This is a genomic window from Aeromonas sp. s3, from assembly GCF_040907805.1.
In the GTDB taxonomy this organism is placed as follows: Bacteria; Pseudomonadota; Gammaproteobacteria; order Enterobacterales; family Aeromonadaceae; genus Aeromonas; species Aeromonas dhakensis.
The window spans coordinates 1-56227 of sequence record NZ_JBFOCQ010000020.1 but is presented as its reverse complement, the minus strand read 5'-3'; the positions used below and the strand labels follow the sequence as shown (position 1 = coordinate 56227).

Below are 56227 nucleotides of genomic sequence, written 5' to 3'. Positions count from 1 at the left end.
TGATCCGCCGCGGCTGGAGTCCGCTGCGCCTCATCGTCATCACGGTCGTACTCGGCATCGTCGGCAAGTTTGCAGGCTTCCTCTAATCCGGTGCCGGCACCAGGCCGGCCCTTTGCTGTAAAGGAACAGGTTATGTTGGGCATCATCATTTGCGGACACGGCGGCTTCGCCAGCGGCATGGAACAGGCCATGTTGCAGATCCTCGGCGAGCAGGAGGCGGTGGTCGCCATCGACTTTCCCGAGTCCTCCACCACGGCACTGCTGCAGGATCAGTGCGAAACCGCCCTGACTCAGGTGGAGCGAGGGGATGGCGTGGTCTTTCTGACCGACCTGCTGGGGGGAACCCCGTTTCGGGTCGCCTCCACCCTGGCGCTGCGCCAACCCGGGCGGGAGGTGGTCACCGGCACCAATCTGCAGCTGCTGCTGGAGATGGTGATGGAGCGCGGCGAGCTGACCCCGTCCCAGTTTCGTGAACAGGCGCTGTGCTGCGGTCATCGCGGCCTAACCAGCCTGGTGGACGAGCTGGCGCGCGAGCGGGCCGAGACGCTGGCCGAGGAGGGGATCTAGATGGCAGAGCGGATCCGCGCCCGCCGCCTGCTGACCGAGCAGGGCTGGCTGACACACCAGGTACTGACCCATGAAGGGGGCGTCATCACCGCCATCAGCCCCATCCCGGCCGACGACCCGGTGCGGGAGGTCGAGCTGCTGGTGCCCGCCCTCATCGATGGCCACGTCCACGGCGGGGCCGGCGTCGACGTGATGGATGAGGCGGCCGACGCCCTGGCCCGCCTCACCCTTGCCAAGGCGGCAGAAGGGGTGGGCGCCTTCCTCGCCACCACGGTCACCGCCCCGCTGCCCGCCATCCTCAGCACCCTGGGTCGCATCGCCGATGCCATGGCGAGCCCCCTGCCGGGCGCGCAACTGCTCGGCAGCTATCTGGAGGGGCCCTATTTTACCCCGGACAACAAGGGCGCCCATGATCCGGCCCTGTTCCGGGAGCTGGATCTGGCGGAGCTCGACCGGCTGCAACAGGTGGCGCGAGGTACCCTGAAGGTTATCGCCCTCGCCCCCGAGAAGGCCGGGGCGCTGGCCGCCATCCGTCATCTCAAGCAGGCCGGCATCCGGGTGATGCTGGGTCACTCCGCCGCCGACCACGACACCACCATGGCGGCGCTGGCGGCGGGGGCCTCCGGTCTGGTGCACTGCTTCAACGGCATGCGCGGCCTGCACCACAGAGACCCCGGCATGGTCGGTGCAGGGCTGGTGTATCCCGGTGCCTGGCTGGAGCTCATCGCTGACGGCCACCACGTCCATCCGAGCGTGCTCAGACTCTGTCACTGCTGCGCCAGGGATCGCCTGCTGCTCATCACGGATGCCATGCGCGCCGCCGGCATGCCGGACGGTCACTACCTGCTCGGCGACTACCGGGTGGAGATGAAGGATGGGGTGGTGCGCACCGACACCGGCGGCCTGGCGGGCAGCACCCTCACCCTGCTCGGCGCCGTGCGCAACATGGTGCAGCTGGCCGGCGTGCCGCTGGAGGAGGCCATCCGCATGGCTTCGCTGGCACCGGCCCGGATGCTGGGAATGGAACATCGCCTCGGCTCGCTGGCCGTCGGCAAGCAGGCCAACCTGCTCGCCCTGACCGAGGAACTCAATCAACAACATATCTGGGTGGCGGGCCGAGAGATCCTCCCCGCCCCTGCCCCGCTCTCTTTCCCTGAAGCTGGTGCCCGCCAGGGTGCCAAGGAGTCCTCATGTATCTGATCTCGTCCCACGAAATGCTTAAAGATGCCCAGCGCCGCGGCTATGCGGTGCCGGCCTTCAACATCCACAACCTGGAGACCGTCGAGGTGGTGGCTCGCACCGCCGCCAAGCTGAACTCCCCGGTGATCCTGGCCGCCACGCCGGGTACCTACCGCCACGCCGGGGTCGAGTACCTGGTCTCCATCTGTGCCTCGGCTGCCCATCAGTACCGCATCCCGCTGGTACTGCATCTGGACCACCACGAGGATGAGCAGGATATCCACTACAAGGTCGAGGCCGGCATTCACTCCGCCATGATCGATGCCTCCCACCTGCCGTTCGAGGAGAACGTCGCCAAGGTGCAGCGGGTCGTCACCTTCTGCCACCGCCTGGGGGCAAGCGTGGAGGCCGAACTGGGCCAGCTCGGCGGCCAGGAGGATGACCTCATCGTGGACGCCGCCAACGCCCATCTGACCGACCCGGACAAGGCGGCCGAGTTCGTGGCGCGCACCGGCATCGACTCCCTGGCCATCGCCATCGGCACGGCCCACGGCCTCTACAAGGAGGAGCCGCGCCTCGACTTCGAGCGCCTCGCCGCCATCCGGGCCAGGGTAGCGGTGCCGCTGGTGCTGCACGGCGCCTCCGGCATTCCCGACTGGGACGTGCGCCGCTGCATCGAGCTCGGGGTGTGCAAGGTCAACGTGGCCACCGAGCTCAAGATCGCCTTCTCCGACGCCATGAAGGCGTTCCTGGCCTCCCACCCCGACGCCAGCGACCCGCGCCAGTATCTGGTGCCCGCCATGGCCGCCATGGAGGAGGTGGTCGCCGCCAAGATCCGCATGTGTATGAGCGACGGCAAACTCTGAACATCGCAGAAGGCAGTGCAAGTCTGACCGCCACCGACCTTTCCATCATACCGCAACAAAAAGGGACGCCGTGGCGTCCCTTTTTCTTCGTGTCGCGGGGCCCAACCCCTGCCGACAGATCAGATCCCCTGACGGGCTTCCTGCATCAGCAGGCGCATGTCGCTGACCGCCTTGGCCAGGCCGTCGAAGGCGGCGCGGCCGATGATGGCGTGGCCGATGTTGAGCTCATAGAGCTCGGGGATGGCGGCGATGGCCTTGACGTTGTGGTAGTGCAGGCCGTGGCCGGCATTGACCTTCAAGCCCTTGCCGGCGGCATAGGAGGCACCGGCGGCGATGCGCTTGAACTCGGCGTTGCGCTCGGCATCCGTGGTGGCATCGGCGTAGCGACCGGTGTGGATCTCGATGAAGGGGGCACCGCTCGCGGCGGCCGCATCGATCTGGATGGGGTCGGCATCGATGAAGAGCGACACCTGGGCACCGACGGCGGCCAGACGGGTCACCGCATCGGTCACCTTGTCCAGCTGACCGGCCACGTCCAGACCGCCCTCGGTGGTCACTTCGGTGCGCTTCTCCGGCACCAGACAGACGAAGTGAGGCTTGATGCGGCAGGCGATGCCGATCATCTCTTCGGTCACCGCCATCTCCAGGTTCATTCTGGTCTGGATGGTCTGGCGCAGGATCTCCACATCGCGGTCGGTGATGTGGCGGCGATCTTCACGCAGATGCACGGTAATGCCATCAGCCCCGGCCTGCTCGGCCACGAAGGCGGCCTGTACCGGATCCGGATACTGGGTGCCCCGGGCGTTGCGCAGGGTGGCGATATGGTCGATGTTCACACCCAGATAGATTTCACTCATTGAGAACTCCTTGAAAGGCTTCATCTGTTGACTGCGCGGTCAGCGAATCACCCCGCGCCAATATCCGTATGTCTGTAATCTGTGTCAGCCTTGCATGCTGGCTTTGCGTTTTAAAAACAGCTCCCGGCTCTTCAACTGACGCCGCCCCAGATAGGGTTGCAGCGCCAGCCGGCTGAAACGTTTGGCCGCCTGCAGCAAGGGAGGGGTATCGAATCGCCCCTCGGAAAAGGCCAGCAGGTGCGCGCCGAGAAACAGGGTACGGGGATCCGGCGCCCGCTCGCAAGCGACAAAGCCCAACTCCCGCTCGAAGCCGTAGAGCAGGTTCGGCTCGATGGGCGACTCGTCATCCGCCGTGTACTCGAAGTCCACCGCATAACCCAGCGCCTGCAGCAGCAGGAACTCGAAGCGGCGCAGCGGCAGCTCCGGCGTCTCGCCGTCGGCCAGCGCCATGATGGCGCGGGCATAGGCATCGAACACCTCGGGGAAGGGGGTGTGCGCTTCCAGCAGGTAGTAGACCAGCTCGTTGAGATAGAGGCCGTAGAAGAGGCGATCGCCACCGAGACGCAGGGAGTGATCCGGGCACTCGACCTGGGTGAGATTCTTGAGATCCCCCTTGCCACGCCAGGCGATGGTGAGCAGGGTAAAGGGCTGCAACAGCCCCTTCAGAGGCGAGCGTGGCCCGCGAGAACCGCGAGCCACCAGGGTAAAACGGCCACTATCCTGGGTGAAAACCTCGACCAGCTGGCTGGTCTCCCGATAGGGCCGACTGTGAATGACGAAAGCCGGGGTCAGCAATCAGTCGTCGCCATAGCCGAGACTGCGCAGGGCGCGCTCGTCGTCGGCCCAGCCGGACTTGACCTTGACCCACAGCTCGAGGTGCACCTTGTTCTGGAACAGCCGTTCCATGTCGATGCGGGCCTCGGTGCCGATGGTCTTGATCTTCTCGCCCTTGTTGCCGATGACCATCTTCTTCTGGCCTTCGCGCTCCACCAGGATCAGGCCGTGGATGTGGTAGAGACCGTTCTCTTCCACCTTGAAGCGCTCGATCTCCACCGTCACCGAGTAGGGCAGCTCCTCACCGGTGAAGCGCATCAGCTTCTCGCGGATGATTTCGGAGGCCATGAAGCGGGAGGAGCGATCGGTTACGTAATCTTCCGGGAAGAAGTGGACGTTTTCCGGCAGCAGATCCTTGGCCCACTCGCGGATCTTCTCCACGTTGGTGCCCTTCTCGGCACTGATGGGCAGGATGTGGGAAAAGTTCATCTGCTGGCCCAGCCACTCCAGGTGCGGCAGCAAATCCTCTTTCTCTTTGACGTTGTCGATCTTGTTGACCGCCAGCACCACGGGACACTTGAGGTTGCGCAGTTTGCCCAGCACCATCTCGTCGTCCTTGGTCCAGTGGGTGCCGTCGACCACGAACACCACCATGGCCACGTCCCCCAGCGAACTGGTGGCGGCGCGGTTCATCAGGCGGTTGATGGCCCGTTTCTCTTCAATGTGCAGACCCGGGGTATCCACGTAGATGGTCTGATAGTTCTCCTCGGTGTCGATCCCCAGGATCCGGTGACGGGTAGTCTGGGGTTTCTTCGAGGTGATGCTGACCTTCTGGCCAAGCAGCTTGTTGAGCAGGGTGGACTTGCCCACGTTGGGGCGGCCCACGATGGCGACAAAGCCGCAATAAGTGCTATCTGTCATGACAGTTTTTCCAATGCTTGCTGCGCCGCGGCCTGTTCGGCCTTGCGGCGGCTGGTGCCGACCCCGACCAACGGACCATCCAGACCTTCCACCTCACACTGGACGGTGAACTCCTGGTTGTGGGCTTCGCCCTTGACGTTGGTCACTGTGTAGGTCGGCAGGGATTTGCGGCTTCCCTGCAGAATTTCTTGCAGACGGGTCTTGGGATCCTTCTGCTCTATGCCCGGCTTGATCTCGTCCAGGCGACTGGCGTACCAGCCCAGCAGCAGAGTCCGTACAGTCTCAAGATTGGTATCCAGATAGACGGCACCGATCACCGCCTCGACCGTGTCGGCCAGAATGGATTCACGGCGAAAACCGCCGCTTTTCAGCTCGCCCGGCCCCAGGATCAGGTGATCCCCGAGGTCGAACTCCCGGCCCAGTTCGGCCAGGGTCTTCTCGCGCACCAGGGTGGCGCGCATCCGGCTGAGATCCCCTTCCGCCGCCTGCGGGAAGCGGTGGAACAGATCGTCGGCAATCACCAGACTCAAAATGGAGTCACCCAGAAATTCCAGTCGCTCGTTGTGACGGGAGCCGGCGCTGCGGTGAGTCAGCGCCCGGGTCAGCAGTTCTTGATCCTGAAAGACATGCCCGAGACGGGACTGCAGTCTGTTCATCTTGATGTTCATTTACTTGATTCCGCCAATGCGGTTGAAGCGCACCCCTGTCGGTACCCAGCTCGGCAGCAGGGAGCCTTCTTCGCGCTCGAATTCAAAACTTATCCAGATAGCGACCGCCTTGCCCACCAGGTTCTGCTCGGGCACAAAGCCCCAGAAGCGGCTGTCGGTACTGTTGTCACGGTTGTCGCCCATGACGAAGTACTGACCTTCCGGTACGACCCACTCGTCGGGGTAGGTGCCGGGCTGGCGGTAGTAACGGCCGACCATATCGGGCATCAGCGGGTTGCGCAGGGTCTCGTGAGACACCTCGCCCAGCTGCTCGGTATAGCGGTCAAGCGGGATCCCCATCTGGGTAAATTCACCCCTTTGTTCAAACTTGACGTCGAGCTTCTGGAAGCCCGGGCACGTTTTCCCTTCCTGCTCCTCGCACTTGGGCCGGATCATCAGCTCCTTGTTGCGATAGATGACCCGATCCCCCGGCATGCCGACTACGCGCTTGATGTAGTCCACCCGGGTATCCAGCGGATACTTGAACACCACCACGTCGCCGCGCTTGGGTTCACCGGTCTCGAGGAACTTGGTGTTGGTCACCGGATCCTTGAGGCCGTAGGCAAACTTCTCCACCAGGATGAAATCGCCCACCAGCAGGGTAGGCATCATGGAACCAGACGGGATCTGGAACGGTTCGAAGATGAAGGAGCGCAGGATCAGTACGAGGGTGATGACCGGGAAGACCCCGGCGGTCTGTTCGATCCAGACCGGCACGGGGGCCACCTTGGCCAGGGTTTTCTCGTCCAGATGGGCGCCGCCGTGGGCACGGGCCACGGCAATCTTGGCGGCCCGCTGCTTGGACCAGATCATCTTGTCCAGACACCAGATAACACCGGTGATCGCGCAGACCACCACCAGGATCAGGGAAAACGTGCTTGCCATCTATTAATCCTTTCCGACGTGGAGAATTGCGAGGAAGGCTTCCTGCGGCACGTCGACACGGCCCAGAGACTTCATCCGTTTCTTGCCTTCTTTCTGCTTGTTCAGCAGCTTCTTCTTACGACTCACGTCACCACCGTAACACTTGGCGGTCACGTCCTTGCGCAGGGCCTTGACGGTGCTACGAGCGATGATCTGGTTGCCGATGGCAGCCTGGATGGCGATATCGAACATCTGGCGCGGGATCAGCTCGCGCATCTTCTCCACCACCTGGCGACCGCGATACTGGGCGTTCTCCTTGTGGGTGATGATGGCCAGGGCGTCGACCCGCTCGCCGTTAATCATGATGTCCAGACGGACCATGTCGGAGGTTTCGAAACGCTTGAAGCCGTAATCCAGCGAGGCGTAACCGCGGCTGGTGGACTTGAGGCGGTCGAAGAAATCAAGCACCACTTCCGCCATCGGGATCTCATAGGTCAGTGCCACCTGCTTGCCGTGGTAGACCATGTTGGTCTGCACGCCACGCTTCTCGATACAGAGGGTGATCACGTTGCCCATGTACTCCTGCGGCAGCAGAATGTGACACTCGGCGATGGGCTCACGCATCTCCTTGATGCTGGTGATGGCGGGCATCTGGGCCGGGCTGTCGATGTGGATGGTGGTACCGTCGGTCTGCTCGATCTGGTAGACCACGGTCGGCGCAGTAGTGATCAGATCCAGATCGTACTCACGCTCCAGCCGCTCCTGGATGATCTCCATGTGCAGCATGCCGAGGAAGCCGCAACGGAAGCCGAAGCCCAGCGCGGTGGAACTCTCCGGCTCGTAGAACAGGGAGGCGTCGTTGAGCGACAGCTTCTCCAGTGCATCGCGGAAGGACTCGTAGTCATCGCTGGAGATGGGGAACAGACCGGCATAAACCTGCGGCTTCACCTTCTTGAAGCCGGCCAGCGCCTTCTCGGCACCGTGTTTGGCCAGGGTCAGGGTATCGCCCACCGGCGCGCCGTGGATGTCCTTGATGCCGCAGACGACCCAACCTACCTCGCCGCAGCCCAGACCGTCGGTATCCACCTGCTTGGGTGTGAAGATACCGATGCGATCGACACCCCAGGTCTGGCCGGTGCTCATTACCTTGATCTTGTCATTCTTCTTGAGCGAACCGTTCTTGATCCGCACCAAGGAGACGACGCCCAGATAAGAGTCGAACCAGGAGTCGATGATCAGCGCCTGCAGCGGGGCATCCGGATCCCCTTCCGGAGACGGGATCTTGGCCACGATCTCTTCCAGCACCAGATCGACACCGAGGCCGGTCTTGGCGGAGCAGCGCACCGCGTCAACCGCGTCGATACCGACGATGTCCTCAATCTCTTCGGCAACCCGCTCTGGCTCGGCGGCCGGCAGGTCGATCTTGTTCAGCACCGGCACCACTTCCAGGTCCATTTCCATGGCGGTGTAGCAGTTGGCCAGAGTCTGTGCCTCAACCCCCTGGCCGGCATCCACCACCAGCAGTGCCCCTTCACAGGCCGCCAACGAGCGGGAGACCTCGTAGGAGAAGTCCACGTGGCCCGGGGTGTCGATAAAGTTCAGCTGGTAGGTGTTACCGTCTTGTGCCTGGTAGTTCAGGGTCACACTCTGTGCTTTGATGGTAATGCCGCGCTCGCGCTCCAGTTCCATGGAGTCAAGCACCTGAGCCTGCATCTCGCGGTCGGACAGGCCGCCACAAGTCTGGATCAGACGGTCCGACAGGGTCGATTTACCGTGGTCGATGTGCGCAATAATCGAAAAGTTACGAATGTGTTTCATCGAGCAAGAATCACTCAAAATTAGGTTAGGGCCGGATATGGAGGCAGGATTTTACTGGATAACCCGGTCGACGGCCAATCTTTAGTCGACGAAGCACCAGAAATAGCGGCCTGCACGGTCAGGAGAGGTGGCGGGTGGGCAAGACCACACCCAGCATGCGGGGACCATAGGCCCCCTGATCGAGCCGGTTGGAAAAGTAACGAACCAGTGAAAAACCGACGAGGCCCCCCAGCAGGCAGCAGAGGATGGTGACCCCCTCCCCCGCAGAGAGCAGGGGGGCCAGCCAGAGTTGCCCCAGCAGGGCCCCCGCCAGCAGACAGAACAGTGGCAGCACATAGACCAGCGCGGCCCCCTGCAGGATGCTCGCCTGGGGAATGCCGAGCCTCACCTGCTGGCCGACGCTCACCTCGGCGGTGAGCGCCACCCGCAGTCGCTGCGCTTTCAATGGAAACGCCTTGGCCACCGTGCCGGTGCCGCAGCTGGACTGTTGATGACAACCGCTGCAGGCGGAGCGTCGTTCGCACTCCACCCAGGCATGTTCTCCATCAATGGCCACCACGGTCGCCAGCTCTTCGCTCATTCCACTCACAAGACGGTTCCACAATAACGAAAGATAAATTGACCCAATCTGAACACGACTGCCGGCCTTGGGCAAGCAGCCGCGTCTGACGGCTTACTGTACGGCCTCGTTGCGGGCCAGCGGCTGCACCGATTCGGCAATCCGCTTGGCGGTGTCGGCCGGCACTTCCCCGACCACGGTTATCTCGACCCCCACGTCATTGACGAAGCTCACCAGCGAGGTGGCGCCCTGGCGGATCAGCTGCTGGCGCACCGCCTGCTTGGGATCGACCCGGGCCACGTAGACCGAGAGATCCACCAGCCCGTCGGAGAGCATCATGTAATCCACCGGCAAACTGGTAGTCACCAGCTGGTGACGATCCCGGGAGAGCACCTTGAAGCCTTCAGGCAGCCAGGTGAGGTGCCAGTTCAGCTGCTGCTGCGGCGCCGGATAGGCATCTTCCAGCGCCAGTGCCTGGGGCAGCTTGCTGCTGGCCAGCTTCACCAGCCAGGGGGCCGGCGCAGGGAGCCGGTCCAGATCCACCCCCAACACCTGTTCGACCAGGTTGCCTTCCCGATCCACCATGTCCACCCGCAGCAACAGGCTGCTCTGCTCGTCAATCCAGAGCACGAAGCCGTACTTGTCGGCCTCCTTGGGCACCAGCCGAACCACCTGTGCCACCAGCCCGGCAGCCCGGCTGCGGCCGGCCAGCACAGGATCATAACTCTCCAGCACCCGCGGCAACGGCATTCTCACCAAGGTGGCCCACACGCCGGGGAAACGCGCCCCCTTGAGGGTGTAGGGTTCATGGGTATTTTCAAAAAAGGTGTACTCGTCCTGGCGCTGCAGGTACTCGATGGTCTTGCCATCGAGGTAGCTGAGGTGAGCCACCTCCTTGCCATCGATCACGCCGTGGCTGAAGCGGATAGGCTCGAGTCGCCCCTGCCGGGCCTTGACCATGGACAATTCGAAATTCTGTTGCGAGACGGCACTCTGCATCTGCTGCAACAAGGCCTCGGCCGACTTGTCGTCGGCCGAGGCCTTGGCACTGATCAACAGGAGAGAGGCCAGCAAAATACGGCTGGACTGGCGCACGTTCTGATCCCTAATCCGTTATTCCTGAATCTGCTTGTCTTGCAGCAGACGCTGTTGCAACTGGTGGTCGCGCAGGAAAGCGTTGATGCGCTCGCGCTGCTCCTGCATCTGCTGTTCGCTCAACCCCTGCTGACGCTGGGTCGCACGATTGCCGTCCTGCGGATAGTGCACGCTCACCGGCGAGGCACTGCCACCAACGGGGATAGTGTTGAGTACCGGGTTGGTCGGCACACCGTCCTGCCCCTGATACTGCTGTACCCCGAAGATGACGGCGGCAGCGACCGAGGCGGCGATGGCGTATTGCCCTACCTGCTGGCCGGCACGGCGCAGGAACGGCACTATCGTGGCGGTCTTGGCGCTACCCGACTGTGGTGCGGCAGGTTTGCTCTCCACCGGCTTGGGCGCCAGTATGGTGGGTTCATCTTCCAGCGCAGCCATGATGCTGTCGCTCAGATCCAGTTGCAGATTGACCGGCAGGTCCCCCCGCATGGCATCACCAATCAGGTGGTAACGAGACCAGGTCTCTTGCAGAGCCGGATCCGTTCCCAGCTCGTTCAGAACCTCAACATCGCTCAAGTCACCGTCCATCAGGGCCGAGAGTTGCTCTTTATTTGCCATAAGTTAACCTGTCTTTCCCCAGTTAATTCTCGATCAGAGGTTGCAGCCTTTTATCGATTGCTTCCCTCGCCCGGAAGATGCGGGATCTCACCGTACCCACCGGACAATCCATGATTTCGGCAATCTCTTCGTAGCTCAGCCCTTCCAGTTCGCGAAGGGTGATAGCTGTCCTCAAGTCTTCCGGCAAAGCTTCTATGGCAGAAAACACGGTGCGCTTGATCTCGTCGGTCAGCGTCAGGTTTTCCGGGGTGGCCACCTCTTGCAAGGCTTCGCCACCGCCATAGTATTCTGCCTCTTCCGCCTCTACATCACTGCTGGGCGGCCTGCGCCCCTGAGAGGTCAGATAATTCTTGGCCGTGTTCACGGCAATCCGGTACAACCAGGTGTAAAAGGCGCTCTCGCCACGGAATGTCGGCAGCGCGCGGTAAGCCTTGATGAAAGCCTCCTGCGCCACATCCGGTACATCGCCCGGATTGTTGACATACCTGGCCACCAGGTTGACCACCTTGTGCTGGTATTTTTTTACCAACAGGTTGAATGCATTTTTATCGCCACGCTGGACCCGTTCAACCAGCTGTTCGTCCAGTAGATTCTGGTCGCTCATCAGAGCCGTAAAACCCCCATCAGGTTATCGTTTTTCTTTTCCGGCCCTTCCTAAGCGCACAAGTTCAGACAGGAGGAATCAGGGAAAGTTCGCTTGCATTGAAAAAAATGTGACGCAGGCTGCATCACCACCCTCGCTTGGGCTACCATGGTGCCAGTTCTTAATCCAGGCCAATGATACTTATGAAAGCAAGTGTTGAATACCTTTGCGACGTACTGATCATTGGCAGCGGTGCCGCCGGTTTGTCTCTCGCGTTGCGATTGGCAGACCAGGCCAAAGTCCTGGTTCTGAGCAAGGGGCCCATCAGTGAAGGGGCCACTTTCTATGCGCAAGGAGGCATCGCTGCCGTGTTCGACGAGACCGACAGCATCGAATCCCACGTGAGCGACACGCTCAACGCCGGGGCCGGGTTGTGTGACCCGGCCGTGGTGGAGTTCACCGCCCGCAACGCCCGCGACTCCATCCAGTGGCTGATCCAGCAGGGGGTCCCCTTCGATCAGGAGGAGGACGCCGAAGGGGAGTCCCACTATCACCTGACCCGCGAAGGGGGCCACAGCCATCGCCGCATCTTCCACGCGGCCGATGCCACCGGCAAGGCGGTGCAGCTCACCCTGATCGACCAGGTGCGGGCTCACCCCAACATCCAGCTGATGGAGCGCTTCAACGCGGTCGATCTCATCACCACCCGCAAGCTGGGTCTGCCGGGCAACCGGGTACTGGGCGCCTATGTCTGGAACCGCAACGCCGAGCAGGTCGAGGTGATCCGCGCCCGTTTCGTGGCGCTGGCCACCGGTGGCGCCTCCAAGGTGTACCAGTACACCTCCAACCCGGACGTCAGCTCCGGTGACGGCATCGCTATGGCGTGGCGCGCCGGCTGCCGGGTGGCGAACCTGGAGTTCAACCAGTTCCACCCCACCAGCCTGTTCCACCCCGATGACCCCAACTTCCTGCTGACCGAAGCCCTGCGCGGCGAGGGGGCCTATCTGCGCCGCCCCGACGGCAGCCGCTTCATGCCCGACTTCGACGAGCGGGCCGAGCTGGCACCGCGAGACATAGTCGCCCGCGCCATCGACCACGAGATGAAGCGGCTCGGCGCCGACTGCATGTATCTGGACATCAGCCACAAGCCGGCCGATTTCATCATCAAGCACTTCCCGACCATCCATGAGCGCTGCCTCGCGGTCGGCATCGACATCACCAAGGAGGCGATGCCCATCGTCCCTGCCGCCCACTACACCTGCGGTGGCGTGATGATCGACAACAACGGCCAGACCGACATTCCTGGCCTCTACGCCATCGGCGAGGTGACCTACACCGGGCTGCACGGCGCCAACCGGATGGCCTCCAACTCCCTGCTCGAATGCGTGGTCTATGCCCATCAGGCGGGGGCAGACATCCTGGCCAAGCTGCCGATGAGCGTGGAGCCGCCCCGTCTGCCGATGTGGGACGAGAGCAAGGTGGAAGATTCAGATGAACTGGTGGTGATCCAGCACAACTGGCACGAGCTGCGGCTGATGATGTGGGACTACGTGGGGATAGTGCGTACCAACAAACGCCTGGCCCGCGCCAAGCGCCGCATCGACCTGCTCAAGCAGGAGGTGCAGGAGTACTACGCCAACTTCCGAGTCTCCAACAACCTGCTGGAGCTGCGCAACCTGCTGCAGGTGGCCGAGCTCATCGTCAACTGCGCCCTGCAGCGCAAGGAGTCGCGCGGCCTGCACTATAACCTGGACTACCCGGACATGCAGCCGGACTCCAAGCCAACCGTGCTGACGCCTGAGCGGGACTAACTTCAGCAGCAAGCAACAAGCAATAACACCAAGATGACCTCGCTCCGGCGGGGTCATCTGTTTTATGGGGAAGAGAGGCTAGCGGATCGGCTGGGAGAAGTGGATGGCGCGAGCCAGCGTGCGGTAGTGGGCCGGTGCCAGCGCATCGCTGAACAGCCAGAGCCGGCTGGCGGGACGCTCCACCGCTACCAGCTGCAGCCAGAGTACCCCGGGCCAGATGCGGCTACCCGCCCCCAGCTGATAGCGGTTGCCCTGCCAGCTGAGCCACTGCCCGTCCCACTCCAGCACGCCGGTCATCCGGCTCGTGTCGAGCCAGGCTCGCCACAACCCCAGACCCCAGCAGGGTAGCAACAGTGCCCACTGCCAGCCGTGGATCAGGGCGGCCAGCGGCCACAGGATCAGCAGAAACAGTGACAACAGCAGCAGACGCTGCTGTCTGGAGACGGTGACGGGCATCGACACCCGTACGGATGGATCAGCGCTGGCGATCGTGACGGGCCTGATTGCGTTCCAGGATCAGCGGGATCATGGCGGCGAAGGCGGGGTCTTCCGGCACGCCGTGGCCCATGCTCCAGCGGAACAGCTCCGGATCCTCGCACTCCAGCAGGCGGATAAAGGTCTGCTGATCGGCCTCGCTCAAGCCATCGAACTCGTGCTCGAAGAAGGGCATAAAGATCACATCCAGCTCGAGCATGCCACGGCGGCAGGCCCACTTCAGGCGGGATTTTTCAATTGGGCTCAACATGGAACTCTCCTTACAAAGACCCGGCGATGGTACCAGCTGGATTTTCCGGCTGACAAACATTCCTTACGTCTTTACCATGCAGGTCACATACTTTCTGTCTCTGGAATGCCATCGTGAGCCTGCCAATCCTTCCTGCCGAGCCAACCCTGTTCCCTCTGACCGATCTGGCCATCACCAGCCTGAGCGGCCCGGATCGCGCCAAATACCTGCAGGGTCAGGTCACCTGTGACGTCAACGCCCTGCAGCCGGGCCAGCACACCCTGGGCGGCCACTGCGATCCCAAGGGCAAGCTGTGGAGCGATTTTCGCTTGCTCTGCCTGAGCGATCGCCTGCTGATGCTGACCAAGCCGTCGGTGCTGGCTCGCCAGCTGCCCGAGCTCAAGAAGTTCGCGATCTTTGCCAAGGTCGAGATCAGCGAAAATCACGGCCAGGCGGTCGGCGTGGCCGGTCAGGGGACCGATGGCTGGATCGCGGGGCAATACGACCTGCAGGAGAGCGGCCTCATCGAGGGTGGCATGGCGGTGCGGATCGAAGCCGATCGCTGGCTGCTGGTCAGCGAACAGCCGCTGGCGCTGGCCCTGCCCAGCGGCCCCGAGTCGCTCTGGTGGGGACTGGAGATCAAGGCCGGCATCCCCCATTTGGAAGCCGTGCATCAGGGTGAGTACATCCCCCAGATGCTCAACCTGCAGGCGCTGGATGGCATCAGTTTCACCAAGGGCTGCTACATGGGGCAGGAGACGGTGGCCCGCGCCAAGTATCGCGGCGCCAACAACCGCGCCCTGTTCGTGCTGAGCGGCACCGCCACTACCCCGGTTACCAGCGGCGACACCCTGGAGATCCAGCTCGGTGACAACTGGCGCCGCAGCGGCATGGTGCTCAACGCCTGGCAACAGGATGGCGAGCTGTGGCTCACCGCCGTGCTGCCCAAGGACACCGAGGCCGACGCCCGCTTCCGGCTCAAGCAGGAAGAAGGTTCAAGCCTGACCCTGCAGCCCCTCCCCTATCAGCTGACCGAGTAAGCGAAGCCAAGCGCCCTGCTAGCGCACCCGTGCCAGCAGAGCCTCCTTCAGCCAGCGCCCCGCCTGCCCGAGCGGGCGGGCGCGATGCCACTGCAGCTCCAGCGCCAGCTCCGGCTGGGTTATAAAGTCCGGCTTGAGCACCACCACCTCGCCCCGAGCCAGCGGCCGGTGCAGCAGAAAATCGGGCACTGCCGCCCACCCCAGTCCCAATTTCACCAGCTCCAGGATCCCGAGATCCCCCTCCACCCACCACACCTGCGCCGACAGGCGAAAGCGATGGCGCTCCGTCCCCTCCCGTCGCCCTGTCACCAGCAGCTGGCGAGCCCCCTGCAGATCGCTCTCCCGCAGCGGCGCCTTGTGGGCCAGCGGATGTTCGGGGGAGACCACCAGCGGCATGGCGACGCCTCCCAGCGAGCGGGCCACGATCTCCTGCTGCGGGTGCTCCTTCTGATAACTGATGCCAAGCTGGGCGCGGCCGCTGATCAGCATCTCGGTGAGATCCTCCATCAGCGGAAACAGCAGCTCCAGCTCAACCGTCGGGTAGTGGGTGGCGAACTCCTCCAGCACGGCGCCGAGCCAGGGCAGGTGGGAGTCATCATCGATGGCCAGGGTCAGGCGCGACTCGACGCCGCTGGCCAGCTCGCCGGCGATGGCCTGCAAGCGGGCGCTCTGGGCCAGCAAGATGCCTGCCTCCTGGCTGATGCGCACGCCCGCCTCGGTCAGCACCGGATAGCGCCCGCTGCGATCGAACAGCTCCAGCCCCAGATCTATCTCCAGATTGGCGATGGCGGTGCTGACTACCGACTGCGCCTTGCCCAGCTGGCGCGCGGCCGCCGAGAAGGAGCCCGCCTGCGCGGCGGCCAGCAATACCCTGAGTTGTTCCAGCGATGGGTTCATCGTCCTGCTCCTGCAAATGCGGTAATCCATCTATTTTAGCGATGGATACCAACGTGAAACTATCAATAAATAGGGATAGATTGCCAACCAGTCAGTCAACATAGCTGTTTAAAGAGAGGAATTTATGCGTACCCGCAATGACCGTATCCGCCACGCCATCGGCTTTGAAGTGATAGGTCTGCTCATCGCAGCCCCCCTGGCCAGCTGGATCACAGGCATCGAGCTCAGCCACATGGGGCCGCTGGCCGTCCTGTTCTCGGTACTGGCCACCGTCTGGAACTATGTCTACAACATCGGCTTCGACAAGCTGCTGCTCAAGTACCAGGGGCACCCGCACAAGACCTTGTGGCAGCGCGTGGTCCATGCGTTCGGCTTTGAAGGGGGCTTCATGGCGCTCACCCTGCCGGTCATCGCCTGGTGGCTGGATCTCGCCCTGCTGGCGGCGCTGGCGCTCAATATCGGCTTCGTGACCTTCTATCTGGTCTACGCCTTCGTCTACAACTGGAGCTACGACAAGGTGTACCCGATCCCGGGTCAGTGGCAGCAGAACGCACTGGGTTGAACGACGGCAAAAAACGGTGGGAAAAACGAGGCACCATCATGCAAGAGGCATGATGGTGCTGGGGGAGGACAAGCCCGGCGGGCCTGCCGCGGCCTTCAGGCTTGTGCCTTCAGCTCTTCGGTCTGGGCCTCTGCCTCGGCCTCCTGGGTCAGCATGGCCTCAAGGTCGCTCTGGTACTGGGTCAGCAGACGCTGGGCCGCCACCATGTCACCCTTGTGCAGGCGCTCGAACAGATGGTGTTGCACCACGCCGTTGAGATACTCCACCGTGACCGGTTGCTCCAGGGTCTCCAGCAACTCCTCTTTTTCCAGCTCGGCATTGATTTCATCGGCACTGGTACGCAGCAGACCGGCCAGTTGCACCAACATACGGCGCTCACCTTCGCGCAACAGGCTCAACATGCGGTTTCTCTGCTGCTCATTCTGTTGGGTCATACATTTCCTTACGTCGAATGGGAACAAGCCCGCTCATTCTGCCTTGTCGCTCTGACAGCGTCTATCTCATGCCCCCCACTTATTTTCATGTCGCAGCCGCAAAGTGCGCCAGATGCTATTTGACCCGTCGCTAGGTATAGTAGCCACTGGTTTGCGGGCGCCTTGCCGCCCGGTACGGACGAGAAATTTCACCATGACTGACGCCATTCTGGTGCTTTGCACCTGCCCGGATGAGGCCAGTGCCGACCTCATCTGCGAACAACTGCTCGACCGGCGGCTGGCGGCCTGCATCAACCAGCTGCCCGGCCTCACCTCCGTCTATCGCTGGCAGGGCCGGATCGAGCGGGCCACAGAGATCCAGCTCATCATCAAGTCGCAAGCGGCCCTGTTCGAGCCGCTGCGCCAGTGCATCCTTGCTCATCACCCCTATGAGGTGCCGGAGATCCTGGCGCTGCCGACAAGCCAGGGCCACCAGCCCTATCTCGACTGGATAAAACAGGAAACCTCATGACGCCGTCTCGCCTGCTCTCTCCCCTGCTGTTGCTCTGCGCCCTGCTGGCCGGGTTCGGCTCACTGCCGGCCCGGGCCAGCAGCACGGATCTGCTGAGTGCCCTCGGCATCGAGGCCAGCGCCCAGCCCAAATTTCTGAAAGTGGACGAGGCGTTCGTCCTCGAGAGCGAACAGCAGGGCAACCGGCTGCTGCTGCGCCTGCGCATCGCCGGCGACTACTACCTCTACCGCCACCGCTTCAGCTTCCAGGGCGAGAACCTCACCTTCGAGGAGCCGGTGCTGCCCGCCGGCACCGATCATGAAGACGACTTCTTCGGCAAGACCCAGGTCTATTACCGGGAGGTGCAGATCCCCGTCACCCTGACCGAGGCGGGCCAGCAGGCCAGTCTCAAGGTCAGCTATCAGGGCTGTACCGACGGCCTCTGCTATCCCCCGACCGACAAGCGGATCGCCGTCGAGCCCCTCGTCGCCGAACCACCGCATGACCAGGTCGATGCGCCCACGCCGGCCCCGGCCAGCAGCCAGCAGGATCAGCTGGCGGCCGCCCTCGGCAACCAGGGTTTCTGGCTCAGCGTCGCCGCCTTCTTCGCACTGGGGCTCGGCCTCGCCTTCACCCCCTGCGTCTTCCCCATGTATCCCATCCTGACCGGGATCATCGCCGGGGCCGGCCATCGCCTCTCCACCCGCCGCGCCTTCCTGCTCTCCTTCGTCTACGTGCAGGGGATGGCGGTCACCTACACCCTGCTCGGGCTGGTGGTGGCGTCGGCAGGTTTGAAATTCCAGGCTGCGCTGCAGCACCCCTATGTGCTGATCGGGCTCTCGGTGATGTTCGTGCTGCTGGCCCTCTCCATGTTCGGGCTCTATACCCTGCAGCTGCCGAGCAGCCTGCAGACCCGACTCTCCGGTCTCTCCAACCGCCAGCAGGGCGGCTCCGTGCTCGGGGTCGGCATCATGGGGATGATCTCCGGCCTGGTCTGCTCCCCCTGCACCACGGCCCCCCTCTCCGGCGCCCTCATCTACGTGGCCCAGAGCGGCGATCTCTGGCTCGGCGGCGCGGCCCTCTACGCCCTGTCGCTCGGCATGGGGCTACCGCTGCTGCTGCTCGGCACCTCGGGCGGCAAGCTGCTGCCCAAGGCGGGCGCCTGGATGGACGTGATCAAGCAGCTGTTCGGGTTTGCGCTGCTGGCAGTGCCCATCCTGCTGCTCTCCAGGCTGTGGAGCGATCAGGTCGCCACCCTGGCCTGGCTCGGCTGGGGGCTGCTGCTGTGCGGCTACCTCTACCATCACAACCAGCACCAGCAACATTCGGTGGGGCGCAGCCTGCGCGGTTTCGTGCTGCTGCTGGCGATGATCAGTGCCGTGGTGGTGGGCAAGGATCTGCTGCTGCCCTCCCAGGGCGCCAGCGTCGCCGCCCAGGCCGAGACGCCGGCCTTCATCCGCATCAAGACCCTGGACGATCTCAAGACCCAGCTGGCCGCCGCCCGCGGCAAGCCGGTGCTGCTCGATCTCTATGCCGACTGGTGCGTGGCCTGCAAGGAGTTCGAACACAAGACCTTCAGCGACCCCGCCGTGCGCGAGCGCTTCGGCCAGATGGTACTGCTGCAGGCGGACGTCACCGCCAACGACGATGCCGATGTAGAACTGCTCAACGGCCTCAACGTGCTGGGCCTGCCGACCCTGATCTTCTTCGACCGCGCCGGCAATGAAGTGAGCGGCCAGCGGGTGACCGGCTTTATGGGGCCCGCCGAGTTCCTCGGTCAGCTGGACAGGATTGGCGATGCCAACTGAGCTGCGTCAGCTGCAGGCAAGCGATGCGCCCGCCCTGCAGCGGCTGTTCGAACTGGCTCCAGCCTATCAGGCGGCGATAAGTCACGCGCCGCTCTGCGCCCAGGCAGCAGAGGAGGCGCTCACGGCCTGTCCGCCGATGCTGCCCTTCTCTGCCAAACAGGTGATCGGGTGCTGGGAGGCGGGGGAGCTTACCGGCGTGCTCGATCTGCTGCGCGGCTATCCCGAACCCACCACCGCCTATCTGGGGCTGCTGCTGGTGGGCGAGCCCTGGCAGGGGGCCGGCCGCGGTCAGGCGCTCTATCTGCACGCCTGCACGCTGGCTCGCGCCTGGGGCGCAACCCGGCTGCGGCTGTCGGTCATTGCCAGCAATGAGGTCGCCTTGTCCTTCTGGCAACGCCGAGGGTTCACCGAGTGCTATCGCCGCGAGCTGGCCGGCTACCGGGCCGAGGCGATCGTGCTGGAGCGCACCATCGACCCCGCCCCTTCCGGGCACGCCCCCTCCCTCTCGCCCCTTACTGACTGATTTTTCTGGCAATCCCTTGTATATGGTCGGCAGCATGGCAAAATTTGCCCTTTCCCGTCTCGTTCGTCCGGAGTTTTGATGAAAAAGTGGTTCATCCCCCTGCTGGCCCTCTGGCTCTATGGCTGTTACGCAGGTCCAGGTGAAGAGGCAATCCGGACCCAGGTCACCGCCAAACTGCAGGCCGACACCGACGCCAATCTGTTCGAGATCAGCGACTTCGCCATCCTCGATAAAGAAGAGCGCATGGAGGGGGTCTATCTGGTCAAGGTGAGCTATCAACTCCACTTCAAGCGGGGACTGGAGCAGTTGCAGGTGCTGCAGGACGAGGATCTGGTCTATGACAGGGTCGGCCCCTTCCAGCAGGAGATGGGGCTGATGGAGCTGGAGCGCAAGTACGGCGAGTTCGAGGCGGGCCAGGTGCTGCCCCAGCAAGCCGAGGTGTGGATGATGAAGACCGAGCTGGGCTGGCGTCTGGCCGAGCCCGCTCACTGACGCGGCCCCGGCCAGGCAACCCGGGCCGACTCAGGCCTGGGTATCCACCATATAACCCTTCCGGTCGGGCGCGTCACTCGGGATCTTGCTGGCAAAGGCCGACAACAGATCTTTCAGAGTCACCCCGCTACCGCTGTTGCCGCTGCTCTCCAGCAGGCTGGAGAATTGACTCTGCAGGGCGCTCACCTCGCTGCCAGGCCCCCCTTCCCCATCCAGCTGACCCAGCAGGCTCTGCAGATCCAGCTTCATGGGATTGTCACTGCTGCCAGTGGCGATGGCCTTGCTCCCCTCCTGCTGAGCGTGCAGGGCATCCATCAGGCTCGCCATGAAGGAATCGAGTGAACCACCGCTGGCGGCGGTACTCTCGGTATTCTCACCGCTCTCTTCCTCGCTCTTGCCCGACAGGCCCAGCTCGGCCAGCACCGACTTGAGATCCTGCTCCATCTTCTTGCTCGCACCCGGGGGCGGCGGGGGCGGCATCTCTGGTCTCTCCTGCCGTTCGCCGCTGCGCGTTGCCAGCAGTTGCGCCAGCGAGCCGACGCTTCCCGCGGCTGTTACGTTTGTTGTCATTGTCCTGATCTCCTGAGCGGGGCCGCCGCTGATCCTCAGCGGCTCGAACCCCGTTCACAGGTGGCAAACCCCGCGCCAATCCGGTGTGTTCCTCTGATCAGCACAAGAAATTGGCGCACGATGGATTTTTGACAACTCCGACTATAAAGCGAGGCAACGGCAGGATAAATCCGGCTGGCCGGCAAACGGGGCGGCAACCGCTTGCCGAGCCGTGGCAAGCCCTGACTCGCTTAGAACAGATCCTTGAAGCGGTACCAGAGCATGCCGAGCGCCAGCAAGGGCGAACGCAGCGCCGGGCCGCCGGGGAAGGTCATGTGCGGCACGCGGCCAAACAGATCCAGCCCCCGGCTCTCCCCCCTGATCGCCTCTGCCACCAGCTTGCCCGCCATGTGGGTAGCGTTGAGGCCGTGGCCGGAATAGGCCTGGGCATAGAAGACGTTGGGATGATCCGCCAGGCGGCCGATCTGGGGCAGCCGGTTGGCCCCTATGCCTATCATGCCGCCCCACTGGAACTCGATGGCGGTCTCCGCCAGCTCGGGAAACACCCGCAGCAGCTTGGGCAGCATGAAGGCCTTGATGTCGCGAGGATCCCGTCCCGAGTAGTTGCAGGCCCCGCCAAACAGCAGGCGGCCGTCGGCGGAGAGGCGGTAGTAGTCGAGCGCCACGTTCTGATCGCACACCGCCATGTTTTGCGGCAGCAGGCGCTGGCGCAGCCGTTTCTCCAGCACCTCGGTGGCGAGGATGTAGGAGCCCGCCGGCAGCACCTTGCCCCCCAGCTCGGGGTTGAGGTCATTGAGATAGGCGTTGCAGCCGATCACCAGGTAGTCGGCGCTGACCCGGCCATGGGCCGTGGTGACCTGCAGCCGCTCGCCATAGTCGATGTGCACCACTCTGGATTGCTCAAACAGCGCCACTCCCAGGCTGGCCGCCGCGCGCGCCTCACCCAGCGCCAGATTGAGAGGGTGCAGGTGGCCGGAGCCCATGTCGATCATGCCGCCGATGTAGCGATCCGATCCCACCACGCTATGCATATCTTCGCGCGCCACCAGTTTCAGCTCGTGCCGGTAGCCGAGGCTCGTCAGGTGTGCAGCCTCCTCTGCAAACCCGGCCAGATGGCGCTGGCGGGTGGCCAGATCGCAGTAACCCCAGCGCAGGTCACAATCGATGTTGAAGCGCTCGACTCGCTCGCGCACCAGCTCGACCGCCGCCAGCCCCATCAGATCCAGCTCGCGCACACCCTCTTCACCAATCCAGCGGGCGAACTGGCTGGTGTCGTGACCGATACCGCGAATGAGTTGACCGCCGTTGCGCCCGGAGGCGCCCCAGCCGATACGGTTGGCTTCCAGCAGCACCACCTTGTAACCCGCCTCGGCCAGATTGATGGCGGTGTTGAGACCGGTGAAGCCGCCGCCTATGATGCAGACCTCGGCATTGCACTCCCCGCTGAGCTCGGGCCACTGCTGATTGTCATTGCGGGTGGCCGCGTAATAGGAGGCCACGTGTTCCTGATGTGTGTTGTGCTTTCCCTGCATGTTCAGCATCCTGCCCTGGTCCCGTTGCGTTTACTAAAATAAACGGCCTGTCATCGATAATACGCAGGCCCCCGCCGCCAATCCAGCCCGCCGGGATCACAGAAATGCAAAAGGCACCCCGCAGGGCGCCTTTTCATGCAATCAAGGTGCTGTACTAATTACAGTACGTTGATGGCGTTCAGGTCGGAGAAAGCCTGTTCCAGACGCTTGATCATGGAAGTCTGACCGGCACGCAGCCATACGCGCGGATCGTAGAACTTCTTGTTCGGCTTGTCGGCACCTTCCGGGTTGCCCAGCTGACCTTGCAGGTAGGCTTCGTTGGTCTTGTAGAAGTCCAGGATGCCTTCCCAGGTCGCCCACTGGGTGTCGGTGTCGATGTTCATCTTCACTACGCCGTAGGAGATGGACTCGCGGATCTCTTCCAGAGTGGAGCCTGAGCCACCGTGGAATACGAAGTCCAGAGACTTGGCCGGGATGCCGAATTTCTCGGACACGTACTTCTGGGAAGCGTCCAGGATGGACGGGGTCAGCTTGACGTTACCCGGCTTGTAGACACCGTGCACGTTGCCGAAGGAGGCAGCGATGGTGAAGCGCGGGCTGATCTTGGACAGACGCTCGTAGGCGTAGGCCACGTCTTCCGGCTGGGTGTACAGAGCGGACTGATCCATGTGGCTGTTGTCGACGCCGTCTTCTTCGCCGCCGGTGCAACCCAGTTCCAGCTCCAGAGTCATGTTCATCTTGGCCATGCGGGTCAGGTACTCGCAGCAGATGTCGATGTTCTCTTCCAGAGACTCTTCGGACAGATCCAGCATGTGGGAGGAGAACAGCGGCTTGCCGGTTTCAGCGAAGTGCTTCTCGCCCGCTTCCAGCAGACCGTCGATCCACGGCAGCAGCTTCTTGGCAGCGTGGTCGGTGTGCAGGATGACCGGTACACCGTAAGCTTCGGCAACGGCGTGCACGTGCTTGGCACCGGAGATGGCACCGATGATGGCAGCCTGCTGACCTTCCAGCTTCAGACCCTTACCAGCGGTGAATGCAGCACCACCGTTGGAGAACTGAACGATAACCGGCGCTTTCACCTTGGCGGCAGCTTCCAGCACGGCGTTCACGGAGTCGGTACCGACGCAGTTGACTGCCGGCAGAGCGAAGCCGTTCTCTTTCGCGATGGCGAACACTTTCTGAACGTCATCACCAGTGATCACGCCCGGTTTTACGAAGTCGAAAATTTTCTTAGACATGTTTAATCGTCCTGTCTCGTATGCCGTTAATAAAAAATGGGGGGTTCATCATGAACCGGCACAGCGGCCACATGATAAACGAAACGGGAGGCTTTTGCCCCCCGTCTCGGGTCAATTAGGCTTTGGCGCGCTGTTCCAGAATCGCAACAGCCGGCAGTACCTTGCCTTCCACGAACTCCAGGAAGGCGCCGCCGCCGGTGGAGATGTAGGAGACCTTGTCGGCGATGCCGAACTTGTCGATGGCGGCCAGGGTGTCACCACCGCCCGCGATGGAGAAGGCCGGAGAAGCCGCGATGGCTTCGGCGATCACCTTGGTGCCTTCAGCGAACTGGTCAAACTCGAACACGCCGACCGGGCCGTTCCACAGGATGGTCTTGGCGTTCATGATGATGTCGGCCAGGGCCTTGGCAGAGTCAGGGCCGATGTCGAAGATCATGTCGCCGTCGGTCACCTCAGAGACGGACTTGATGGTGGCCGGGGTGGACTCGGAGAACTCGGCACCCACAACCACGTCGGTGGTCACCGGGATGTTGGTTTCGGCAGCCAGTTTCTTGGCGGTGTCGATCAGGTCGTGCTCGCACAGAGACTTGCCGACGTTGTGACCGGCAGCAGCGATGAAGGTGTTGGCGATGCCACCACCAACCACCAGCTGGTCAGCGATCTTGGAGAGGGATTCCAGTACGGTCAGCTTGGTGGAGACCTTGGAGCCGCCAACGATGGCAACCATCGGGCGCTCGGGCTTCAGCATGGCTTTGCCCAGGGCTTCCAGTTCACCAGCCAGCAGCGGGCCGGCACAGGCGACCGGTGCGAACTGGGCCACACCGTAGGTGGAGCCTTCGGCGCGGTGAGCAGTACCGAACGCATCCATTACAAAGACGTCACACAGGGCGGCGTATTTTTTGGCCAGCTCTTCGGTGTTCTTCTTCTCGCCTTTGTTGAAGCGGCAGTTTTCCAGCACAACCAGCTCACCGGCGGCGACTTCTACGCCATCCAGGTAGTCTTTGGCCAGACGAACCGGGCAGGACAGTGCGTCTTTCAGATAGTTGACAACCGGAGCCAGGGAGAATTCTTCGTTGTATTCACCCTCGGTCGGACGCCCCAGGTGGGAGGTGATCATCAGCTTGGCGCCCTTTTCCAGAGCCAGCTTGATGGTCGGCAGAGTCGCCACGATACGTGCATCGGAGGTGACCTTGCCGTCTTTTACCGGCACGTTCAGGTCAGCACGGATCAGAACGCGTTTGCCCGCCAGATCCAGGTCAGTCATCTTGATAACAGACATATTCAGTCCTCTATATTTTCAGGTAATGTTAAAAACAGTAACCTTGCGCCCGGTGCAGGCTCTCAGCCTGCGGCCATCATGGCCCGGGTGGTATCCAGCATGCGGTTGGCGAAGCCCCATTCGTTATCACACCACATCAACATCTTGACGAGGTTGGCATCGCTGACCCGGGTCTGGGTACCATCAATGATGCAGGAGTGAGCATCATGATTAAAGTCTACGGAGACCAGTGGCTCTTCCGTGTAATCCAGAATACCGCTTAATGTACCTCTGGATGCCCGTTGCAGGGCTTGATTTACGTCAGTAACCGTCACTTTTTTACGAACAGTAATACTGAGATCCATTGCCGTTACATTGATGGTCGGTACCCGTACCGCGATCGCCTCGAACTTGCCGGCGAAGTGGGGGAGGATCCGCTCCAACCCCTTGGCCAGCTTGGTATCCACCGGGATGATGGACTGGCTGGCGGCGCGGGTTCGGCGCAAGTCGCTGTGGTAGGCATCGATGACTTGCTGATCATGCATGGCCGAATGAATTGTCGTAATAGTACCACAATTTATCTCGAATTCTCGATGCAATGTTTCGATGACGGGGACCACGCAGTTGGTGGTGCAGGAGGCGTTGGAGACGATCCGCTCGCGCCCGGTCAGCACCTGATGGTTGACCCCGTAGACGATGGTGGCGTCCACGTCCGCCTCGGCCGGATGGGAGAACAACACCTTGCCCGCCCCCGCCGCCAGATGCAGCTCGGCATCGGCCCGCGAACCGAACACCCCGGTGCAATCCAGTACCACGTCCACCCCCAGCGCCCGCCACGGCAAGCGCGACGGATCCCGCTCGGCGAACAGGGAGATGAGATCCTCCCCCACCAGCATGCTGTTGCCGGCCAGCTGCACCGGATGGTGGAAGCGACCGTGACTGGTGTCGAAGCGGGTCAGGTGCACCATGGCTTCGGGGGCGGCCAGCTCGTTGATGGCCACTATCTTGATGTTCTTGTCGCGGCCGCTCTCGTAGAGGGCCCGCAGCACGTTGCGGCCGATCCGCCCGTACCCGTTGATGGCAATCTTGATCATGAAAATTCCGGGTCCTCAGCATGGACAAAGGGACAAGCGGATGGCTGACTCACGACAGCAGGGCATCCTGAAATTCACCGCGGGCCAGCAGTGCCGCCCCGAATACCCCGGCGCTGTCCCCCAGGGCTGGAGCAATAATGGGGGTGGCGAAGCGGGGATTAAAGAGGAAGGGCAAAATAGTCTCCCGTCCCACGCTGTAGAGGCTCTGCACGTTGCCGACCCCGCCGCCGATGACGATCACATCCGGATCCAGGATGTTGACCACGTTGGCGAGCGCCTGGCCAAACAGCAGATGCAGCCGGTCGATGGTGAGCTTGGCCACGTGATCGTGAGCCGTCGCCGCCGCTATCTTGGCCAGCGATAGGTGACGCTTGGCCTTGGCCTCGTACCAGGCCTCCAGCGCCGGGCCGCTGATGAAGGTCTCGACGCAGCCGCGCTTGCCGCAGTAGCACTCGGGGCCGTCGGGTGAAAGCACGTTGTGGCCCCACTCGCCGGCGATGCCGTGGTGGCCGTTGAGGATGCGGCCGTTGATGACGATGCCGGAGCCGACCCCGGTGCCCATGATGATGCCGAACACTACCTTGGCGTCGGGATGGTGCTGGCGCACCGCCCCCAGATGGGTTTCCGCCAGCGCGAAGCAGTTGGCATCGTTGGCGATAAGCACCGGCACGCCGAGCCGGCGCTCCAGATCTTCCTTGAACGGCTTGCCGTTGAGCTCGGTGGTGTTGCAGTTCTTCATCAGGCCGGTTTGCGGATCCCGCGCCCCCGGCGTCCCCATGCCGATGAGGGTCGGCCGCTGGCCGAGCTTGTCGGCGCACTCTGCCACCAGCTTGGCAATCTGGCCGATCATGTGGTCATAACCGCCGGCACGCTCGGTGGGAATGCGATGGCGCAGCAGCACCTCGTCCCCGTCCAGCACCACGCACTCGCACTTGGTACCGCCAAGGTCGATACCCCAATCCAACAACCTGTTGCTCATCCTGCCTCCAGCCATGACCGCAGGGCGCCAGCTCCGGGGTGCACGCTGCCGTGCCCGCCTGAAGTCGACCGCCCTCTACCGGGTTGCAGTGTAACCCGAGCGGCGGTCAGGATGCAGCCCCCGCCGCAGACAGCAAAACGGGGCCCGCAGGCCCCGTTGTTTATTGTGTTGTCGACGGCGCTCAGCGGCCGTGGTACTGGGCGGAGAGCTCATGTACCGCGTTGACGAACACGCCGGCATGCTCCGGGTTCACATCCTGATGGATGCCGTGACCCAGGTTGAAGACGTGGCCGTTGCCGTGACCGAAACCGGCCAGGATGGAGGCGACCTCTTCGCGGATGCGGGCCGGGCTGGCGTAGAGCATGGAGGGGTCCATGTTGCCCTGCAGCGCCACCTTGTCGCCGACCCGACGCTTGGCGTCGGCGATGTCGGTAGTCCAGTCCAGACCCAGCGCATCGCAACCGGTGGCGGCGATCTGCTCCAGCCACTGACCACCGTTCTTGGTAAACAGGGTGACCGGCACGCGGCGACCGTCATGCTCGCGGATCAGGCCGTCGACGATCTTGTGCATGTACTGCAGGGAGAAGTCGCGGTAGTCACGTGGGGTGAGCACGCCGCCCCAGGTATCGAACACCATGACTGCCTGGGCACCCGCCTTGATCTGGGCGTTGAGATAGGCAATCACGCTGTCGGCCAGCTTGTCGAGCAGCAGGTGCAGAGTCTGCGGCTCTGCATACATCATCTGCTTGATCTTGGTGAACGCCTTGGAGCTGCCCCCCTCCACCATGTAGGTGGCCAGGGTCCAGGGGCTGCCGGAGAAGCCGATGAGCGGCACTTCGCCCTTGAGCTCACGGCGGATGGTACGCACCGCGTTCATCACGTAGCCCAGCTCGTCTTCCGGATCCGGCACCGGCAGCGCCTGCACGTCGGCCATGGAGGTGATCGGACGCTCGAAGCGCGGGCCTTCGCCCTGTTCGAAGTAGAGACCCAGCCCCATGGCATCGGGCACGGTGAGGATGTCGGAGAAGAGGATGGCGGCATCGAGCGGATAGCGGCGCAGCGGCTGCAGGGTGACTTCACAAGCCAGCTCGGCGTTGCGGCACAGGGACATGAAATCCCCCGCCTGGGCGCGGGTGGCCTTGTATTCCGGCAGATAGCGGCCAGCCTGGCGCATCATCCATACCGGGGTCATGTCCACTTCCTGGCGCAGCAGGGCACGCAGGTAACGATCGTTCTTCAGCTCTTTCATCCCAGTTCCTGAGTTCATATCCAGCATAAAATGGCGGATATGATACCACTTTGTGCGCGGCGGGGGGCGGCTCAAACGCCAGCCACTGCCGTTGGAGTGCAAAGATGTGAAGGGGCGCAAACAAGCGCCCCTCTTTGCATCCCTCGTGGCATCCCTCAGGCCTGGTCGTCGAGGCAAAGCGTGATGAGCCGCCGGGCTATGGTGCCGTGAGGCGGCAGCCGTGGCAGTGCACCTGCCTCGAAGAAATCGGCGGCCACCAGCTCCTCGTCCTGCACTCGGATCTCGCCGCTCTCATAATCGGCGGTGAAGCCCATCATCAGGCTGTGGGGAAACGGCCAGGGCTGGCTCGCCACGTAACGCACGTTGGTCACCCGGATGCCGCTCTCCTCGAACACCTCCCGCGCCACGCACTGCTCCAGGTTCTCTCCCGCCTCCACAAAACCCGCCAGCACGGTATACATGGGATCGTCCGCCTGATAGTGACGGCGATGGGCCGCCAGCAAGATGGCGGGCCCCTTGCGCACCGCCACGATGATGCAGGGGGAGATACGCGGATAGACGACGTGGCCATGGCGGCACCCTTGCGCCCACTCCCCCGCCTTCGGGCTCATGGGAGCACCGCACTCGCCGCAGAAGCGGTGGGTCCGGCGAAAGGTGGCGAGCTGCCAGGCGCGGCCGGCCAGGCGAAAGCCCTCTTCATCCCCGGCCACCATCAACTGGCGCAGGGGGGTCAGGGGCGCGAGGTCCGCCGCTTCCCCCAGATCCAGCAGCAGGCAGGGCAGCCCGTCCCACTCGTCAAAGCGCTCAAAGGCGGCGTGCTGCAGGTGGCTGGGCAGACAGGCGCGGGGGCCTTGTGGAATGCGCCCCTGGTCATCCAGCAGGACGAGGTGATCGCCCCCCAGCACGAACCAGCGGGCCTGTTCGGTTAATGGCATAGATGCAGCACTCTTTGTTGTGACGTCGGTCGGAATGCGCGCCCGGGGCTGGGCGGCGGTGACGGATGAAAGCGACAACCGGCCACCATATTAAGGCGCGGCAAGCCGGGTGGCGACCCCAAGATGGCGGCTTTTCAATACTCATGAGAATGCCCATGAAAAACGCCCATGAAAAAGGCCGCCCGCAGGCGGCCTGATGTCGGTCACGGTCGATCAGGCGTCGCCCATCGCCAGCAGGGAGGCGTTGCCGCCCACCGCCGTGGTGTTGATAGTGCGAGTCTTCTCGGTCACAAAGCGGCTCAGGTAATGGGGGCCGCCCGCCTTGGGACCGGTGCCGGAGAGCCCCTGCCCGCCGAACGGCTGCACCCCGACCATGGCGCCGATCTGGTTGCGGTTGATGTAGACGTTGCCCACGTTGATGCGGCTCGCCAGCTCCTCGGCATGGGATTCATTGCGGCTGTGGATCCCCAGCGTCAGGCCGTAACCTGTGCCGTTGATATCCGCGATCACCTTGTCCAGATCCCGGGCGGCGTAGCGCACCACGTGCAGGATGGGGCCGAACTGCTCGCGGGTCAGCTCGCGGATGGAGCCGATCTCCAGCGCGGTCGGCTGCACGAAGTGGCCCCCTAGGGTCACCGCCGGCATCGGCGCCTGTGCGATCAGACGGGCACGCGGGATCATGTGCACCAGGTGTGCATCCAGCCCGGCCTTGGCCTCTGCGTCGATGACCGGGCCGACGTCGGTGTTGTGCTCGGCCGGGTTGCCCACTTTGAGCTCCTGCAGGGCACCGGTCAGGATCTCCAGCACCCGCGGCGCGATCTCTTCTTGCAGGTAGAGCACCCGCAGGGCGGAGCAGCGCTGGCCGGCGCTCTGGAAGGCGGCGCTCACCACGTCGCGCACCACCTGCTCCGGCAGGGCGGTGGAGTCGACGATCATGGCGTTCTGGCCGCCGGTCTCGGCGATGAGCGGCAGGATGGCGCCATCGCGCTGGGCCAGGGTCATGTTGATGAGCTTGGCGGTCTCGGTGGAGCCGGTGAAGCAGACGCCGCCGATGCGGGCATCCGCCGTCAACTTGGCGCCCACGGTGGCGCCGTCACCCGGCAGCAGTTGCAGCACGTCGCCCGGAATGCCGGCCTGATGGGCCAGGGTCACCGCCAGATGGGCAATGAGACCGGTCTGTTCGGCAGGCTTGGCGATGACGGTATTGCCGGTGGCCAGCGCCGCGGCGACCTGGCCCAGGAAAATCGCCAGCGGGAAGTTCCACGGGCTGATGCAGACGAACACGCCGCGGCCCTGCAGGAACAGCTCGTTCATCTCGCCGGTGTAACCCGGCAGCAGGGTGGCCTGCCCCATCAGGCCGCGGGCCTGCACCGCGTAGTAGCGGCAGAAGTCCACCGCCTCGCGCACCTCGTCGATGCCATCCTGCAGCAGCTTGCCCGCCTCGCGGGTACAGAGGGAGATGAACTGCTCGCGGTTCGCTTCCAGCAGATCCGCCAGTTTCTCAAGGGCGGCTGCACGCTCGCTCACCGGGGTCTCGCGCCAGCGCGGGAAGGCGGCGTGAGCCGAGGCCAGTGCCTGCTCCACCGCCTGCTCGTCGGCCCAGTGGATCTTGCCGACGGTCAGACTCACATCCTGCGGGCTCAGCACCACGCGGGCTTCGTTGCGCTTGAGGGTCTCGCCATCGACGATGGGGCCCGCCAGCCACTGCTTGTTCTCCAGCTCTTTCAGCTTGGCGAAGAAGGGACGCTGGATGGAGACGATGTTCATGTTGACGCCGCTGGAGTTCTTGCGGTCGCTGAACAGGTTCACCGGCTGCGGAATGCGGTCGTTGGCCAGGCTGGAGTAGCGCTTGAGGGTGCGCAGCGGGTGCTCGGCCAGGGAGTCGACCGGGGTGTTGGGGTCCACCAGCTTGTGGACGAAGGAGGTGTTGGCCCCGTTCTCCAGCAGGCGGCGCACCAGATAGGGCAGCAGATCCTTGTGGGCACCCACCGGCGCATAGATGCGGCAGTGCAGGCCGGGCTGCTCGTTCAGCACCGCGTTGTGCAGCTCCTCCCCCATGCCGTGCAGGCGCTGGAATTCGAACTGGCGATCACCGGCCATCTCCAGAATGCTGACCACTGTGTTGGCGTTGTGGGTGGCGAACTGGGGTGAGATGAAGCCGCGGGTCGGCTCGCTCAGCAGATAGCGGGCGCAAGCGAGGTAGGAGATGTCGGTGCCCGCCTTGCGGGTAAACAGCGGGTAGCCTGGCAGACCGGCCTGCTGGGCATATTTCAGCTCGCTGTCCCAGTAGGCGCCCTTCACCAGCCGTACCGGAATGATATCTCCCTGCTCGCGGGCCAGCGCGGTGAGCCAGCAGAGTACCGGCAGGGCGCGCTTGGAGTAGGCCTGCACCACCATGCCGAGCTTGCCCCAGCCACGGTTGGCATCGGAGCGGTAGAGCTGCTCGAACAAGTCCAGGGAGAGCTCGAGGCGGTCCATCTCTTCGGCATCGATGCTGATGGCCACGTCCTTGTCGCGGGCCAGACGCACCAGTCCCACCAGCCGCTCGCACATCTCGCCGAGCACCCGCTCGCGGTTGGCCACGTCATAGCGCGGATGCAGCGCCGACAGCTTGATGGAGATGGAGGGGGCCGGGCCGCCGTCGCTGATGCGCTCGCCGCCCACCGCCTCGATGGCGCGCTGGTAGTCACCGAAATACTTGTCGGCATCGGCCAGGGTCAGGGCGGACTCCCCCAGCATGTCATAGGTGTGGGTGTAGCCCTTCTCGCGGGACTTGCGGCTCGCCTTGAGGGCTTCCTTCATGTCGCGCCCCAGCACGAACTGTTTGCCCATGATCTTCATGGCGGCGTACATGGCGGAGCGCACCACCGGCTCCCCCAGCTTGTTGACCATGCGGCCCAGCAGGTTGGCCGGGTTGCCGTCCAGCTTCTTGTCCAGCTTGATGATCTTGCCGGTCAGCATCAGCCCCCAGGTGGAGGCGTTCACCAGGGTGGAGTCGCTCTTGCGAAAATGGGACGACCAGTTGGCGCCGGAGAGCTTGTCCTTGATCAGGGCATCGGCGGTTTCGGCATCGGGAATGCGCAGCAGCGCCTCCGCCAGGCACATCAGGATGATCCCCTCCTGGGTATCCAGGCTGTACTCCTGCAGGAAGGCGTCGATGCCATCGCCGGAGCCGCTCTCCTTGCGCACCTTGGTCACCAGGGTACGGGCACGCTGGGTCACCCGTTCCAGCGAGGCGCCATCCCCCGGCAGCATGGCCGACAGTTCGGCCAGATAGGCATTTTCATCCACCACGTAGTTCTGGGTGATGGCTTCGCGCAGGGCGGCCAGATCGGAGGGAATGTAGTCAGCGGCAAGCACTTGGGTAGCTTTGAACATATGGGGTCTTCCTGTACGCCCTAGGGCTGATATCGACGAAGGCGGTCGTGCCGCCGAAACGCCGATAATGTATACAATATCAACCCATAGATGAAATGAAATTGTTGCCCGTTATTAACAAAGATCGCTGATTGGCTCATATGGCGCACTATATCGGCGCCATATGCCTATCAGGCAAAATTCATCGCCTTATTTTGTATACAATTTTTCGCCAGGCAAAAAAGAAGGGTCGCCATGGCGACCCTTCACGCTGCTGCCGACAGCGGTTGTCAGTTCATCCAGCGATCACCGCGGCTGCGGCGACGGGGCAGCATGGGCAGCAGGATGCCGAGCAGGATGCCGCCCCCCACCATGGCACCACCGCGGATGAACCAGTCCATCTGCATATCGTGCTCCTGGTTGTCGTAGCTCTGGGTCAGGGCGTCGTTCTGTTCCTTGAGGTTGCCCATCTCCTCGCCCTGGCTGGCGAGCTGGGCCTTGAGGGTGGCGATCTCCTTGCTCTGCTCGGCGATCTTGCCATCCTTCTCGGCGAAGCGTTTCTCGTTGTCACCGTTGAGGTTCAGCAGGCGGGCCTTGGCCTCCTCCAGCTCTTTCTGTACCTGGGGCAGCCGCTCGCGCAGGCTGATCTCGCCCTGCAACTCGCTGCTCTTGATCCAGCCCTCACGGCCGCGACCGTCCACCACCTGGGTAAAACCGGCCTCGTTGTTCACTGCCTTGACGTCCAGCGGCTCACCCGCCTTGACGCTGCCAAGGATCCGGTACTGGGTGCCCGGACCATTGTGAATAAAGGTAAAGATGTTGTCTGAAACATAGCGGGTATCGGCCAGTGCCTGTTGGGCACACAAGCAGATCAGGATCCCGAGAAGGGCGCGCATGGTCGATCGGTTCTCTTCGTTTGGTTAGGTGACTGGCGAATGTTAAGCCGCCGGCGGGTCAAAGGACAAGCAAAGAAAAGGGCTCCCCCCCGAGCTGAGAGGTGGCTCGCAACTTGTCTCTATCGCGACGCGACCATTCCGGACGCCGCTGCCTATTTCTGTTTCAGTGCCTTCACTTCGGCCCGCAGGGCACGCAGCTCCTGCAGCAGCAGATCCTGCTGTGCGCTCTGGTGATGGCGCCACTTCTCCAGCTCCGCATCCCCCCGTCCCGGTTGCAGGAACAGGCTGGCCATGAAACCGCTGATGGCACCGAACAGACCGACCCCGAACAGGATCAACAGGCTGGCGACGAAGCGCCCCTCCTCCGTCTTGGGCACCAGATCGCCGTACCCCACGGTGGAGAGGGTCACCAGCGTCCACCAGAAGGCATCGTAGGGAGTCTGGATCTGGCTGCCGGGCTGGCCCGACTCGACCCAGTACATCACCCCTGACCCCACCCCCAGCAGCAAGAAGAACAGAAACAGGATGCCGGAGAGGGTGGTCTCGTTGCGCTCGCGGCGAAACATGGCCAGCAGATCCGGCTGATCCCGCAACAGCTGGTAGATCCGCCACAACTGGATGAGTCGGGCCCAGCGCAGCTGCTCCACCATGGGCAGACTGCCCGGCAGATAGAACCAGTTGGCCTTGAAGAAGGCCATCCGGTCGGGGGCCCGGATCCAGCCATAGGCGAAGTGACCAAGGAAGAAGTAGCAGATCAGGCTGTCGACGTCATAGAAGAGCTGCAGGGTCTGGGGGGCCAGGGTCTGATGACCCCACCAGCGGGCCGTGACCAGCACAACCGAGATCACCGACAGAAACGCCATCAACAGATCCATGGCGCGTAGATGAGTTAAGTGATGGCGCATACATTTTCCCACTTTAGGCACGGTGCGAATTAATAAAAAGGAAGATAATGCCGATAGTCCTGAGGACAAAGGAAAACCGGTCATTAAAAGGAGAAATATTATGCAGTTAAACCCGCTGGAGAAGCGAATGAGCAATATCCGGCTGGTACCCAAAGTGGTACTGCTCATGGTGTTCAGTACTGTGCTGCTGCTGATCAAGCTCTGGTTCGACGCCAGCAATCTGGAAACCACCCTGCTCAGCGAAGGGATCGCTCCCGACAAGGCAGACACCATCGCCAACAGCCTGCTCTGGACCGGGCTGATGGAGACCGCCATCATGGGGCTGGTCTTCGTGGTACTGCTGCTGACCGGCTCGCGCCTGATGGTCAAGCAGGTGCACTATCTGGTGGGCCTGCTGGAACGCTTCGCCCGCAAGGATCTGAGCCACCGGGTGCTGCTCAAGTCCCGTGACGAATTCGGCGACATCGCCAAGGCGGTGGCCCACTCCCAGGAGAACCTCAAGGAGGTGTTCGGCACCCAGCGCGTCGCCTGCAAGGAGCTCAACGACATCGCCTCCCAGGTGACCCTCTGCATGGAAGAGGCCAATGAGGCCATCAGCGAGGAGTTCACCCAGATCGAACAGCTGGCCAGCGCCATGAGCCAGATGGTGGGCGCCATCCGCGAGGTGGCCGCCCATGCGGAACAGGCCTCCCACGCCACTGCCGAAACCAGCCAGCTGGCGGAAGAGGGGAGCCGCTGCGTGGCTGCCACCGTCAACACCATCGACACCCTCTCCGGCAACATTCAACGCTCCTCCACCGTGGTCAACCAGGTGGAACAGGGGGTCGATCAGATAGGCTCAGTGGTCGACACCATTCGCGGCATCTCGGAGCAGACCAACCTGCTGGCGCTGAACGCCGCCATCGAAGCCGCCCGCGCCGGTGAGGCGGGCCGTGGCTTCGCGGTGGTCGCCTCCGAGGTACGGGAGCTGGCCAACCGGGCCCAGGCCGCCACCGTCGAGATCCAGAAGATGATCGAGCAGCTGCAGGGCAACGCCCGCCAGGCGGCCGAGCTGATGGCCCAGAGCGTGCAGCAGGCCGACAAGGGGGTGGAGCAGGTGACCCAGGCCGGCGACCAGCTCGCCACCATAGTGCAACGGGTACAGGGGGTGGCCGACATGAACCGCCAGATCGCCGCCGCCTCCGAGCAGCAGAGCTCGGTGGCCGAGGAGATGAGCGGCAACCTGGAGCAGGTCAAGCAGGTGGTGGAGGGTTCCGTCGTGGTACTGCGCGAGCTGCAGGAGGCCTCCGAACTGGTGGAGCGCCACAGCCAGACCCTGGATACTCATATTCAGGCCTTCAAGCTGGCCTGACTTTCACTCAACAATCTGGTTAGACTGGAAGGCTCCCACGAGGGGCCTTTCTTTTTCCATCGCGGCAAGGAGCCAGGATGCAGACCACAGAACTTGCGCTTGAAATCAGCGCCGACCAGGGGCGGCTCGACCTGCCGCTGATCCACCGCTTCTTGTCTGAAGAGTCCTACTGGTGTCGCGGCATTCCCCTTGCCACTCTGCAGCGGGCCATCAACCATTCGCTCTGCTTTGGCGGCTACCTCGGCGGCCAGCAGGTCGCCTTCGCCCGGGTCATCACAGACCGCGCCACCTTCGGCTATCTGGCCGACGTGTTCGTGCTGCCTGAGTATCGCGGCCGCGGCTACAGCAAGGCACTGGTGGCAGCCATACTCGACCATCCCGAGCTGCAGGGATTGCGCCGCCTCTCCCTCGCCACCTCCGATGCCCACGGCCTCTACGCCGGTTTTGGCTTCGTGCCGCCAGCAAGCCCCGGCAGCCTGATGGAGATCTACCACCCCGATATCTACCAGCGCACCTGAATGGTCGGCTGTCGATAATTCCCGCCGGATCATGCTTCTCGCCCCTGCGCTGTGACGCGGGGGCCCGACAGTGCTAGATTGGCAGCCAGCTTTTTATCCGGCAGTTTCGTTAACCACAAGGACGGCAACCGTGGCCCAGCACTCTCCCTCTTTCTCCGCCTTCTCCCCCCTGCTGCAGGAGCTGGCCCAGCGCCACTGGCAACGGCTGACTGAACTGGCCCCCGACTACGGCACGCTGCCCGAACCGGTGCGCCAGACCCTGCTGACCCTGCTCGGTCTATCCGATTTTGTCGCCGACTCTCTCTTCAAACAGCCGGAGTTGCTGACCGAGCTGCTCGCCTCCGGAGATCTTGAGCGCTCCGAGCGCTGGCCCGCCTACCAACGTGATCTGGCCGCCCTGCTGGCCGAGGTGGATGACGAGGAGGCGCTCAAGCGCATCCTGCGCCAGTTCCGCCGCAGCCGCATGCTGGTGATCGCCTGGCGCGAACTGCTGGGTCATGCCGAAGTGGAAGAGAGCTTTATCCATCTCACCAAGCTGGCGGATGCGCTCATCTGCGCCGCCCGCGACTGGCTCTACGCCAAACAGTGCAACGAGCTGGGCACCCCGATGGATGGCGACGGCAACCCGCAGCCGCTGCTCATTCTCGGCATGGGCAAGCTGGGGGGCGGCGAGCTCAACTTCTCCTCCGACATCGACCTTATCTTCACCTTCCCCGAGAACGGCTACACGGTGGGCGGGCGGCGCGAGCTCGCCAACCAGCAGTTCTTCATCAAGCTGGGCCAGCGCATCATCAACGCCCTGCACCAGAGCACGGTCGACGGCCAGGTGTTTCGGGTCGACATGCGGCTGCGCCCCTTTGGCGACGCGGGGCCGCTCGCCATCTCCTTTGCCGCCATGGAGGATTACTACCAGCATCACGGTCGCAACTGGGAGCGTTACGCCATGGTCAAGGCGCGGGTGCTGGGGCCCCAGTGTGAACACGCGGTGGAGCTGGCCGAGATGTTGCGCCCCTTCGTGTTTCGCCGCTATATCGACTTCGGCGTTATCGACGGCCTGCGCCAGATGAAGGCGATGATCGCCGCCGAGGTGCGCCGCAAGGGGCTGGAGGGCAACATCAAGCTGGGGGCCGGCGGCATTCGCGAGGTGGAGTTCATCGCCCAGGCGCTGCAGCTTATTCGTGGAGGGCGTGAGCCGGCACTGCGGGTGCGCCATCTGCCGGAGGCACTGGCCGCCATCGCCCGGTGCGGCGCCCTCGAAGCCGACCACTGCGACCGCCTGCTGACGGCCTATCGCTTCCTGCGCCGGGTCGAGAACATATTGCAGGAGATCGGCGATCAGCAGACCCAGACCCTGCCCACCGAGGAGCGGGATCGCCAGCGGCTCGTCGCCGCCCTCGGCTTTACCGACTGGGGCGCCTTTATGGCTCATCTGGATGAGGAGATGGCCGCCGTCCATCAGGAGTTCGCCGCCGTGGTGGGGGAAGAGAAAGAGGCACCCGCCCATCTGGAGCAGCTCTGGCTCGATCTGTGGCGCACCGAGCTCGATGCCGCCGAGCTGGAGCAACTGCTGACCGCGCAGGGAGTGGCCGAGCCCGCCCCGCTCTGCGTCGCCCTGCTGCGCTTCAAGGAGGAGTACAAGCGCCGGCAGGTTGGCCCGCAGGGGCGCATCGCGCTGGACTGGCTGATGCCGGAGCTGCTGCGGCTGGTGGTCGCCAGCGAGCAACCCGCCCGCCTGTTCGAGCGGGTGTGCGAGCTGCTGACCCGTATCTTCACCCGTAGCGCCTATCTGCAGCTGCTGGCGGAAAACCCGGGTGCCCTGCGCCAGCTGGTGCGACTGTGTGACGCCAGCCACCTGGTGAGCGAGCAGCTGGCCCGCTACCCGATTTTGCTGGACGAGCTGCTCGATCCCCAGCACCTCTACCACCCTACCCCGCTCGATCAGTACAAGCCCCAGCTGCGCCAGTTCCTGCTGCGCATCCCCGAAGAGGACGTGGAGCAGCAGATGGAGGCGCTGCGCCAGTTCAAGCAGGTGCAGCTGCTGCGCATCGTGGCGGCCGACATCGCCGGCGCCCTGCCGCTGATGAAGGTGAGCGACCACCTCACCTGGCTGGCGGAGGCGATCACCGAAGAGGTGGTCAATCAGGCCTGGGCCCAGATGAGCGAACGCTACGGGGTGCCGCCCGAGGTAGCGGTGAGCGGCCAGCGCGGCTTTGCGGTGGTGGCCTATGGCAAGCTGGGTGGTATCGAGCTGGGCTACGGTTCGGATCTCGATCTGGTGTTCCTGCATGGCGGCGACCCCAACAGCTACACCGACGGGCGCAAACCCATCGACAGCCGCCAGTTCTACCTGCGCCTGGCCCAGCGGATCCTGCACCTGTTCAGCACCCGCACCCCGTCCGGCATCCTCTACGAGATCGACATGCGGCTGCGCCCCTCCGGCGATTCGGGCCTGCTGGTCTCGTCGCTGTCAGCCTACGAGCTGTATCAGCAAAACGAGGCCTGGACCTGGGAGCATCAGGCACTGGTGCGGGCCCGCCCCATCTATGGTGATGAGGCGGTGATCGCCGAGTTTGCCCGCATTCGCCGCGCCGTGCTGGCCAAGGAGCGGGAGCTGCCGACCCTGGCCCGCGAGGTGCGCGAGATGCGCCACAAGATGCGGGATCACCTGCTCAAGGCCGGCGCCGGCGAGTTCGATCTCAAGCAGTCCCCCGGTGGCATGGTGGATATCGAGTTCATCGCCCAGTACCTGGTGCTGGCCCATGCCTGCGGCGAACCCGAGGCGCTCACCCGCTGGTCCGATAACGTGCGCATCTTCGACGAGTGCGTGCTGGCGGGGGTGCTGACCCTGGAGCAGGCGGAGGGGCTCAAGCACGCCTATCTGGAGATCCGCAACCTCGGTCATCGCCTCAACCTCTCGGAGGTCTCCCGCAAGGTGGGGGACGACAGGCTGCTGCCGGAGCGCGGCCATGTGCTGGCGGTCTGGCAACAGCTGCTGGGGGAATAAACCGCAGGGGCGCCGAGGCGCCCCTTGTTGTATCTATTATCGGGTCGGGGTCAGCGCCCGCCGGCCACGTCGATAAAGGTGCCGGTGACGTAGGAAGCCTCGTCAGAGAGCAGCCAGGCAATGGCAGCGGCCACTTCGGCCGGCTGACCGCCCCGCAGCAGCGGGATTTGCCCCTTCACCCGGTCGACCCGACCGGGTTCGCCGCCGTCGGCGTGCATCTCGGTGTAGATGAAACCCGGACGCACCCCGTTGACCCGGATCCCCTGGGCCGCCACCTCCAGCGACAGCCCCCTGGTCAGCACGTCGACGGCCCCCTTGGCGGCGGCATAGTCCACGTACTCCCCCGCCGAGCCCAGCCGGGCGGCGGCCGAGGAGACATTGACGATGGCGCCCCCCGCCGTCATCCGGCGCACCGCCTCGCGGCAGCAGAGAAAGCAGCTGGTGACATTGGTGGTCAGGGTCTGGTTGATGCGCTCGGCGCTCATCTCCAGCACCCGCATCTGCGGCTGCAACCTGCCGGCGTTGTTGACCAGATGGGTGACGGGGCCGAGCCGTGCGTCCATCTCCTCGAACAGACGCACCACCTCGGCCTCCACCCCGACATCGGCCTGAACCGCGATGCAGCTGACCGGATAGGAGGCCAGGATCTCGGCCACCAGCGCCTCGGCACTGGCCTTGTCATGGCGATAGTTGAGGCACAGATGATAGCCCTGCCCCGCCAGATGGCGGGCGGTGGCGGCGCCAATGCCTCTGCCGCCGCCGGTGATCAGCACCCGTTTGTTCATGGACCCTCCTGGTCGTGTGGCGCATGGTGGCACTGCGAGATGGATGGTGGCCGTGTCAGGCCGGGCCGTGATCCATCACTGTCTCCACCAGCACCTTGTTGAAACGCAGATAATCCTCCTTGTCGAGCGGGGCCGGATAGCTCAGCACCCGCAGCGCATGTCCCTCGCAATCTGGCTGATAGGGCGGGTGCACGTGGTCATGATCGCTCAGGCAAAAACCCAGCGACTGATAGAAGCGCAGCCGACGAAGGGAAATCTCGTCCTCTGGCGGATCTATCTCCAGGATGACCGGGCGCCCCGCCGTCTCGCAGAAGGCGGCAAGCAGGCGTGAGCCGTGGTTCTGGCCGCGCAGGGCGGGGTTGATGGCCAGATGCTCGATGTAGATCTGCTCACCGCAGTCCCACCAGAAAATAAAGCCGAGCAGCTGCTCGCCCTGATAGAAGAGCTGACAGTGAAAGCGGGAGTCTCCCATCTTGCGTTGCTGATGCTGCGGCTGGCGCTGTTCATAGCGGGGAAAGCTGCTGCCGTAGATCTGCCAGACCAGTGGCCAGTCCGGATGGGATATCTCTCTTGCGATTTCACTTCGACTCATTCATCTGCTCCTTGGTAAAACCACAGTGATACCATCTTTATCCGACCCAAACACCCCTCTCTTTCACTGCCGGCGCAGGCATCGTCGACCCCGCCTCCCGGCCAAAACGCACAGAGCCCGCACGGGGCGGGCTCTGCATGGCGATAAAACAACAGGGCTAGGCTATTTGAACAAGCCCTTGAGCAGCTGATCGGCCACCCCCTTCACCCCTTCGTTGTCGGCCTTGTCACCCAGCAGCTTCTTGAGACCGCGCTCGGCCTCCTTGCGGGCCTTCTCCTCCAGCAGCTTGTTGTTGCTGAGCAGTGCCTTCACGTCGAGCCGGTAACTCGGCGCCTGCCAGTGGCCACCGATACGCACCGGTATGGTGATGTCCTTGAGCTCGTCCACATCCTTGCCCCCCTGCCCCTTGCTGCTCTCCACTACTGAGGTGAGGAACAGGAAGTCGAGGGTCTCCGGCACCAGAGCGGTCTGGCCCTGCCCCTTCACCCGCAGGGCGGGGGCGAACAGCTGGATGTCGTCGCTCTGGGCGACCCCGTCGGCAATCCGGAAGCTGGCGGTGAGGGCGCTGAAGTCGGTCTTGCGCGCCTCCTTCACCTGATCCGCCCCCTTGCCGGTCAGGGTGGCCCGCGCCTCGCGGATCATCTCCGCCAGGTTGATGCCGTGCAGGGCACCATCGCTCAACTTGAGGTTCACCTTGCCCTGCATCCGGCTGCGCAGCGCCAGTTCGGAGAGGCCGGCTCCCTGCACTTCGACCTCGAGATCCCCCTTGCCCTCCAGCAGATCGGTCTGGGCCAGGGTCTGCAGCAGCGGCCGCACATCGACCCCCTGTACCCGCTTGTGGGCCTGATAGCGAGCCGGCTTTTGCCGTGCATCGAGCACGCCGCTGGCGGTCACCTTGCCACCGGCCACGCCGGCGCTGAACTGCTTGAGGGTAAGCTGGCCACCGGCCAGGGCGAGCTGCAGGTCGACGGCGCTCAGATCCAGTCCCTTCAACCGCACACTGCCCAGCTGCAACCGGCCGGCCAGATCCACCGCCTTGAGGGCGGTCAGATCCGGTTCGGCCGTGGAGAGCGCCTTGGCGGCGGGTGCGGCGGCCTGCGCCGTCGTCCCGGCCGGGGCTGCAGCGCCCGAACTGGCCGCGGCGGGCGCGGCCTTGGCCGGCTGACCGAGCCAGCCGTCAAGATCCAGTGCCTCCCCCTTGAGGTCGAATTCCACCCTAGGCACGGCGCCCAGCTGCACGCTGCCGTTGCCACTCAGCAGGGCGTCATCCACCCCCATCACCAGGTTGGTCAGGGTCACGCTCTGCTTGTCGAGCTCGGCACGGGCAAAGCCTGCCAGCTTCACCTGCAGTTGCGGGCGTGGCAGAGCGTCACCACTGAGCTTGGCGGCCAGCACGGCATCCGACACCTCCAGCAGTTGCCGGTGCTCATCGAGGCGTGCCTTGAGAGTCCCCTCCAGGGTGCCGGCCAGGGTTGGCTTGTCCGCCGCCCCCTGGGCGCCCTGCAAACTGAGCGTGAGGCTGCTCCACTCCCCCAGCGCCAGCCGATCGGCCTTGAGGGAGAAGGCGTCGAGCCGCTGCACCGGATCCTTCAGGCTCCCCTCCAGGCTGAGGTCCTTGAGTTCGCTGTGGCTCTCATCCTGGGCCAGCCTGAGCTGGGCCTGCCCCTTGAGATCAAAAGCCAGCTCCCCCTGGGCCCCCTTGGCGGCCAGGGTCACCGGCACCCACTGATCCACCACCAGCTGACCCAGGTTCAGGTCCAGCTGTTCGAGGCGGGAGACTGTGCCGTTGCGATCGTCCTGCAGCAGGGCGCTGGCCTGTTGCAGCTCCACCCCTTGCAGGCTGATCTGCCAGGGTTGCTTGTCACTGGCGGCCGGGGCAGCCGGCTGACTCTCGCCCGCTGGCGAGGCATCCGCCCCCTGTTTGGTCGTCTTGATGAGATCGCTCAGGTTGGAGCTGCCGTCAGCCTTGGTCTGGATAAACAGGTGGGCGCCGCTCAGGGTCACCTTGCCGATCTCAAGCCGGTGGGAGAGCAGCGGCAGCAGGCCCACCGAGGCCTCCCCGCGCTCGAAGCGCACCAGGTCGGGCTCGGCGAAACCGGCGGGGTTGCGCAGCGCCACCTTCTCGAGAGAGAGGCCAAGGCTTGGCCAGAAGCGCCAGCCGATCGCCCCCTCCATCACCAGCTCGCGGCCGGTGCTCTTGCGCACCTGCTCCACCAGCTGAGGCTTGAACTGATTGGGGTCGATGAGGGACACCAGGGCGGTGATGGCCACCACGGCCGCCAGCGCCAACCCCAGCAGGATGTAGATGATCTTCTTCACGATGGACTCCTTGAATGCGGATCTTGTGACTGACTATACCACCGGGGGGATAACAGATGGGGCCCGTCTGCCAAAACGGGCCGCCGGCGAGACAGGGATGGTCGCAGGTCGGCGTTCAAACGCGCGGCAATAAAAAGGGCCCCGCAGGCCCCTGATGATAGTGGATGGTGGATGGCTGACGCCCGTCTCGCCCGGATCAAGGTTGACGCGGCAGTTCCCGGTAGCCCATCTCGTACAGGGTGAAGGCATAGATGTCCGCACTCTGCTCGATCAGTTTCGCCACCGGCGTACCCGCCCCGTGCCCGGCATTGGTCTCGATGCGGATGAGCTGGGGATGGGGGCCGGCATTGTCGGCCTGCAGGGTGGCGGCAAACTTGAAGGAGTGGGCCGGCACCACCCGATCGTCGTGATCCGCCGTGGTCACCAGGGTCGAGGGGTAGCTGACCCCGGGTCGGACGTTGTGCAGCGGCGAGTAGCCCTTCAGGTAGTCGAACATCGCCTCGCTGTCGGCGCTGGTGCCGTAGTCATAGGCCCAGCCCGCCCCGGCGGTGAAGGTGTGGTAGCGCAGCATGTCGAGCACCCCCACCGCCGGCAGGGCGACCCGCATCAGATCCGGCCGCTGGGTCATCACGGCCCCCACCAGCAGGCCGCCGTTGGAGCCACCGCGGATCGCCAGCCGGTCGGTGCGGGTGTAACCCTCGGCCTTGAGGTACTCGGCCGCCGCGATGAAGTCGTCGAACACGTTCTGTTTGTTCATCCTGGTGCCCGCCAGGTGCCAGGCCTGGCCGTACTCACCGCCCCCGCGCAAGTTGGCCACCGCATAGACGCCCCCCAGATCCAGCCAGTTGGCCACCGACACGCTGAAGCTCGGGGTCAGGCTCACGTCGAAACCGCCATAGCCGTAGAGGATGGTCGGGTTGCTGCCATCGAGTTTCAGCCCCTTGCGGTAGCTGATGATGAGCGGCACCCGGGTGCCGTCCTTGCTCTGGTAGAAGCGCTGCTCGGAGACATAATCCTCCGGCTTGAACGGCGCCGCCGAGGCGCGATAGAGGCTGATGGCGCCGCTCTTTGGCTCGAACCGATAGAGAGTGGGCGGCAGGGAATAGTTTTCGAAGCCGAAGTAGAGGGCGGGATCGTCGTGCTTGCCGTTGAAGCCGCTGACGCTGCCAAGGCCGGGCAGCGCCACCTCGCGCACCCGTTTGCCCTCGTAGTCGAACTGCTCGACCCGGGCGGTGGCATCCACCATGTATTCGGCGAACAGATAGCCGCTGCCGCTGTGCACCGTCAGCACCTGCTGACGCTCGGGGATAAGGTCGCGCCAGTGGGCCGGCCCCGGGTTGGCGGCATCCACCGTCACCAGCCGACGGTTGGGGGCGTCCCGGTTGGTCAGCAGGTAAAGGGTGCCGCCCTTGTTGTCCACCAGGCTCACGTCCGCGTCCAGCTCTCCCTGCACCGTCAGCAGCGGCGCGTTCTCCTGGCTCAGATCCTTCACATAGAGGCGGTTGCCGGAGGTGGAGTTCGCCGCCGAGATGAGCAGGAAGCGGTCATCCTCGGTGACGGTCGCCCCCACGTAGCGGTGGTGCTGGGCCGGGATGGCGCCAAACACCAGCCGGTCATCCTCCTGCGCCGTGCCGAGCCGGTGGAAATAGACCTTGTGCTGATCGGTCCTGGCCGACAGCTCGCTGCCATCGGGCTTGTCGTAGCTCGAGTAGAAGAAGCCCTCGTTGCCGAGCCAGCTGATGCCGCTGAATTTCACGTCCTTGAGGGGCGCCTCCAGCGGCTGCTTGCTCTCCACGTCCATCAGGTGGATCTCGCGCCAGTCGCTGCCGGCCAGCGACAGCGAGTAGGCCAGGATGCGGCCATCGCGGGAGAAGCTCAGCTGATCCAGTGCCGTGGTGCCGTCGGGGCTGAGGGTATTGGGATCGAGGAACACCTCGGCCGGCTTGCCCTCCTGCTGGCGCCACAGCACGTTCTGGTTCTGCAGTCCGTCGTTCTTGAAGAAGTAGTGGTAGCGCCCCTCGCGAAACGGCGCCCCCTCCTTGGCGTAGTTCCAGGAAGCGGCCAGCTTCTCCTTGATAGCGGCGCGATACGGGATCTGTGCCAGATAACCCTGGGTCACTGCATTCTGGGCCTTGACCCAGGCTTCGGTCTCGGGGCTGCGGTCATCCTCCAGCCAGCGATAGGGGTCGGCCACGGCCTGACCGAAGTAGTGATCCACCTGCTCACCCTGGCGGGTGACGGGGTAGTGAAGGCGCGCTTTCCCTGACATGGCATCCTCTCTGGTTGGCTGGCCGCTGCATGCACAGAGCAGTGACAGGGCCAGCAGGCTGACAATCGCTCGCATCGATGCGGCTCCCTGCAATTTCGGTGAAGCGGGCAGGTTAGCAAAGAGTGCCGGATGGCCCAACCCCCCAGCGGGTGACCAGGCAACATGAGCGGGAAACCGCCACAACCCGGATAAATCGGAGTCATATGAATTTTTTCGCTTAGGTTTGCCAGTTTATTTTGTTTGTTATCCGGCACTTGGGTCACAGGATGGAATAAGCGACTGACCATCTCGACTCATTCAGGATAAAGCATGCCGTACAGCTACCTATCACATCTGCGTTGCAGCAAGACCGGCGAGGTTGTGGATGCCGATCAGCCCCAGCAGCTGAGCCCGGTCGGCGCCCCCTTGCTGGCCAGCTACGACCTCGAGGCCCTGAAGCAGGCCTGGCATCCGGCCGCCCTGCTGGGGCGTCCCGCCAGCCTGTGGCGCTACCACGAGCTGCTGCCGGTGCGCGACCCCGCCCAGGTGGTCACCCTGGGGGAAGGCTTCACCCCGCTGTTGCCGCTGCCGCGCCTCGGCAAGCAGGTCGGCATTCCGGATCTCTGGATGAAAGATGAGAGCCTCACCCCCACCGGCTCCTTCAAGGCCCGCGGCGCCGCAGTTGGCGTCTCCCGCGCCCGCGAACTCGGCGTCACCCACTTCGCCATGCCCACCAACGGCAACGCCGGCGCGGCCTGGGCACTCTACGGCGCCCGCGCCGGCTTGCGCAGCACCATAGTCCAGCCGCAAGCGGCCCCCACCATCACCCGGCTGGAGAGCGCCCTGGCCGGTGCCCGCCTCTATCTGGTGGACGGCCTCATCAGCGACGCCGGTCGCCAAGTGGCCGAGGCGGTGGCCGAGCAGGGGCTGTTCGATGCCTCCACCCTCAAGGAGCCCTATCGCATCGAGGGCAAGAAAACCATGGGGTTTGAAATCGCCGAGCAGCTCGGCTGGACCCTGCCGGACGTGATCCTCTACCCCACCGGTGGCGGAGTCGGCCTCATCGGCATCTACAAGGCACAGCGGGAGTTGCAGGAGCTGGGCTGGGTGCAAGGACCGCTGCCGCGCCTGGTGGCGGTGCAGGCGAGCGGCTGCGCCCCCATCGTCCGGGCCTGGCAGCAGGGGGAGCGCGAGTCGCGCTTCTGGCCCGACTCCCAGACCCTGGCGTTCGGCATCAACGTGCCCAAGGCGCTGGGGGATTTTCTGGTGCTGGACGCCCTCTATCGCACCGAGGGCTGCGCCGTCGCGGTGGAAAATGGCGCCATCCAGCGCGAACTGCGTCAGCTCGCCTCCCAGGAGGGCTGCTTCGTCTGCCCGGAAGGGGCGGCCGCCTTCGCCGCCGCCCGCCAGCTGCGGGAAGCGGGCTGGATCCAGGGGGGCGAGCGGGTGGTGGTACTCAACACTGGTGCCGGCATCAAGTACCCGGACGCCATCACGGTCGTGCCCCAGCGACTGCGCCGCGACGGGAGGATCCCGGCATGAGCTTCGACTGGTCTTTTGTCCTCACCACCCTGCCGGCGTTCGGCCAATCGGTCTGGGTCACCTTGCAGCTCGGCGCCATCGTGATCCTCACCTCGCTCGCCGTGGCGCTGCTCAATGTGACGCTGCAAAGCCTGCATCGGCCCTGGCTGAACAGGGTGATCCGCGCCTATGTGGAGCTGGCCCGCAACACGCCGCTCTTGATCCAGCTGTTCTTTCTCTACTTCGGGCTGCCGGCGCTCGGTCTGTCGTTGTCGGGCTTTGCCACGGCGGTGATCGCCATGACCTTCCTCGGCGGCGGCTACCTGACCGAGGCGCTGCGGGCAGGCGTTCAGGCAATCCCCCCCAGCCAACTGGAGGCGGGGCGGGCCATCGGCCTCTCCCGCTGGCAACTGCTACGCCACGTGCAGCTGCCCCAGGCCTGGCTCGCCAGCCTGCCGGCGCTGTTTGCCAATTTCATCTTCCTCTTGAAAGAGACCACGGTGGCCTCGGCGGTGGCGGTGCCGGAACTGCTCTACACCACCAAGAACTACATCGCCCTCTACTACAAGACCTACGAGATGCTGGCGGTACTGACCTTGATGTGCGTGCTGATCTTTCTGCCGCTGTCGCTCGCCCTGCGCGTCGTTGAAAGGAGGCTGCAACATGGTCAGTTCGGTCATTGAGCAACTGATGAAGGCACCTATTGTCCTGCTGCCGCCGTCACTCGCCACCCATGCACAAAGAAGGAGGGCTCGCTATGGCCAGTCCGGTCACTGAGCAGCTGACGCAGGCGCTACCGCTGCTGGCGGTGGGCGCGGGCCAGACCCTCGCCATCTCCCTGCTCGCCATCCTGTTCGCCACCCTGGGCGGAGTCGGTTACGGCGTGCTGGCCCAGCAAGGGGGAAGGCTGACGCGGGTAGTGTTGCGAGTCTATCTGGAGCTGTTTCGGGTGGTGCCCGTGCTGGTCTGGCTCTACCTCTTCTTCTTCGGGCTGCCGATCTTCTTTGGCCTGGATATCCCGGCCTTCTGGTGCGCCGTGCTGGTGCTGACCCTGTGGGGCGCCAGCGAGGTGGGAGAGGTGGTGCGCGGCGGCCTCAACTCCCTCGCCCGCGGCCAGCAGGAGGCCGGCCTGGCGCTCGGGCTCTCTCGCTGGCAGCTCTATCGCCACGTGCTGCTGCCCCAGGCGCTGCAACGGCTGACGCCGCCCACCATCAACATCTACACCCGCATCATCAAGACCAGCTCGCTGGCGGTGCTGATCGGGGTGGTGGAGGTGATCAAGGTGGGCCAGCAGATCATCGAGCGCACCTATGGCTCGCTGCTCATCTACGGTCTGCTGTTCCTGTTCTTTTTTCTGGTCTGCTATCCGCTCTCGCTCGTCTCGCGCCGGCTGGAGCAACAATGGGGTAATGCGGTATGACACCTCTGCTTGAGCTCAATGCTGTCAGCAAACAATTCGGCCACAACCGGGTACTGGATGAGGTCAGCCTCACGGTGCACCCAGGGGAAGTGATCGTCATCCTGGGGCCGAGCGGCTGCGGCAAGAGCACCTTGCTGCGCACCCTCAACGGGCTCGAACCCATTCAGGGGGGCGAGATTCGCTTCGATGGAGAGCGGCTGGATGCCAGCACCGACTGGCAGCGGGTACGCCAGCGGATCGGCATGGTGTTCCAGAGCTATCACCTCTTCCCCAACCTGACGGTGCTGGAGAACGTGCTGCTCGGCCCCCTTCAAGTGCAAAAACGAGAGCGGCAGGAGGCCCTGCTGCAGGCGGAACAGCTGCTGACCCGCATCGGCCTGTGGGAGCGGTGCCACGACTATCCGCGCCAGCTCTCCGGCGGCCAGCAGCAGCGCATCGCCATCGTGCGGGCGCTCTGCATGAACCCGCAGGTGATGCTGTTTGACGAGGTGACCGCTGCGCTGGATCCCGAGATGGTGCAGGAGGTGCTGGAGGTGATCCGCGATCTCGCCGGCAGCGGCATGACCCTGCTTATCGTCACCCACGAGCTGGCCTTCGCCCAGGCGGTGGCGGATCGCATCGTCTTCATGGACGGCGGCCACATTCTGGAGCAGGCCGCCCCCCATCAATTTTTCGAGCACCCGCGCAGCCAGCGTGCCCGCCAGTTCCTCGCCAAGTTTTCTTATACAAATGTCATCAAACGAAAGGAGTCAGCATGAAAAAAATCACCTCGGTTCTGTTCAGTGCCTTGTTGGGACTGGGTCTCGCCAGCGGCGCCGCCCATGCGGCGGACGGTTCCCTTGCCAAGATCAAGGCCCGCGACAAGCTCATCGTCGGCGTCTTCACCGACAAGCCCCCGTTTGGCTATGTGGACGAGAAGGGCAACTACGTCGGCTTTGACACCGACCTCGGCCGCCGTTTCGCCAAGGATCTGCTGGGGGACGAGAACAAGGTCGAGTTCGTGGCGGTGGAGCCCGCCAGCCGCATCCCCTTCCTGCAAAGCGACAAGGTGGATCTCATCCTCGCCAATATGACGGTGACCCCGGAGCGGCGGCAGGTGGTGGACTTCACCAACCCCAACCTCAAGGTCGCGGTGCAGGTGCTGGTGCCGGAGAAGAGCGCCGCCAAGGGGCTGAACGATCTCGCGGACAAGACCCTGATCGTCACCACCGGCACCACGGCCGACATCTGGCTGACCCGCAACCACCCGGAGTGGAAGGTGCTCAAGTTCGAGAAGAACACCGAATCCCTGCAGGCGCTGGCCCAGGGCCGTGGCGATGCCTATGCCCAGGACAACCTGGTGCTCTTCAGCTGGGCCAAGGAGAACCCGGGCTATCGGGTGTTGCCCGAGAAGTTGGGCTCGGAAGACCCCATCGCGCCGGCGGTGAAGAAGGGCAATATCGAGCTGCGTGACTGGGTCAACGACCGTCTCGCCAAGCTGGGGGAAGAGAAGTACCTGCTGAAACTCTACGACCAGTATGTGCGCGAACACTTAAGCGCCGATACCGATCCGAACGACGTGATAGTGGAAGGAGGCAAGTGGCAGGGCTGAACCTGCGAAGTGCTGAGAGTGTGATGTGTGAAGTCTTGGTTCCGTTGGTCCGCAAACCGCAAGGTTTGACCTTTCAGGCGTCCCCCTCGGGTGGCGCCTTTTTTTCGCATGGGAAAAAGAACCGGGCCAGGGGCCCGGTTGAAAACCCGCGCAGAGCAGGCTGTGTCACGTCGATGACACGGTTCAGGCTGCCGGACTGGCACGGGATGCCGTCCGGCCAATTCGCCGCGCCGCCGGGGGCGGGATGAGCCCTCGGCAACGCCGGCGAATGGGGTGGCGCAGCGGGCGCCGAAGAGAGTGCCTACTCCCGCTCCAGGGCGTGGATGGGGTCCATCCGCGCCGCCCGTCGCGCCGGGAAAAAGCCGAACAGCACGCCGATGAGGCTGGAGCAGAAGAAGGCCATCAGCACGGCGTCCAGGGAGTAGCTCAGGGTGAACTGGCTGCTGAAGTGCTCGAACAAGACGCCGACCAGCAGGGAGAGCAGCACCCCGGCCGCCCCGCCCAGCAGGCAGACCAGCACCGCCTCGATCAAGAACTGCTGCAATATGTCGCCGGTTCTGGCCCCCACCGCCATCCGCACGCCGATCTCGCGGGTGCGCTCGCTCACCGACACCAGCATGATGTTCATCACCCCGATACCGCCCACCACCAGGGAGATGAGCGCAATCATGGCGATCAGCAGGGTCAGGGTGGCATTGGTGCTGGTGATCGCCTGACGGATGCTGTCGGTGTTGAGCACGAAGAAATCCTGAGCGCCGTGCCGCTCACGCAGCAGGCGGGTGATGCCATCCTCGGCGGCGGCCAGCGCCACCTCATCCTGCACCCGCACGCTGATGCTGCGCAGGTGGCTCTGGCCCAGCATCCGCGTCATGGCCGTGGTGTGGGGGATCCAGACGTTGAGGTTCTCGTCGCTGCCAAAGCCGCTCTGGTTGCGGGCCACCACCCCGATCACCCGGCACGGCAGGCTCCCCAGCAGGATCACCTGACCGAGCGGCGACTCCCCCGCGGCAAACAGGCGCGCCAGGCTGTTCTCGTCGATCACCACCTCCTGCGCCAGAGCGGCCACGCTGGTGGCATCGAACAGCATGCCTTGCAACAGTCGATAGCCGCGCACCTGGAAGAACTGCTCCCCCACCCCGTTCACCGAACCCAGTACCGCCTGACTGCCCCGGCGCAGGGTGACGCTGGTGGCCAGGCTGGGGGTCACGCTGTGCACATAACCGAGCCCGGCGAGAGCGTCGGCGTCCTCCACCCTGAGGGTCTGGACCGCCTCGGCCCGCCGATCGCCGAAGCCGCTGCCGGGGAAGATCTCCAGGGTGCTGGTGCCCATGGCATTGATGTTGGCCAGCACCTGCTGCTGGGATCCGCGCCCCAGCGCCACCACCGACACCACGGCGGCGATGCCGATGATGATGCCGAGCATGGTGAGGAAGGTGCGCATGCGCTGGGCCTGCATGGCCAGCAGCGCCATCTTGAAAGCGGCGCCGAGCCGCCCGGCCAGACCGCCGCGTCCCCCGATGTCGGCACGAGGAGTAGTTGGCGCAGGGGATGGCAGTGCCGGCTCGCGACGACGGTCGGCCACCACCTCGCCATCTTTCAGCTCGATGATCCGCTCGGCCTGCTCGGCGATCGCCATGTCGTGGGTCACGATCACCAGCGTATGCCCCTCGCGGTGCAGCCCATTCAATATGCCGAGCACCTCGGCCCCGCTCTGGCTGTCGAGGGCGCCGGTCGGCTCGTCCGCCAGGATCACCTGACCGCCGTTGATGAGGGCGCGGGCAATGCTGACCCGCTGCTGCTGGCCGCCGGAGAGCTGGTTCGGCTTGTAGTCGAGCCGGCTGCCGAGTCCGAGCCGCTGCAGCAGACTCTCGGCCCGCGCCTTGCGCGCATCGCCGGCCAACCCGGCATAGAGGGCGGGCAGCGCCACGTTGTCGCGGGCACTGAGATCCCCCAGCAGGTGGTAGCGCTGAAAGATGAAGCCGAAGTGCTCGCGGCGCAGGGTCGCCAGCGCATCGGCCGCCAGCCGGCTCGTCTCCCGTCCGGCCACCCGATAGTCACCCTCGCTCGGCTGATCGAGGCAGCCCAGAATATTGAGCAGGGTCGACTTGCCAGAACCGGAGGCGCCGACGATGGCCACCATCTCACCCCGCGTTATGGTCAGGTCGATGCCCTTGAGCACCTCGACGCGCCGCTCCCCGTCGCCAAAATGGCGGCGGATACCGCTCAGTTGCAGCAGTGGTTCTCTCATCATCACATCCCCATGGGCGGACCCATCCGCCCGCTCTGCTGGTGCTGGGCCGTCAACTGGCTCACAACCACGGCCTCCCCCTCCGCCAGCCCGTCCAGGATCTGGGCATCCACCTTGTTGTTGAGGCCGACCTTCACCTGCCGCCATTGCGGGCGACCGGCCTCATCCACCACCTGTACCCGCCCCTCGCTCAGGGCGATGGCCGGGATCACCAGGGCGTTGCGCTCGGTCGCCAGTACAATGTGCACCTGGGCCGTCATGCCGATGCGCAGGGCCCGCTGCGGGTTTTCCACCTCGAACAGGCCGTTGTAGTAGACGGCCGTGCTGGTCGAACTGCTGCTGGTCGTGTCGTCGTTGATGGTGTCGGGGGCGGGCTCGATGGCACGCAAGCTGGCCTGGTAGCGCTGCTTGGGCGCTCCCAGCACGGTGAAATAGCTGGGCAGGCCGGCCTTCACCCTGATCACGTCCGCCTCCGAGATCTGCGCCTCCACCGTCATGGTGTCGAGCCGTGCCACCTTGACCATGGTCGGGGTACTCTGCACCGCGTTGACCGTCTGCCCCTGTTCCACCGGGATCGCCACTATGGTGCCCGCCATGGGGGAGACGATGCGGGTGTAACCCAGATTCACTTTGGCGGTGTCGACCGCGATGCGGGCCTGCACCGCCTGCGCCGTCAACGCCCGGATGTCGGCACGGGTGGCCGTCAGGGTCGCCTCCGCGCTGTCGTAGTCGGCCTGACTGCCCAGTCCCCGAGCCAGCACCTTGCGCTGGCGCTCGAAGGCCAGCTGGTTGTTGCGCAAAGTTGCCCGGCGCGAGGCCAGCTGGGCCTGCACGTTGTCGAGAGCAGCTTCGGCATCCTTGAGGGCGTTCTGCTGGGTGAGATCGTCGATCTCGACCAGCAGATCGCCCTGCCTCACCTCGTCCCCCAGTGCCACGTGCAGCGCCTTGATTTGCCCCGACACCTGGGCCCCCACACTCACCAGCTTCTGGGCCTGCAGGGTGCCGTCGGCCAGCACGCTCTGCTCCAGATCCCGCCGCTCGACCGAAGCCGTGATATAGGCGGCAGCCGGCGCCGCCCTGGAAGGCAGCCACAGCCAGCCGGCGCCGACCAGCACCAGGGCGGGCAGCAGCAGGCGAACAACGGGGAGACGGACAGGGGGCATCGCGGATATCCTTGGCTAAAACAGAGGATGAAACAGACCCGGGCAATCTACTCCAATGTCCGGTTAAGCCTCTTGCAGGGCAGTGTAAGGATTGCGTAAAAGCAGCTGTCAGGCGGAGACGGACACGGGAAAATGGCGCCAACCCGAGACGGAGAAGAGCGATGAAGATCCTGCTGGTGGACGATGATCTGGAGCTTGGCACCATGCTGAGCGAATACCTGGGCGGCGAAGGCTTTGCCGCCACCCATGTGCTGACCGGCAAGAGCGGCGTGCAGCACGCCCTCTCCGGCAACTATGCCGCCGTGGTGCTCGACATCATGCTGCCTGACCTGAACGGCAGCGAGGTGCTGCGCCAGATCCGTCGCGACAGCCGGATCCCCGTCATCATGCTCACCGCCAAGGGGGACAATATCGATCGGGTGATCGGACTGGAGATGGGGGCCGATGACTATGTGCCCAAACCCTGCTACCCGAGGGAGCTGGTGGCCAGGCTGAGGGCCGTGCTGCGCCGGGTCGAGCCGGCCCCCGCCCATCCGGGCAAAGAGCAGGGCCTGCGCCTTGGCGAGCTGGTGCTCTCCCCCGCCACCCGTCAGTGCCACTGGCAAACGCAGCCGCTGGAGCTGACCGCCACCGAGTTCAACCTGCTGGAGCTGCTGCTGCGCTCGCCGGAGCGGGTGGTCAGCAAGGATGAGCTCTCCCTGCATGGGCTGGGCCGCCCACGCGAGCCCTATGATCGCAGCGTCGACGTGCACATCTGCAACATCCGCCAGAAGCTGCAGGCCCTGGCGGGGGAAGCCGTCGGCATCGAGACGGTGCGCAGCATAGGATACCGGCTGGCATGATCCTCAAGGGGCGCCTGTTCTGGAAGATCCTGTTCGGCTTCTGGTTCACCATCATCATGATGAGCCAGCTGCTGTGGGTGGCCTTCAGCCTCTATCGCCATGAGGGACCGCCGGAGCAGCGGATGGCAAGCCAGCTGGCCGAACGTCAGCTGGAGGCGGCCGCCAGCCTGTTGCAGCGACAGGGACCGGCTGCAGTCGCAACCCTGCAGGCCAGCTGGCCGGCCCAGGAGCGAAGGCTGCTGCAGCTTGAACCGATCGCAACAGAACCAGCCACGACGCTGAGCGGCCGCATCCTGCTGGGGGCCGATGGCCAGCACTATCGGCTCGACTACGACGGCGCCGGCCTGCAGCAGTTGCTGGCCCCGCCCCAGCCCCACCGCAACTGGCTCAACATGCCGCCCCCCATGTGGTGGATCGGCGGGCTTGGCGGCCTCTTCTTCAGTGCCCTGCTCGCCTGGCACCTGACCCGTCCCATGAACCGCTTCCGGCAGGGGTTCGCGCGCCTCGCCCAGGGTGAGCTTGATGTGCGCCTCTATCCCGCCATGCGGCGGCGCCACGACGAGATCAGCGATGCGGCCCGCGACTTCGATGCCATGGCCGAGCGGCTGCAACTGCTGGTGGAGAGCCGCGAGCAGCTGTTGCATGACGTCTCCCACGAGCTGCGATCCCCCCTTGCCAGGCTGCAGCTGGCCATCGGCCTGGCCCAGCAGGATCCGGCCAGGATCGCGGGATCCCTGGCGCGGATCCAGCTCGAGACCCAGCGCATGGACAAGATGATCGGCGAACTGCTGACCCTCACCCGTGCTGGCCATGGCGAGCGGGATAGCGAGGAGTATTACGATCTGCAGGGGCTGGTCGACGCCGTGGTGAGCGATGCCCGCTACGAGGCGCAGCATATGGGCATCGAGATCAAAACCTGGGTGGATGAAACCCGGGAGTACACGGTCTGCGGACAGGCGGAGCTGATCCGCCGGGCTCTCGACAATGTGCTGCGCAATGCCCTGCGCTTCTCGCAGGCGGGCCAGTGCATCCACCTGACCCTGATGCAGCAGGGCAGCGAGTTCGTCATCGAGGTGGCGGATCAGGGGATCGGTGTGGATGAGAGCAAGCTCTCCAGCATCTTCGATCCCTTCGTGCGGATCGGCTCCCCCGCCGCAGGCAAGGGCTATGGGCTGGGCCTTGCCATCACCCGCAAGGCCATCCAGGCCCAGGGCGGGCGGGTCGACGCCAGAAACGGCGAAGAGGGCGGCCTGATCGTCACCCTCCACCTGCCGGGCTAGCTGCTCCGCCCTGTCATCACAGCGATCGGTTAGCCCCGCAGCCGCTGCAACTGGTTGATGGCGGCGCCGGTAGAGCGAAAGGCAAACTCGGCAGGGGCAAGGCCGGCCAGCTTGCGCCACTCGCAGGCGGCCACATCATCGGCCGCCACCACCAAAGGCTTGTCTGCCAACTCCAGCAAGAACACGGTATCGCAGGTATGATAAACCACATCGTCATAGGGATAGACGTTGGCATAGGAGCCCAGGTAGCGCGGCGTCTCTCCCGCCAGATCCAGCCCCAGCTCCTCCTTGAGCTCCCTCACCAAGGCTTCCTCCAGCGATTCGCCGGGATCGACGAAGCCACCCGGCAGATCCAGCAAGCCCCGGCCTGGATCCCGAGCCCGTACCGCGACCAGCAGCTCGTCCTGCCAACACAGTGCCACCATCACGGCCGACGCCACATTCTGGAAATAGTGAAAACCACAGCCACAGGCAAACTCTTTCTCGCTGCGCTGTTGCAGCGTTCCGGAACCACAACGGGGACAAAACATAGGAGACTCTCATCTGACACCAAAGGCGCATTGTATGCCGAACCCCATCCATGATGGAAAGCCTTGAGGCACAACACCCATAACGTGATAAATCAGCGGGATATAAAAGAAGGAGAAGAGGTAATACAGCGGGAAGCAAACGAAAGAAGCCCAGTCTTTCGACTGGGCTTCTTGTTAGTGGCGGAGCGGACGGGGAGACGGACAGAGTCCGGCTCAAACACAAGGGACAACAGACAGGGACCGAGTTGCCCGTGGCAAGTCGCAGCCCTGGCGGTTGTCTCTTGTTTCCTCATCCCGTTTGCAAAAGCCAGATAGCAAAAAGGCCTTCCCATTTGGGAAGGCCTTTCAATTTAGTGGCGGAGCGGACGGGACTCGAACCCGCGACCCCCGGCGTGACAGGCCGGTATTCTAACCGACTGAACTACCGCTCCGCATTCGGTTAGCTTTCGCTAAATCTTTTGCCGCTTCTTTATGAGGTGTCATCCTCGCAGCCGGTCATGTCTTTCACATCACCGTTTAATTGGGTGCCTGGCAGTGTCCTACTCTCGCATGGCGAATGCCACACTACCATCGGCGCTACAGCGTTTCACTTCTGAGTTCGGCATGGGGTCAG

At 64.0% G+C, this 56227-nt stretch carries 53 protein-coding genes and 1 tRNA gene (1 of these 54 cut by a window edge); 21 read left to right on the top strand and 33 right to left on the bottom strand.

Annotated features, from left to right (window positions below; genetic code table 11):
* The 4 genes in view from agaE to AB5Y98_RS10395 are tightly spaced (at most 46 nt apart) and all read left to right on the top strand, a layout consistent with a single transcriptional unit that may run on beyond the window.
* Positions 1 to 86: the end of a PTS N-acetylgalactosamine transporter subunit IID gene (gene agaE / locus AB5Y98_RS10410; RefSeq protein WP_368231864.1), read on the top strand. The gene continues 793 nt to the left of window position 1, outside the view; only the last 86 of its 879 coding nucleotides appear in the window; the start codon falls outside the window, past its left edge; the stop codon is at positions 84 to 86.
* A 46-nt stretch (positions 87 to 132) separates the two neighbouring features.
* Positions 133 to 567, top strand: coding sequence for a PTS galactosamine/N-acetylgalactosamine transporter subunit IIA (gene agaF / locus AB5Y98_RS10405; protein WP_010635027.1), 435 nt, complete (start codon positions 133 to 135; stop codon positions 565 to 567).
* Complete coding sequence (nagA, locus tag AB5Y98_RS10400) at positions 568 to 1767, top strand: N-acetylglucosamine-6-phosphate deacetylase (RefSeq protein WP_368231863.1); 1200 nt, start codon at positions 568 to 570, stop codon at positions 1765 to 1767. It abuts the gene before it with no gap.
* A complete protein-coding gene (locus AB5Y98_RS10395) occupies positions 1758 to 2612 on the top strand; it encodes a tagatose bisphosphate family class II aldolase (RefSeq protein ID WP_010635029.1) in 855 nt (284 codons plus the stop codon). Before nagA ends, AB5Y98_RS10395 begins: the two co-directional genes overlap by 10 nt.
* Before the next feature lie 119 nt (positions 2613 to 2731).
* Here the strand turns inward: AB5Y98_RS10395 and pdxJ are convergent, their stop codons facing one another.
* From pdxJ to rpoE, 10 genes are all read right to left on the bottom strand, one after another.
* Positions 2732 to 3469, bottom strand: a complete 738-nt coding sequence (gene pdxJ / locus AB5Y98_RS10390) for a pyridoxine 5'-phosphate synthase (RefSeq protein WP_017786468.1) — start codon at positions 3467 to 3469, stop codon at positions 2732 to 2734.
* Positions 3470 to 3553: 84 nt separating this feature from the next.
* A complete protein-coding gene (recO, locus tag AB5Y98_RS10385; RefSeq protein WP_368231862.1) occupies positions 3554 to 4264 on the bottom strand; it encodes a DNA repair protein RecO in 711 nt (236 codons plus the stop codon).
* Complete coding sequence (era, locus tag AB5Y98_RS10380; protein WP_005309385.1) at positions 4265 to 5164, bottom strand: GTPase Era; 900 nt, start codon at positions 5162 to 5164, stop codon at positions 4265 to 4267.
* The gene (gene rnc / locus AB5Y98_RS10375; RefSeq protein ID WP_005309383.1) at positions 5161 to 5832 is read right to left on the bottom strand and encodes a ribonuclease III; all 672 of its coding nucleotides are present in this window, start codon (positions 5830 to 5832) and stop codon (positions 5161 to 5163) included. Before rnc ends, era begins: the two co-directional genes overlap by 4 nt.
* Positions 5833 to 6756: a signal peptidase I gene (gene lepB / locus AB5Y98_RS10370; RefSeq protein WP_005309381.1), complete on the bottom strand. Its 924-nt coding sequence runs from the start codon at positions 6754 to 6756 to the stop codon at positions 5833 to 5835. It abuts the gene before it with no gap.
* Positions 6757 to 6759: 3 nt separating this feature from the next.
* Complete coding sequence (gene lepA / locus AB5Y98_RS10365) at positions 6760 to 8553, bottom strand: translation elongation factor 4 (RefSeq protein WP_005309379.1); 1794 nt, start codon at positions 8551 to 8553, stop codon at positions 6760 to 6762.
* Between the two features lie 118 nt (positions 8554 to 8671).
* On the bottom strand, positions 8672 to 9133 hold the full coding sequence (locus tag AB5Y98_RS10360) for a SoxR reducing system RseC family protein (protein WP_010635032.1): 462 nt from the start codon (positions 9131 to 9133) through the stop codon (positions 8672 to 8674).
* A gap of 93 nt (positions 9134 to 9226) precedes the next feature.
* Positions 9227 to 10207: a MucB/RseB C-terminal domain-containing protein gene (locus AB5Y98_RS10355; RefSeq protein WP_010635033.1), complete on the bottom strand. Its 981-nt coding sequence runs from the start codon at positions 10205 to 10207 to the stop codon at positions 9227 to 9229.
* An 18-nt stretch (positions 10208 to 10225) separates the two neighbouring features.
* Positions 10226 to 10825, bottom strand: coding sequence for an RseA family anti-sigma factor (locus tag AB5Y98_RS10350; RefSeq protein WP_195879564.1), 600 nt, complete (start codon positions 10823 to 10825; stop codon positions 10226 to 10228).
* Positions 10826 to 10847: 22 nt separating this feature from the next.
* Positions 10848 to 11429, bottom strand: coding sequence for an RNA polymerase sigma factor RpoE (gene rpoE, locus AB5Y98_RS10345; RefSeq protein ID WP_073348921.1), 582 nt, complete (start codon positions 11427 to 11429; stop codon positions 10848 to 10850).
* A gap of 182 nt (positions 11430 to 11611) precedes the next feature.
* On the opposite strand from rpoE, the gene nadB reads away from it, so the two are divergent.
* Positions 11612 to 13219, top strand: coding sequence for an L-aspartate oxidase (gene nadB, locus AB5Y98_RS10340; RefSeq protein ID WP_065017315.1), 1608 nt, complete (start codon positions 11612 to 11614; stop codon positions 13217 to 13219).
* 78 nt (positions 13220 to 13297) lie between these two features.
* Here the strand turns inward: nadB and AB5Y98_RS10335 are convergent, their stop codons facing one another.
* A complete protein-coding gene (locus tag AB5Y98_RS10335; protein ID WP_017764759.1) occupies positions 13298 to 13675 on the bottom strand; it encodes a protein YgfX in 378 nt (125 codons plus the stop codon).
* Between the two features lie 19 nt (positions 13676 to 13694).
* Positions 13695 to 13964, bottom strand: a complete 270-nt coding sequence (locus tag AB5Y98_RS10330) for a succinate dehydrogenase assembly factor 2 (protein WP_005309363.1) — start codon at positions 13962 to 13964, stop codon at positions 13695 to 13697.
* A gap of 113 nt (positions 13965 to 14077) precedes the next feature.
* Between AB5Y98_RS10330 and ygfZ the strand changes: the two genes are divergently transcribed.
* Positions 14078 to 14983, top strand: coding sequence for a tRNA-modifying protein YgfZ (ygfZ, locus tag AB5Y98_RS10325; protein ID WP_368231861.1), 906 nt, complete (start codon positions 14078 to 14080; stop codon positions 14981 to 14983).
* An 18-nt stretch (positions 14984 to 15001) separates the two neighbouring features.
* Here ygfZ and AB5Y98_RS10320 read toward each other — a convergent pair whose 3' ends face one another.
* A complete protein-coding gene (locus AB5Y98_RS10320; RefSeq protein WP_010635038.1) occupies positions 15002 to 15880 on the bottom strand; it encodes a LysR family transcriptional regulator in 879 nt (292 codons plus the stop codon).
* Between the two features lie 124 nt (positions 15881 to 16004).
* Between AB5Y98_RS10320 and AB5Y98_RS10315 the strand changes: the two genes are divergently transcribed.
* Positions 16005 to 16442, top strand: coding sequence for a PACE efflux transporter (locus AB5Y98_RS10315; protein WP_005309357.1), 438 nt, complete (start codon positions 16005 to 16007; stop codon positions 16440 to 16442).
* Between the two features lie 95 nt (positions 16443 to 16537).
* On the opposite strand, the gene AB5Y98_RS10310 is transcribed toward AB5Y98_RS10315, so the two are convergent.
* Complete coding sequence (locus AB5Y98_RS10310) at positions 16538 to 16876, bottom strand: hypothetical protein (protein ID WP_019839856.1); 339 nt, start codon at positions 16874 to 16876, stop codon at positions 16538 to 16540.
* Between the two features lie 193 nt (positions 16877 to 17069).
* Here AB5Y98_RS10310 and cutA point away from each other — a divergent pair, with 193 nt between their 5' ends.
* The 4 genes from cutA (at position 17070) to AB5Y98_RS10290 (ending at position 20189) form a co-directional block, all read left to right on the top strand.
* On the top strand, positions 17070 to 17387 hold the full coding sequence (cutA, locus tag AB5Y98_RS10305; protein WP_019839857.1) for a divalent-cation tolerance protein CutA: 318 nt from the start codon (positions 17070 to 17072) through the stop codon (positions 17385 to 17387).
* Positions 17384 to 19174 carry a protein-disulfide reductase DsbD gene (locus tag AB5Y98_RS10300; RefSeq protein WP_368231860.1) on the top strand — a complete coding sequence of 597 codons (1791 nt, stop codon included), beginning with the start codon at positions 17384 to 17386 and terminating at the stop codon, positions 19172 to 19174. The genes cutA and AB5Y98_RS10300 overlap by 4 nt, the downstream gene beginning before the upstream one ends.
* Positions 19164 to 19697: an N-acetyltransferase gene (locus AB5Y98_RS10295; protein WP_010635043.1), complete on the top strand. Its 534-nt coding sequence runs from the start codon at positions 19164 to 19166 to the stop codon at positions 19695 to 19697. Before AB5Y98_RS10300 ends, AB5Y98_RS10295 begins: the two co-directional genes overlap by 11 nt.
* A 78-nt stretch (positions 19698 to 19775) precedes the next feature.
* On the top strand, positions 19776 to 20189 hold the full coding sequence (locus tag AB5Y98_RS10290; protein WP_368231859.1) for a hypothetical protein: 414 nt from the start codon (positions 19776 to 19778) through the stop codon (positions 20187 to 20189).
* A 30-nt stretch (positions 20190 to 20219) separates the two neighbouring features.
* Here the strand turns inward: AB5Y98_RS10290 and AB5Y98_RS10285 are convergent, their stop codons facing one another.
* From AB5Y98_RS10285 to AB5Y98_RS10235, 11 genes are all read right to left on the bottom strand, one after another.
* Positions 20220 to 20759 carry a hypothetical protein gene (locus tag AB5Y98_RS10285; RefSeq protein WP_368231858.1) on the bottom strand — a complete coding sequence of 180 codons (540 nt, stop codon included), beginning with the start codon at positions 20757 to 20759 and terminating at the stop codon, positions 20220 to 20222.
* A 230-nt stretch (positions 20760 to 20989) separates the two neighbouring features.
* Positions 20990 to 22291 carry an NAD(P)/FAD-dependent oxidoreductase gene (locus AB5Y98_RS10280; RefSeq protein WP_368231857.1) on the bottom strand — a complete coding sequence of 434 codons (1302 nt, stop codon included), beginning with the start codon at positions 22289 to 22291 and terminating at the stop codon, positions 20990 to 20992.
* A 158-nt stretch (positions 22292 to 22449) separates the two neighbouring features.
* Positions 22450 to 23529 (bottom strand): class II fructose-bisphosphate aldolase, encoded by a 1080-nt coding sequence (gene fbaA / locus AB5Y98_RS10275; RefSeq protein ID WP_005309342.1) that lies wholly within the window; start codon positions 23527 to 23529, stop codon positions 22450 to 22452.
* A gap of 115 nt (positions 23530 to 23644) precedes the next feature.
* Positions 23645 to 24808, bottom strand: a complete 1164-nt coding sequence (locus AB5Y98_RS10270) for a phosphoglycerate kinase (protein WP_139725119.1) — start codon at positions 24806 to 24808, stop codon at positions 23645 to 23647.
* Between the two features lie 62 nt (positions 24809 to 24870).
* Positions 24871 to 25881 (bottom strand): erythrose-4-phosphate dehydrogenase, encoded by a 1011-nt coding sequence (epd, locus tag AB5Y98_RS10265; RefSeq protein WP_010635047.1) that lies wholly within the window; start codon positions 25879 to 25881, stop codon positions 24871 to 24873.
* 49 nt (positions 25882 to 25930) lie between these two features.
* Positions 25931 to 26860: an ROK family protein gene (locus tag AB5Y98_RS10260; protein WP_368231856.1), complete on the bottom strand. Its 930-nt coding sequence runs from the start codon at positions 26858 to 26860 to the stop codon at positions 25931 to 25933.
* 181 nt (positions 26861 to 27041) lie between these two features.
* Positions 27042 to 28109 carry a uroporphyrinogen decarboxylase gene (gene hemE / locus AB5Y98_RS10255; protein WP_010635049.1) on the bottom strand — a complete coding sequence of 356 codons (1068 nt, stop codon included), beginning with the start codon at positions 28107 to 28109 and terminating at the stop codon, positions 27042 to 27044.
* A gap of 155 nt (positions 28110 to 28264) precedes the next feature.
* Positions 28265 to 29044 (bottom strand): NAD(+) diphosphatase, encoded by a 780-nt coding sequence (gene nudC, locus AB5Y98_RS10250; RefSeq protein ID WP_368231855.1) that lies wholly within the window; start codon positions 29042 to 29044, stop codon positions 28265 to 28267.
* A 213-nt stretch (positions 29045 to 29257) separates the two neighbouring features.
* Positions 29258 to 32422: a bifunctional proline dehydrogenase/L-glutamate gamma-semialdehyde dehydrogenase PutA gene (putA, locus tag AB5Y98_RS10245; protein ID WP_368231854.1), complete on the bottom strand. Its 3165-nt coding sequence runs from the start codon at positions 32420 to 32422 to the stop codon at positions 29258 to 29260.
* 269 nt (positions 32423 to 32691) lie between these two features.
* Entirely contained in the window at positions 32692 to 33297 is a 606-nt protein-coding gene (locus AB5Y98_RS10240; RefSeq protein ID WP_005309324.1) for a TIGR04211 family SH3 domain-containing protein, read from the bottom strand.
* A 152-nt stretch (positions 33298 to 33449) separates the two neighbouring features.
* A complete protein-coding gene (locus AB5Y98_RS10235) occupies positions 33450 to 34271 on the bottom strand; it encodes a potassium channel family protein (RefSeq protein WP_017782385.1) in 822 nt (273 codons plus the stop codon).
* A gap of 31 nt (positions 34272 to 34302) precedes the next feature.
* On the opposite strand from AB5Y98_RS10235, the gene AB5Y98_RS10230 reads away from it, so the two are divergent.
* The 3 genes from AB5Y98_RS10230 (at position 34303) to glnE (ending at position 39075) form a co-directional block, all read left to right on the top strand.
* Complete coding sequence (locus tag AB5Y98_RS10230; RefSeq protein ID WP_017764774.1) at positions 34303 to 35553, top strand: methyl-accepting chemotaxis protein; 1251 nt, start codon at positions 34303 to 34305, stop codon at positions 35551 to 35553.
* Between the two features lie 77 nt (positions 35554 to 35630).
* The gene (locus tag AB5Y98_RS10225; RefSeq protein WP_368231853.1) at positions 35631 to 36071 is read left to right on the top strand and encodes a GNAT family N-acetyltransferase; all 441 of its coding nucleotides are present in this window, start codon (positions 35631 to 35633) and stop codon (positions 36069 to 36071) included.
* Between the two features lie 130 nt (positions 36072 to 36201).
* Positions 36202 to 39075, top strand: a complete 2874-nt coding sequence (gene glnE / locus AB5Y98_RS10220) for a bifunctional [glutamate--ammonia ligase]-adenylyl-L-tyrosine phosphorylase/[glutamate--ammonia-ligase] adenylyltransferase (protein ID WP_368231852.1) — start codon at positions 36202 to 36204, stop codon at positions 39073 to 39075.
* Between the two features lie 50 nt (positions 39076 to 39125).
* Here the strand turns inward: glnE and AB5Y98_RS10215 are convergent, their stop codons facing one another.
* The 4 genes from AB5Y98_RS10215 to AB5Y98_RS10200 form a co-directional block, all read right to left on the bottom strand.
* Entirely contained in the window at positions 39126 to 39860 is a 735-nt protein-coding gene (locus AB5Y98_RS10215; RefSeq protein ID WP_368231851.1) for an SDR family oxidoreductase, read from the bottom strand.
* A gap of 55 nt (positions 39861 to 39915) precedes the next feature.
* Entirely contained in the window at positions 39916 to 40452 is a 537-nt protein-coding gene (locus tag AB5Y98_RS10210; RefSeq protein ID WP_005309313.1) for a GNAT family N-acetyltransferase, read from the bottom strand.
* Positions 40453 to 40614: 162 nt separating this feature from the next.
* Positions 40615 to 42771: an AsmA family protein gene (locus AB5Y98_RS10205; protein WP_368231850.1), complete on the bottom strand. Its 2157-nt coding sequence runs from the start codon at positions 42769 to 42771 to the stop codon at positions 40615 to 40617.
* A gap of 196 nt (positions 42772 to 42967) precedes the next feature.
* Positions 42968 to 45115 carry a prolyl oligopeptidase family protein gene (locus AB5Y98_RS10200; protein ID WP_368231849.1) on the bottom strand — a complete coding sequence of 716 codons (2148 nt, stop codon included), beginning with the start codon at positions 45113 to 45115 and terminating at the stop codon, positions 42968 to 42970.
* A gap of 234 nt (positions 45116 to 45349) precedes the next feature.
* Between AB5Y98_RS10200 and AB5Y98_RS10195 the strand changes: the two genes are divergently transcribed.
* The 5 genes from AB5Y98_RS10195 to AB5Y98_RS10175 all read left to right on the top strand — a co-directional run bounded on the left by AB5Y98_RS10195 (position 45350) and on the right by AB5Y98_RS10175 (position 49551).
* A complete protein-coding gene (locus tag AB5Y98_RS10195) occupies positions 45350 to 46561 on the top strand; it encodes a threonine synthase (protein ID WP_368231848.1) in 1212 nt (403 codons plus the stop codon).
* A complete protein-coding gene (locus AB5Y98_RS10190) occupies positions 46558 to 47223 on the top strand; it encodes an amino acid ABC transporter permease (RefSeq protein ID WP_201881436.1) in 666 nt (221 codons plus the stop codon). Before AB5Y98_RS10195 ends, AB5Y98_RS10190 begins: the two co-directional genes overlap by 4 nt.
* 74 nt (positions 47224 to 47297) lie before the next feature.
* Complete coding sequence (locus AB5Y98_RS10185) at positions 47298 to 47960, top strand: amino acid ABC transporter permease (protein WP_017764783.1); 663 nt, start codon at positions 47298 to 47300, stop codon at positions 47958 to 47960.
* Positions 47957 to 48718: an amino acid ABC transporter ATP-binding protein gene (locus AB5Y98_RS10180; protein WP_368231847.1), complete on the top strand. Its 762-nt coding sequence runs from the start codon at positions 47957 to 47959 to the stop codon at positions 48716 to 48718. The genes AB5Y98_RS10185 and AB5Y98_RS10180 overlap by 4 nt, the downstream gene beginning before the upstream one ends.
* Positions 48715 to 49551: a transporter substrate-binding domain-containing protein gene (locus AB5Y98_RS10175; RefSeq protein WP_139398077.1), complete on the top strand. Its 837-nt coding sequence runs from the start codon at positions 48715 to 48717 to the stop codon at positions 49549 to 49551. Before AB5Y98_RS10180 ends, AB5Y98_RS10175 begins: the two co-directional genes overlap by 4 nt.
* 301 nt (positions 49552 to 49852) lie before the next feature.
* On the opposite strand, the gene AB5Y98_RS10170 is transcribed toward AB5Y98_RS10175, so the two are convergent.
* On the bottom strand, positions 49853 to 51799 hold the full coding sequence (locus AB5Y98_RS10170; RefSeq protein ID WP_368231874.1) for a MacB family efflux pump subunit: 1947 nt from the start codon (positions 51797 to 51799) through the stop codon (positions 49853 to 49855).
* Positions 51800 to 51801: 2 nt separating this feature from the next.
* The gene (locus AB5Y98_RS10165) at positions 51802 to 52962 is read right to left on the bottom strand and encodes an efflux RND transporter periplasmic adaptor subunit (RefSeq protein ID WP_368231846.1); all 1161 of its coding nucleotides are present in this window, start codon (positions 52960 to 52962) and stop codon (positions 51802 to 51804) included.
* A 161-nt stretch (positions 52963 to 53123) separates the two neighbouring features.
* On the opposite strand from AB5Y98_RS10165, the gene AB5Y98_RS10160 reads away from it, so the two are divergent.
* Entirely contained in the window at positions 53124 to 53804 is a 681-nt protein-coding gene (locus AB5Y98_RS10160; protein WP_368231845.1) for a response regulator transcription factor, read from the top strand.
* On the top strand, positions 53801 to 55084 hold the full coding sequence (locus tag AB5Y98_RS10155) for an ATP-binding protein (protein WP_368231844.1): 1284 nt from the start codon (positions 53801 to 53803) through the stop codon (positions 55082 to 55084). Before AB5Y98_RS10160 ends, AB5Y98_RS10155 begins: the two co-directional genes overlap by 4 nt.
* Positions 55085 to 55113: 29 nt before the next feature.
* On the opposite strand, the gene AB5Y98_RS10150 is transcribed toward AB5Y98_RS10155, so the two are convergent.
* Both AB5Y98_RS10150 and AB5Y98_RS10145 read right to left on the bottom strand, forming a co-directional pair.
* Complete coding sequence (locus tag AB5Y98_RS10150; RefSeq protein ID WP_368231843.1) at positions 55114 to 55614, bottom strand: NUDIX domain-containing protein; 501 nt, start codon at positions 55612 to 55614, stop codon at positions 55114 to 55116.
* A 354-nt stretch (positions 55615 to 55968) separates the two neighbouring features.
* Positions 55969 to 56045 (bottom strand) — tRNA-Asp (locus AB5Y98_RS10145).
* Positions 56046 to 56227: the final 182 nt, after the last annotated feature.

Excerpts from the sequence above, each read along its gene's own strand:
- AB5Y98_RS10200 (WP_368231849.1), bottom strand. The coding sequence starts at position 45,115 with ATGCGAGCGATTGTCAGCCTGCTGGCCCTGTCACTGCTCTGTGCATGC.
- AB5Y98_RS10270 (WP_139725119.1), bottom strand. The coding sequence starts at position 24,808 with ATGTCTGTTATCAAGATGACTGACCTGGATCTGGCGGGCAAACGCGTT.
- AB5Y98_RS10320 (WP_010635038.1), bottom strand. The coding sequence starts at position 15,880 with ATGAACCCATCGCTGGAACAACTCAGGGTATTGCTGGCCGCCGCGCAG.
- lepB (WP_005309381.1), bottom strand. The coding sequence starts at position 6,756 with ATGGCAAGCACGTTTTCCCTGATCCTGGTGGTGGTCTGCGCGATCACC.
- AB5Y98_RS10395 (WP_010635029.1), top strand. The coding sequence starts at position 1,758 with ATGTATCTGATCTCGTCCCACGAAATGCTTAAAGATGCCCAGCGCCGC.
- AB5Y98_RS10195 (WP_368231848.1), top strand. The coding sequence starts at position 45,350 with ATGCCGTACAGCTACCTATCACATCTGCGTTGCAGCAAGACCGGCGAG.
- rnc (WP_005309383.1), bottom strand. The coding sequence starts at position 5,832 with ATGAACATCAAGATGAACAGACTGCAGTCCCGTCTCGGGCATGTCTTT.
- nagA (WP_368231863.1), top strand. The coding sequence starts at position 568 with ATGGCAGAGCGGATCCGCGCCCGCCGCCTGCTGACCGAGCAGGGCTGG.
- epd (WP_010635047.1), bottom strand. The coding sequence starts at position 25,881 with ATGATCAAGATTGCCATCAACGGGTACGGGCGGATCGGCCGCAACGTG.
- fbaA (WP_005309342.1), bottom strand. The coding sequence starts at position 23,529 with ATGTCTAAGAAAATTTTCGACTTCGTAAAACCGGGCGTGATCACTGGT.
- rpoE (WP_073348921.1), bottom strand. The coding sequence starts at position 11,429 with ATGAGCGACCAGAATCTACTGGACGAACAGCTGGTTGAACGGGTCCAG.
- AB5Y98_RS10225 (WP_368231853.1), top strand. The coding sequence starts at position 35,631 with ATGCAGACCACAGAACTTGCGCTTGAAATCAGCGCCGACCAGGGGCGG.
- AB5Y98_RS10240 (WP_005309324.1), bottom strand. The coding sequence starts at position 33,297 with ATGCGCGCCCTTCTCGGGATCCTGATCTGCTTGTGTGCCCAACAGGCA.
- AB5Y98_RS10175 (WP_139398077.1), top strand. The coding sequence starts at position 48,715 with ATGAAAAAAATCACCTCGGTTCTGTTCAGTGCCTTGTTGGGACTGGGT.
- cutA (WP_019839857.1), top strand. The coding sequence starts at position 17,070 with ATGACTGACGCCATTCTGGTGCTTTGCACCTGCCCGGATGAGGCCAGT.
- pdxJ (WP_017786468.1), bottom strand. The coding sequence starts at position 3,469 with ATGAGTGAAATCTATCTGGGTGTGAACATCGACCATATCGCCACCCTG.
- AB5Y98_RS10185 (WP_017764783.1), top strand. The coding sequence starts at position 47,298 with ATGGCCAGTCCGGTCACTGAGCAGCTGACGCAGGCGCTACCGCTGCTG.
- AB5Y98_RS10360 (WP_010635032.1), bottom strand. The coding sequence starts at position 9,133 with ATGAGCGAAGAGCTGGCGACCGTGGTGGCCATTGATGGAGAACATGCC.
- AB5Y98_RS10330 (WP_005309363.1), bottom strand. The coding sequence starts at position 13,964 with ATGTTGAGCCCAATTGAAAAATCCCGCCTGAAGTGGGCCTGCCGCCGT.
- AB5Y98_RS10215 (WP_368231851.1), bottom strand. The coding sequence starts at position 39,860 with ATGAACAAACGGGTGCTGATCACCGGCGGCGGCAGAGGCATTGGCGCC.
- AB5Y98_RS10155 (WP_368231844.1), top strand. The coding sequence starts at position 53,801 with ATGATCCTCAAGGGGCGCCTGTTCTGGAAGATCCTGTTCGGCTTCTGG.
- AB5Y98_RS10315 (WP_005309357.1), top strand. The coding sequence starts at position 16,005 with ATGCGTACCCGCAATGACCGTATCCGCCACGCCATCGGCTTTGAAGTG.
- AB5Y98_RS10295 (WP_010635043.1), top strand. The coding sequence starts at position 19,164 with ATGCCAACTGAGCTGCGTCAGCTGCAGGCAAGCGATGCGCCCGCCCTG.
- AB5Y98_RS10335 (WP_017764759.1), bottom strand. The coding sequence starts at position 13,675 with ATGCCCGTCACCGTCTCCAGACAGCAGCGTCTGCTGCTGTTGTCACTG.
- era (WP_005309385.1), bottom strand. The coding sequence starts at position 5,164 with ATGACAGATAGCACTTATTGCGGCTTTGTCGCCATCGTGGGCCGCCCC.
- hemE (WP_010635049.1), bottom strand. The coding sequence starts at position 28,109 with ATGAAAGAGCTGAAGAACGATCGTTACCTGCGTGCCCTGCTGCGCCAG.
- AB5Y98_RS10285 (WP_368231858.1), bottom strand. The coding sequence starts at position 20,759 with ATGACAACAAACGTAACAGCCGCGGGAAGCGTCGGCTCGCTGGCGCAA.
- AB5Y98_RS10180 (WP_368231847.1), top strand. The coding sequence starts at position 47,957 with ATGACACCTCTGCTTGAGCTCAATGCTGTCAGCAAACAATTCGGCCAC.
- AB5Y98_RS10290 (WP_368231859.1), top strand. The coding sequence starts at position 19,776 with ATGAAAAAGTGGTTCATCCCCCTGCTGGCCCTCTGGCTCTATGGCTGT.
- AB5Y98_RS10310 (WP_019839856.1), bottom strand. The coding sequence starts at position 16,876 with ATGACCCAACAGAATGAGCAGCAGAGAAACCGCATGTTGAGCCTGTTG.
- AB5Y98_RS10165 (WP_368231846.1), bottom strand. The coding sequence starts at position 52,962 with ATGCCCCCTGTCCGTCTCCCCGTTGTTCGCCTGCTGCTGCCCGCCCTG.
- AB5Y98_RS10150 (WP_368231843.1), bottom strand. The coding sequence starts at position 55,614 with ATGTTTTGTCCCCGTTGTGGTTCCGGAACGCTGCAACAGCGCAGCGAG.
- lepA (WP_005309379.1), bottom strand. The coding sequence starts at position 8,553 with ATGAAACACATTCGTAACTTTTCGATTATTGCGCACATCGACCACGGT.
- AB5Y98_RS10170 (WP_368231874.1), bottom strand. The coding sequence starts at position 51,799 with ATGAGAGAACCACTGCTGCAACTGAGCGGTATCCGCCGCCATTTTGGC.
- AB5Y98_RS10300 (WP_368231860.1), top strand. The coding sequence starts at position 17,384 with ATGACGCCGTCTCGCCTGCTCTCTCCCCTGCTGTTGCTCTGCGCCCTG.
- AB5Y98_RS10230 (WP_017764774.1), top strand. The coding sequence starts at position 34,303 with ATGCAGTTAAACCCGCTGGAGAAGCGAATGAGCAATATCCGGCTGGTA.
- putA (WP_368231854.1), bottom strand. The coding sequence starts at position 32,422 with ATGTTCAAAGCTACCCAAGTGCTTGCCGCTGACTACATTCCCTCCGAT.
- agaF (WP_010635027.1), top strand. The coding sequence starts at position 133 with ATGTTGGGCATCATCATTTGCGGACACGGCGGCTTCGCCAGCGGCATG.
- nadB (WP_065017315.1), top strand. The coding sequence starts at position 11,612 with ATGAAAGCAAGTGTTGAATACCTTTGCGACGTACTGATCATTGGCAGC.
- AB5Y98_RS10210 (WP_005309313.1), bottom strand. The coding sequence starts at position 40,452 with ATGAGTCGAAGTGAAATCGCAAGAGAGATATCCCATCCGGACTGGCCA.
- AB5Y98_RS10280 (WP_368231857.1), bottom strand. The coding sequence starts at position 22,291 with ATGCAGGGAAAGCACAACACACATCAGGAACACGTGGCCTCCTATTAC.
- AB5Y98_RS10190 (WP_201881436.1), top strand. The coding sequence starts at position 46,558 with ATGAGCTTCGACTGGTCTTTTGTCCTCACCACCCTGCCGGCGTTCGGC.
- AB5Y98_RS10160 (WP_368231845.1), top strand. The coding sequence starts at position 53,124 with ATGAAGATCCTGCTGGTGGACGATGATCTGGAGCTTGGCACCATGCTG.
- nudC (WP_368231855.1), bottom strand. The coding sequence starts at position 29,044 with ATGCCATTAACCGAACAGGCCCGCTGGTTCGTGCTGGGGGGCGATCAC.
- AB5Y98_RS10260 (WP_368231856.1), bottom strand. The coding sequence starts at position 26,860 with ATGAGCAACAGGTTGTTGGATTGGGGTATCGACCTTGGCGGTACCAAG.
- AB5Y98_RS10350 (WP_195879564.1), bottom strand. The coding sequence starts at position 10,825 with ATGGCAAATAAAGAGCAACTCTCGGCCCTGATGGACGGTGACTTGAGC.